Source organism: Streptomyces sp. NPDC052109 (genome assembly GCF_040680195.1).
In the GTDB taxonomy this organism is placed as follows: Bacteria; Actinomycetota; Actinomycetes; order Streptomycetales; family Streptomycetaceae; genus Streptomyces.
The window spans coordinates 279,539-335,348 of sequence record NZ_JBFAWF010000006.1 but is presented as its reverse complement, the minus strand read 5'-3'; the positions used below and the strand labels follow the sequence as shown (position 1 = coordinate 335,348).

Sequence of the window (55,810 nt, the reverse complement as noted above, 5' to 3'; positions counted from 1 at the left end):
ACGATCGCGACGGCACCGGAACCGCTCGGGGTCTCGGTCCAGTTCGGGGTGCCGGTGGCGGCGTCCAGGCTGACCGCCGTCGGCGCGGGGTCGGTGGCCTCCGTGGGCAGGCCCCTCCCGTGGTGCGTGCCGCCGTACTCGAAGAACAGGTGCCCGGCGCCGTCCGTGGTGATGCTGGAGAAGACCAGGCTCTTCCCCTCCGTGCCCTTCGGCTGGTACGTCCAACGCTTTTTGCCCTGCGCGGTGTACGCGGTCAGGCTGCTGCCCGGGACGACGATCTCGGAGCCGCCGTGGCCGTCGCCCACGACCGTGAGCGAGGCGACGAAGCCGCCGGTGTGCACGTTCGCGCGTGCCTCACCGCTGTGCGTGTCCAGAACGGCGAAGCCGTGGTCGGTCGCGGCCACCACGGAACCGCCGGCCGAGTCCTTGCCGGGGTTCGGCAGGAGACGCAGGGCGTGTACCGAGCTGTCGACGGTGGCCCGCCACAGGACGGTCGGCGCCGCCTTCTTCAGGGTCCTGCCGTCGAGGGCGAAGACCCCGCGGCTCTGGCCGGCGACGAGCAGATCCTTGGTTCCGTCCCGGTTCACGTCCGTGGCGACGGCCGCGTAGGGGTCGCCGGCCAGGGGCATGGCGTGCAACGTACCGCTGCGGGGGTTGACCGTGTAGGCGGTGTCGTCATAGCCGACGGTGAGGAGTCCGCCCTGGTATTGGGTGAGGGTGTCGCCGGAGACGGCGCCGTCCTGCCGCCAGTCCAAGTGGCCGGTGATGGCGTTCAGTCCGATGAGCTGGGTGTGGTCGGGACCCGCCGGGGTGGCGGCGGTGGCGGTCGTCGGGTCGGAGAGCGAGGCGAAGACCTCGCCGCCCTTGGCGGCGGAGGACAGCTCCATGGTCGGGGCGTTGGGTCCGCCGATCGTGGAGGCCGTGGTGTAGGACCAGAGGGTGTGGCCGTGGGCGTCCCAGCCGGAGATGGTGCTCTGACCGTCCGACATGTCGGCGTCGATGCCGAGCTCCGCGACCGCGAACCGGGGCTGACCGCCGTGCGCGTCCGGGAGGACCTCGAACGCCTCCGGCACAGTGCCCTCACGTGATGCGAGCACCGCTCGGTCGCCGCTGTGCGCGTCGATCGCGGTCAGGTCCCAGCGCACCTTGTCGAAGGGGTCGTTCTGTTCGACCACCAGGACGCGGTCCGCGCCCGGGTCCTTGACCAGCATGCGCGGGTAGCCGGGGGTCTTGGTGTGCGCCGCGACGCGGCCGTCGGAGGTGTCGAGCACCAGCACGTTGCCGTCGGACGGGCGCGGGCTTCCCAGGTCCATGGGGGTGTCGGACCAGGACGCGGCGATCCGGCCGGTGCCCATCGACGTCAGACCGCCCCAGTAGGCCCAGGGCGCGTGCGTCGAGTAGGTCCAGGCGGCGGTGCCGGTGAGCTTGCCGTCACGAGCGCGGCCGAAGGTGTAGGCGGTCAGATTGCTGCGGCTGTCGCCCTGCTCGGCCACCGGATCGCCGGACCAGTCCGGGCCGACCGCGTTGGCGACGATCAGCTTGCCGTCCTGGACCAGCATGGTGCCGACGTAGCCGGGGATCAGCTTGCTCCAGGCCGTGTTCCCGGTACGGCCGTCCAGGACGGTGACGAAGGTGCCGTAGTCCACCTTCGAACCGGGCGAGGAGAACGGCCGGAACGGCCAGTCGCCCACCGCGTAGGCGACGGCGACGTCCTGGACACCGTCGCCGTTGAAGTCGCCCGTCACATACGGTTGCTTACCGGTGGCCGACATCTGGTACGGGTTGTAGCCGGCATAGAGGTTCGGCAGATAGGGGTAGGGCTGGAACCAGTTGTCGGGCGTCACCCGCCAGTCCTTGTACAAGGAGGTGGCTCCGCGGTTCCACACCTGCTTGCCCTGGGCGTCGTACCGGGCGACGGTGCCGCCGCTGAAGACTCCCACCCAGTCCTTGGTACCGCCGAGCGCCAGGCCCTCGGCGAAGCCGCGCGCGGTCTCCCATCCACCGGTCCGCTTGAAGCCGGGGGCGGTGGACGAAGTGTCGGTACGCGTGCCCGCCGTCACGGTGGGCTTGGTGCCCGGCAGCGCCGGAGCGGCAGCGGCGGGGCCCTCCTGGGCGGCGACCTGACCGGGCGTGCCGTCGATCCGGGGTTCGTACCTCTTACTGAGCTTCTCGATCGCGGCGGCGGTCAGCCGGATGCCCTTGGCGCCCTGCGGTGGGGTTGCCTGGGCCGGTGGTGTGACCAGCAGGCCGGCGGCCAGCGCCAGCACGGTGGCGACCATGCCGGAGCGTATGCCGTTTCCACGGATTCTCAATGGACCACGCGCCTCTCGGGTGGGGAACGGGGCGGCCGACTCACAAAGAGCACTGGTGAACCGCCCTTCAGGGGATGCCGGTACTGTTCCAGCGCACCCGCCTCAGTGGGTGAGGATCGGCTGGCCGGTACCGGTCAGCCGCCGGTTGCGGCCAAGCACCGCTTGGCCGGGAAACGCAGGAGGGAGAGAGCCTGTGCTGGAACCCCTGGGTCTCGACGATCCGACGGAGCGCACCTACCGCCACCTACTGGCCTCGCCGCCAGTCACCGCCACCGAACTGGCCAGGCATCAGTCCTGCAGCACGGCACAGGCCCGCCGCATGCTGGAGGAACTCGTCGCCGCGGGCCTCGCCGTCCCCTCGGCGGCACGGCCCACCCGCTACGCCCCGCTGGATCCGCGCATCGGCCTGGCCGCCCTGATCCGCGCGCGCCGTCTGGAGTTGGAGCGCGCGGAGGCGGCTCTGGACGCCTACGGCGCCGAGTTCAACGAGCGCAAGCTGAGCTCCGATCCGAGCCGGCTGGTCGAGATCATCGAGGGGCCGACCGCGATGACCGACTGGCTGACCGAGCTCATGGCAGGCGCCGAGCAGGAGGTCCTGTGCTTCGACACCCCGCCGTATCTCACGGCTGACGCGAGTGCGTTGCGGGCCGAGGAGGACCTGCTGGCCCGCGGAGTGCGGGCACGGGCGATCTACTCGAGCGAGGTGCTGGCGATCCCCGAGCGCGCGGAACTGCTCCAGCACCTGGTGCTCCTCGGGGAGCAGGCCCGGGTGCTGCCCCATGTGCCGCTGAAGCTGCTGGTGTTCGACCGCCGCGACGCCATCGTCCCGCTCACCGCAGGCGCCGACGGCCTGCGCAGTACGGCGGCGCTCGTCCACCAGTCACCGCTGTGCGACGCCCTCGTCGACCTCTTCGAGGTGAGCTGGCAGCAGGCCACCCCCGTCTTCGGCAGCGAGGCCCGGCCGGCGGACGACCACCCCGACCTCGGCGAGGACGACCGCGCTCTGCTCCACCTGCTCCATGCCGGGCTGAAGGACGAGACCGTGGCGCGCCAACTCGGCCTGAGCGAACGCACCCTGCGCCGCCGGATAGCCGGCCTGACCACCCGCCTCGGGGCGACGAGCCGGTTCCAGGCGGGCGCGCAGGCGGTTCGCCGTGGGTGGATATGAATGCCGCAGCGCGCTCCAGGCGCTCGGGGGCGACGGGCCGTGGGCGCCGGTGCACCCTCGAGCACCGGCGCCCATTCACCCCTGCCCGGAGGTGGCCTGATGAACTCGTGTCGAGGTGTCGGGGGACAAGGATGAGACGGATCGGGTCACCGGCCTTGCTCTCGACACGGTTGACCGCCACCTACGTGGACGGGCCCTCAGAAAGGTGGCAGGCCCAGCTCCCGAAGCCGGGGGTGCCGCCGTACCTCGCACGGCACGTCGCCGCCATGGCCCGGCTACACGGGGACGACCGTTACGACCGCACGGCCGACGGCTCGAGCGTGTACCGGCGCGCGATGATGCTGCTGGCTTCGGCGGGCGGCAACCGGGTGCCCGTGATCGCGAAGCTGGTGCAGGCAGACGAGGACACCGTCCGTGACGTGATCCATCGGTTCGACGAGATCGGCCTGGCCTGCCTGGCCCCCCGATGGGCGGGACTCCGTCCCCGCCTGCTCAGCCCTGACGACGAGGGCTTCGCCGTGCAGACGGCCACCACTCGCCCGACCAAGCTCGGTCAGCCCTTCACCCGCCGGTCCATCCGGAAACTCGCCGCCTACCTGCGGAAAGTACACGGCCGCGTCATCCGGATCGGCCGCGAGGCGTTACGGTGCCTGCTCGCCCGCCGCGGCGTCACCTTCCGACGAACCAAGACGTGGAAGGAATCGCCCGACCCCGAGCGCGACGCCGAGTCGGACCGCATCGAGGAGGTTCTGGAGCGTTTCCCGGACCGTGTCCGATCGGCGACGACACCCTCTGGGGCGTCAACCGCCGCAAGAAGGGCGCCGCGAACACGCCGGCCGCGCTGGAGTCGATCCGGACCGGCCGCCCGGACGGCGCCCCGAACCACGTCATCCTGGACGACCTGTCCGCCCACAAAGGCGCCGACATCCGTTGCCGGGCAAAGAGGAACAAGGTCAAGCTGTGCTTCACCCGACCCACGCGCCCTGGGCCAACCCGATCGAAGCCCACTTCGGACCCCTGCGGCAGTTCACCGTCGCCAACTCCAACCACCGCAACCACACCACGCCGACGCGTGCCCTGCGCGGCCACCTGCGCCGGCGCAACGCCAACGCCCGCCATCCCGAGCCCTCGCCGCCCAGCGCCGCGAACGCGCCCGCATCCGCGGCGAGAAAGGCATCCACTGGGGCGGGTGCCCCTCGCCACCGCGGCCTGAAGAACCGGCGAACCCAATCCGGTCACAGAACTAGCCGGCGTAGGGGTTGCCACCGAGCCAGGTGGTGCCGTCGATCAGTTCACGGACCGCGTCCAAGTGACCGCTGTGGCAGGCGACTTCAGTGAGCACGTGGATCAGGATGTGCCGCACGTCAGGCAGCCGCCAGGTCGGCCAGATCTCCACCGGCCACGCGGCGGGCTCCTGTTCGGGCGCGGCGGCGGCGAGCACGGCATCCGCGCGCGATGGCCGCCCGGTAGTCGGCGAAGACCTCCTCGGCGCTCATCCCCTCGGGTACATACCAGTGCGCCTCCGCGCCCGCAGTGAGCCGGACGGCCACATCCGGCTCGCCCGCGATCACCCCGGGGAACCGGAAGCGTTCGACATCCAGGGTGAGGTGGCGCAGCAATGCCAGGCAGCTCCAGCCGCTGGTCAGCACCGGCCGCCGCAGATCCTCCTCCCTTAGCCCTTCGAGGATCCCGACGACGTGCTCGCGCTGGCGGTCCAGGGCGCACTTGAGGGGGCCGAGTTCGGCGTTCACCGGGCGGCGCATAGTTCGGCGAGGCGTTCCAGGGTGCTCGCCATCTGCGTCTGCCACCAGGCGCGCCCGCTGTCCACCTCCGCGCGTTTGTCCTCCGGCATGCGCGAACCGTCGAAGATCTCGGTCACCACCGTCGCCCCGGCCCCGTCCGGGAGCAGGTCGAAGATCCACCTGTGGCCCCACGCGGCCCCGGGCGCGGTGGCGTCCGGGTGCCCGCGACCGGGCCTCGGTTCCCAGCCGATGCGGCGGCCCGGCTCGTACTCGACGACGTGGTTGTTCATCTCGTAATCGCCGTAGCGCTCGTAGTGCATCCGCATCACGAAGACGTCCCCGACGCCCGAAACCACGGCGCCGGAGACACCACCGCGCAGCATCCCCGAGCCGTCGAGGTCCGGGTGCCGTCCGGGATCGGCCAGGATCCGGAAGATGTCCCCCGCCGGGGCGCCGATGTGCCGGGACACCGCCACCACGGCCTCGCCCGTCGTACTCGTCATCCGCGCGCCTCCGTCAACCGCAGAGCATGAGCCTGACTCCGGCCTGGACGCTACACCGGGGGTACGACAACGCCTGGCCGAGCACGCAGCAGTACTCGCGCCGGCGTGCGGCCCCTCTCCGCCGGCGGCTGCCGCACGCTGGTCAGCGACCGGTTGGTGTGCCGCGCGATCGGCGAGTCCTCGAAGCCGATCAGCACCACGTCGTCCGGCACCCGCCGAGCCGCGAACCCTCCCGGTCAAAGCACTGGCTCGACCCGCCTCGCCCACTGGGACTGCGCCGACCTCGCTCGGATTCACTGTGCCAGTGGCGCCGGACAGCACCGGGCGTTGGCGGCCTTGCCCCGCCGCAGCCGCGCCGCTGCCGGCGCCGGCGGGGCGGCTTCCTAGCTGTCTTCTTTGTCCCGGCTGTCCTCGAAGACAAAGAGGGGCTTGGCGTCACGTGCGGGTGTTTCGGCGAGCGCGATGGCCTCTTTGAAGCGGTCGAGCGGGAACGGCCGGCCCTGGGGGATGCTGAGCACTTCGTCAGCGACGAGACTGCGGACCTGGGACAGCGCGCTCAGCGCATCCTCAGGTGAGGCGGTGCCGAACCAGCGGTTCAGCCAGAAGCCACGGACCACTTTGGTCTCGTAGATGACCGAGCGTGCCTGCAGCGGGATTGTCAGCGCTGCCGGGTCGGTCTGCCGATGGGTGGAGAGCGCGCCGTAGACCACGACCTCTCCTCCCGGAGCCAACGCCTGGGACACCTGGGCACCCACGTCGCCCGCGACGCAGTCGGTGGCCTTGCGCACGCCCGCGGGTCCCGCAATATCGGCCACACGCTGCAGCAGGTCCTCGTCCTCGGTGCAGATGACCTCGTCACCACCCAACGCTCTGATCTCCTCAACGGCACCACGTCGCCGCACGACATTGATCGTGCGGATACGCAGATGCCTGGCCAGCTGAACGACGAGCCGGCCGACGGTGGAGCCCGCGGCCGTCTGCAACAACCATTCACCCGGCTGTACGTCGAGTTCGCGCGTCACCAGGAGCAGTGCGGTCAACGGGTTGACGGCGAGTTGACAAGCGCTGGAGTCGCTCAGCTCGTCCGGGACCGGCAGGAGCCTTCGCGTGTCGGCAACAAGATATTCCTGCCAGGTCCCGGCCACATGAGGCCCGGGTACCGCTGGAACCGCAACGACCACGACACGCTCGCCGACCTTCAGTCCCTCGGTATCCGCGCCCAGGGCCTCGATGCGTCCCACGCATTCCATATGACCCCCGACAGCGGGAAACTCGAGGGAGAAACCGTAGCGGCCACGCAGCACGTGCAGATCGCTGGCGTGAATCGGAGTCGCCTTCACACGGATCAGCGCCTGACCGGCTCCCGGCGTGGGAACAGGCCGGGACTCCAGCCGCAGGACATCGGTGGGCTCGCCGACCTTTCCGGCTACGAGCGCGCGCATGGATCGAGGCATGATGGATCTTTCGTCTCTCAGCGCCCGACGAACTGGGCGGGGGTTCGGGCAACGACGATGCTGGTACCGGCATCCTCGTCGGCGTCCAGCCTCCGGACCCTGCCTTCTCAATGGAACCGGCCCATGTGCAAGTGTCATCGGCGTCGGACCCTCTGGGCCTTCACCGACACGCCCAGTGTGATCATGTAAGCGCCCCGGGTCCTGGCGGCCTGAGAGGTCATCCCATTTGGTGAGGCTGCGGTAGCAGATGAGGGTGCAGGCGATGCTGGTGAAGGCCAGGACATGCGCGGCTTCGCGTTCATAGCGGCGATGCAGGCGGCGGCATCCGGCGAGCCAGGCCATGGTGCGTTCGATGGTCCCAACGATGTCGTCCCAGCCGCTTGGAAGACTCGATGCCCTTGCGGGCGATGCGGTGCCGGATGCCGCGCCGGCGTAACCATCGGCGCAGGCGGTCGTAGTCATAGCCCTTGTCGCCGTGGAGCCTGGCGGACCGTCGCCTACGAGGACCACGGCGAGAGCGGATGGGCGGGATGCCGCGTACGAGCGGTTCGAGGGCCTGGCTGTCGTGCAGGTTCTTGCCCCGGTCCACGGGATTCGGACCCGTCAGCTCCCCCTTTTCAAAGTTCGCATGTTCACCGAGTCGATCGCACAGCGGGACCAGTCCAGTTCACCGCGGAAGCCGAGTTCGTCGAGGTCCAGTCGATGGAACTTCGCCCATACCCGGGCCTTCGACCACCCGGCGAAGCGCCGGTGGGCTGTCGCTCCCGACGACCCGAACGGTGCGGACGGCAGCTGCTGCCACGTGCAGCCCGACGTCGCCACGAACCCTCCGGCACCCCTCTCTGGGGCAGGGCACGCCTCCGGTGACCTGGCCCCGCCCGACCCGGCCCGCACCCAGCCCACCGGGTTCTCGCCGTCGTAAGGCGCCACGGGGACGCCGGTGCGGTGGTCCTTGCCCTTTCGGCGACCGTGAACGCGTGGACGGTGCGTGTGCCCATCGCCGGGCACACGCCCGCGGTGCCCGGTGGGGCGTCGGTGAGGCGGCTTCCCAGGTACGACAGCAAGGCGACGCAGAGCATGCCGGTGCCGTCCCCGATCAGCGGCCTGTTCGGAAGTGGCGGGGAGGCTGCGGTCATGAGCTGCCGGCAGCGGCGGTCAGGAGGCGGGCTGTCATGTCGACGTCTGCCGGTGTGGTCCAGCGGCCCAGGGAGAGGCGCAAGGCCGACAGCGCCCGGTCGACGTCCAGCCCCATGGCCCGCAGCACGGGCGAGGGTGTGTGGTGGCCACTGTGACAGGCCGAACCGGTGGAGGAGGCCACCTCGGGCACGGCGGCCAGGAGTTCGTGGCCACGCGTGCCGTCGATGCTGATGTTGAGGGTGTTGGGCAAGCGGGCTTCGGCGGGTCCGTTGAGGTGGACCCGGCCCGGCAACGCCTGGGTCAGCTGCGCATGGAGGCGATCGCGCAGGTGCCGGATGCGGTCGTGGCCGCCGGTGGCCAGCTCCTCGGCGGCGAGTTCCGCGGCCGTACCCAGGGCGACGGCGAGGGCGACGTTCTCGGTGCCGGCGCGCAGCCCGCGTTCCTGCCCTCCGCCGTAGACCAGGGGTTCGAGGGCGACTCCTTCGCGTACGTACAGAGCGGCGATGCCCTTTGGCCCGTACATCTTGTGCCCGACGACCGTCAGCAGGTCCACGCCCGACTCGTCCACGTCCAGCGGGACTTTGCCGACGGCCTGCGCGGCGTCGCAATGGAACAGCGCCCCATGCGCACGGGCGGTTCGTGCGAGGTCGGCGATCGGCTGCAGGGCGCCGGTCTCGTTGTTGGCGGCCATGACCGAGACCAGGACCGTGCGTTCGGTGAGCGCGGCGGCCAGGACCGCGATGTCGACAAGGCCGTCCCCGTCGACCGGCAAGTACGTCACCTCCACGCCGTGCAGCCGCTCCAGCGACCGGCAGGTCTCCAGCACCGCCGGGTGCTCGGTGATCTGCGTGATCACGTGCGGGCGGTCGGTCCCGGCGGCCAGGACGGCACCGCGCAGAGCGAGGTTGTCGGCTTCCGAGCCGGAGCCGGTGAACACGATCTCCCCGGCCCGCGCGCCGATGAGTTCCGCCACCTGACGGCGGGCGCGAGCCAGGGCGGCCCTGGGCTCGGTGCCGTAAGCGTGGGCGCTGGAAGGGTTTCCGAACTGGTCCGCCAGATACGCGCGCATCGCTTCCACCGCCCGTGGGTCGACGGGGGTGGTGGCGTTGTGGTCGAGATAGACCGGTCCGGCGTCGAGGCCGGGATGTGCGTGGCTCACGCGGCGTTCTCCGTGTCCACCGGCAGTTCGGCCGGCCGCCACTCCAGCATTCCCTCCACCAGCCGGACGGCCCCGCGGCCGCGCGTGTGCAGCAGGCGTACGGCGTCGTGGGCGAGCAGGCAGTAGGCCACCACCTCTGCCTCTTCCGGCAGCTCGGCGATGCGGCCGGCCAGTTCGTCGACCGGGATGGAGATCGCGCCGGGGATGTGTCCGGCCGTGTACTCCTCCGCAGGCCCGGCGGCAGAGCCGAGATAGGCGGTCCGGGCGGGCTCGACCGCATGCGGGTGGACCTGGGTGAGCTGGCGCAGCAGTGCGTACAGGGCGGCGAGGTCGTCCCCTGCGAGCCGGTAGTGGATGCGCACTCCCTCCCCGCGGGTGGCGACCAGCCCGGCCTGCTTGAGGGTCTGCAGATGAGCTGAGGTGGTGGTCAGGTTCAGTCCTGCGGCCTTGGCCAGGGCGTCGACGGTCCGCTCGCCCTGGGCCGGCAGGTCGAGCAGTTCCAGGCGTTTTCCGCTGCTCAGTGCCTTGCCGGTGCGGGCGAAGGCGTCGTAGAGCGCGGCCTTGCGCGCAGCATCCTCCATGGATCCATGGAATAGCACATAAGCGGCTGGGCGCCGGAGCGACCGGTCCCTGCTGATCCACCCGCGATGGCGATCGGCCGGACAGGCTCTACAGTGATTGACCCGACCGGCCGTCAGTTCTTCTTCAGCTCCTCGGCGAGCATCACAATGATGCCGCTGGGACCGCGGACGTACGTGAGCTTGTAGACGTCCTCATAGGTCGCCACACCGCGAAGCGGACGGCATCCGTGCTTTGCGGCTGCCTCAAGGGCTTTATCGATGTCGTCGACCGAGAAGGCGACGCGATGCATGCCGATCTCGTTGGGACGAGTGGGCTTCGACTCGATCGCTTCGGGGTGGATGTACTCGAAGAGCTCAAGGCGACCGTGGCCGTCTGGTGTCTGGAGCATCGCAATGTTCGCGTGATTGCCATCAAGGCCGACGGCGGTGTCGGTCCACTCACCACTGACCGTGTCACGGCCGACGACCGTGAGGCCGAGGTCGGTGAAAAAGGAGATCGTCGCTTCGAGGTCGCGAACGGCGATGCCGACGTTCTCAAGTTTGATGGCCATGCGTTGGATGCTACCGAGCGGGGCCGATCAGGTACTGCCGGCAACAACGCAGCCGTGTACCAGGACACTGTCGAGGTCGACCCTGACCTGTCCACCGGCGTCCGGAGCGTGTTTGCCCGGCGGCAAGGACGTCGGTCGGGCGGGAGACCGTCGGGGTCGGAGGCGCCCGGGCCGAATGCGGCCGGCTCGCACCGCAGCATCGCGACATCCGCGAGGCAGTCACCGCCGAGCGCGACCGCCAGGGCGACGCCCAGGAGGACCGTGTCTTGCGGACCGCCTGGACCCCTGAACCGCCCTTCCGCGAGTCGGCATGGTGGCCGCACGCATACCCGCCCACCGAACTATGTTGCCCCGCCACATGTGCCCCTGACCTGCCCCTTCCTACCGTGTGCCGACACGTACCCGTCCCCACCGCACACGAGGAAGTGGCGCACATGGCCTCCGAAGCAGCATCCGCTCCCCCAACCCACTCCAGCCTGCCCCGCATCGTCGCCGCAAGCCTCATCGGCACCACCATCGAGTGGTACGACTTCTTCCTCTACGGCTCGGCCGCCGCGCTGGTGTTCAACAAGTTGTTCTTTCCGGACTCCGACCCGCTGGTCGGGACGCTGCTGTCGTTCCTGACATATGCGGTCGGGTTCGCGGCCCGCCCGCTGGGAGCGCTCGTGTTCGGGCACTACGGCGACCGGCTGGGGCGGAAGAAGCTGCTCGTGCTGAGCCTCGTGATGATGGGCGGGGCGACGTTCGCCATCGGGTTGTTGCCGACACACGCCACGGTCGGCGCCTTCGCGCCCGTGCTGCTCACCCTCCTGCGGCTCATCCAGGGGTTCGCGCTCGGTGGTGAGTGGGGCGGTGCCGTCCTTCTGGTCTCGGAGCACGGGGACGCCCGGCGGCGCGGCTTCTGGGCCTCGTGGCCGCAGACCGGCGCGCCGGCCGGGCAGTTGCTCGCGACCGGTGTGCTCTCGCTGCTGACCGCCGTGCTCTCCGACGACGCCTTCGGCACATGGGGCTGGCGGATTCCGTTCCTGCTCTCCGGGCTGCTCGTGCTCATCGGTCTGTGGATGCGGCTGTCCGTCGACGAATCGCCCGTGTTCAAGGAGGCGTTGGCGCGGGCCGAGTCCCGCCGGGCAGAGGAGACGGAGAAGCTGCCGCTCGTCTCCGTGCTGCGGCACCACTGGCGGGACGTACTGGTGGCCATGGGCGCCCGCATGGCGGAGAACATCAGCTACTACGTGATCACCGCCTTCATCCTCGTCTACGCCACCACGTCGGCCGGTGTCTCCAAGCAGACCGCGCTCAACGCCGTACTCGTCGGCTCCGCCGTGCACTTCGCCGTCATCCCGGCCTGGGGCGCGCTGTCCGACCGGGTCGGGCGGCGGCCGGTGTACCTGCTCGGCGCGGCCGGTGTCGGACTGTGGATGTTCCCCTTCTTCTCGCTCGTGGACACCGGGTCGTTCGGCTACCTGGTGCTCGCCGTGACCGTCGGGCTCGTGCTGCACGGTGCGATGTACGCGCCCCAGGCCGCCTTCTTCGCCGAGATGTTCGCCACCCGGATGCGGTACTCGGGCGCCTCCATCGGCGCCCAGTTCGCCTCCGTGGCGGCCGGTGCGCCGGCCCCCCTCATCGCCACCGCGCTGCTCGACGACTACGGCAGCTCCACCCCGATCGCCCTGTACGTGATCGCCGCCGCGGTGCTGACCCTGATCGCCGTGGGCGTGGCACGGGAGACGCGGCACCGGGATCTCGCCCGCGTCGAGGCCGAGGGCGGGGAGCCTGCCGGGGCGAGCACGGCCGCCGAGGCGCGGACGGTCTGACGGGCGCCGGGCCCCCAGCGCACCCGCTGCCCGACCCCCGTACGGCACGTCCGTACGGGGGTCAGCGTCTGTCCGGAGCCGCCAACCGGTGCAATCGCAGGGCGAGTTGGACCTCCAGGGCGCGGCCCGGGGACTGCCAGTCCTCGCCCAGCAGGCGACCCACCCGTTCCAGCCGTTGGGCGACCGTGTTCACATGGACATGCAGGTCGTCCTTGGTACGGGCCGGGCTCATCCCGCAGGCGAAGTACGCGTCCAGGGTGCGCAGCAGTTCCGTGCCGCGCCGCTCGTCGTACGACACGACCGGGCCGATCGTGCGCTCGACGAAGCCGGCGATGTCCCGTTCGCCCGCGAGGAGCAGACCGAGGAAGCCGAAGTCCTCGGCGGCCGCTCCGTCCCCGCCCCTGCCCAGCAGGTGCAACGCGTCCAGGCAACGGCGGCCCTCGGCGTAGGCGGCGGCGACTGTCTCGGGATGCGTGGTCAAGCCGGTGACCGGCGCCGAGGCGCCGACCGTGACCGGCTGGTGCACGGCCGTGCCGAGCTCGCGGGCGGTGCGACGGGCCAGCTCCGTGGTGGTGTCGCCGGGGGCGAGCGGCAGCAGCAGGACGGTGCCGCCGTCGCGTGCCGCGGCCAGGCCGTGCCGGGTGGCGGCGAGATGCGAGGCGGCCGACCACAGGCGACGGCGCGCCGCGGCCTCCTCGTCCGCGTCGGCCGCCGGCCCCTCGATGCGTGCGGCGAGGACGACCTGGGTGGCGTCCAGGTCGGCGCGCAGCCGCACGGCGCGTTCACGCAGCAGGCGTGGGTCCCGGTCGCGCGCGTCCAGCAGATCGTCCAGCAGCTCGCCCCGCACGCGCTGTTCGGCCTCCGCCGCCGAACGTCGGGCGAGCAGGAGCAGCGAGGTGACCATCGCCGCGCGCTCCAGGGTGCGCTGGTCGACGGGGTCGAGGCCGGGGTGGCCGCGCAGGACGAGTGCGCCGAGGAGTTCACCGCCGGCGGCGACCGCGGCGATCCAGTCGCTCTCGTGCCGTACGGCGTGTCCCTCGGCGCGCGACGCCTCCAGCGGCTCGGCCGGTGCCGCGTCCGCCTCGGTGAACTCGACGGTGCCGTCGAGGACTTCGGAGACGGCGGCGGCCACGTCGTGCACCCCGCCGCCCCGCAGGACGAGTTCGGCGAGCCGGTCGTGCACGTCGGAGGCGCGCTCGATGACGGCGCTGCGGTCCCGGATGATCCCGTTGGCCCGCTCCAGTCCGGCCAGCGCCGCGCGGGTCTCGGTGAGCAGGTTGGCGGTGTCGATCGCGGCCGCGGCGAGGGCGGCGAAGGAGCCGAGCAGGGCGATCTGCGCGCGTTCGAAGACGCGTGCCCTGCGGTCGGCGGCGAAGAGGACGCCGATGACGTGCGGACCGAGCATGAGGGGCACCCCGAGGATGGCGACCAGGCCCTCGTCACATACGCCGGCGTCGATGGTGCGGGTGTGCTGGAAGCGGGCGTCCTTGAGGTAGTCGTCCGTGACGTACGGCCGGGTCGTCTGGGCGACCAGTCCACCGAGCCCCTCGCCCATGCCGAGGCGCAGTTGCTGGAAACGGGCGGACACGGAACCCTCCGTGACCCGCATGTAGGTGTCGCCGCGCGCCGGGTCGTTCATGGTGAGGTAGGCGACGTCCGTGCCGAGCAGGGAGCGGGCGCGCTGCACGATGGCCTGCAGGACGGCGCCCAGGTCGCGCAGGCCGGCCAGATCGTGGGCGGTCTCGAAGAGCGCGGACAGCTCCGCCTCGCGTCGCCGCCGTCCCTCCAGCTCGGCGCGGACGCGCAGCGCGAGCAGCTTGGCCCGCTCCAGCGCGGCGATCCGGTCGGCCGGTCTGCCCTCGGCGCGGGCGAGCAGCACCGGCTGCTCGTACGCCTCCGTGGAGGCGTCGCGGGCCAGCAGCTCGAGGTACGGGGCCTCGATGCTGCCGCTGGAGGCCGACTGAACGTGATCGCGAGACATGTTCACAGGATTCCGCATCGTCCGCCCGGCCGGTCAGGCCTGTGGAAAACTCCCGGGCCGGGCGCCGCCGGTGGTGTCAGTGGGCCGTCCGTCAGTGGGCGGTCCACCCGCCGTCGAGCACCAGTGAGGTGCCGGTGACGAAGGACGCCTGGGGACTGCACAGGTAGACGACGGCCTCGGCGACCTCCTCCGGTTCGATGAGCCGCTGGACCGCGCTGTCCTTCAGCAGGACCTCCGACAGCACGCGTTCCTCGGGGATGCCGTGCGCCTGCGCCTGATCGGCGATCTGCTTCTCCACCAGGGGTGTGCGCACATAGGCCGGGTTCACACAGTTCGAGGTCACACCGTGGGCGGCGCCTTCCAGAGCGGCCGTCTTCGACAGGCCCTCCAGTCCGTGTTTGGCGGCCACATAAGCGGACTTGAAGGCAGAGGCGCGCAGACCATGGACGGAGGACACATTGACGATCCGGCCCCAGCCCTGTGCGTACATGTGCGGGAGAGTCCCGCGTATGAGGCGGAACGGCGCCTCCAGCATCACGGTCAGCACGGTGTGGAAGACCTCGGGCGGGAATTCCTCGATGGGGCGCACCAACTGCAGGCCCGCGTTGTTGACCAGCACATCGGTGCCCGCGGCGGCGTCTTCGGCGGCGTCGAGGTCGGTGAGGTCCAGAACGTGCGGTACGACGCTCCCGGTGAGGTCAGCGGTCCGTTCCGCCTGACGGGCCAGCTCGGCCAGGCCGGCCGCGTCCCGGTCGACGGCCCTAACCCGCGCTCCGGCGGCGGCCAGCCGCAGCGCACAGGCCCGGCCGATGCCGCTCGCGGCACCGGTGACGAGGGCGGTGCGGCCGCCGAGGTCGAGGTCGAGGGGCTGTGGGCGAGGGCCGGGCGGGAGGCTGGACGCGGTCATGTACCGACCCTAAGAGGAACGCACCCGTCACCACATGTGGTGGCCGCCCATACTTCAGCCGACAGCCGTAGGGTCAAACCATGTGGGTGCCTCGGACATGGCCTGCTTGATCCGAAGCCGGCCGAATTCGTTGAGGTCGGGCAGCGCGTCCACGGCGAACCAGCCCACTTCCAGGGACTCGTCGTCGTTGACCCGGGCCTCGCCGCCGACCGCGCGGCAGCGAAGGGTGATGTCCATGTACTGGCACTGGTCACTGTTGGGGTAGGTGACCGGCTCCAGCGCCTGGACGAGCACCACCCGCTCGGGTACGCAGTGGACGGCCGTCTCCTCGAAGACCTCCCGCACGGCACAGGCCGCGGGCTGCTCGCCGGGCTCCGGGATGCCCCCGATCACCGACCATTTGCGGGTGTCGGTCCGCCGGCCCAGGAGCACTCTGCCCTCGTCGTCGAAGACGATCGCGGTGATCCCGGGGAGCCAGAGCAGCTGGTGTCCCGCGGAGGCCCTGAGCGTGCGGATGAAGTCAGGCGTCGTCATGGGCCCGACCCTAACCCGACGGGCCTGCCGTCTCCGGGCGGTTCAAGGGCCCTACGCGCCGGTTCGGAGGGCGTGTGCCGGTCGTACGGCTACGCACCACCGGCGCGCCGACGGCGCACTCCGGACCCGATCGCCCAGCCGACACCGCCCGCGGCGACCAGCACCAGAGCGATCTCCGGGAGGATGCCCAGCTCGGTCGCGGGCGTCTTGGAGGTGCGCAGCGGCACCTTCTGGACGAGGTAGGCGGGCACGAACATGCCGGTCTTCTTGGTGATCTTCCCGTCCGGCATGATGATCGCACTGACGCCGCTGGTCACGGGCACGGTAACGGTGCGGCTGTGCTCGACGGCACGGATCCGGGACATGGCGAGCTGCTGGTACGTCATCTCGCTGCGGTCGAAGGTCGCGTTGTTGCTGGGCACGGAGATCATCTCCGCGCCGTGGGTGACCGTGTCCCGTACGTCCCAGTCGAAGGCGGCCTCGTAGCAGGTGGCGAGGCCCACCTTGGCGCCGTCGATGTCGAACACGCCCGGCTCGCTGCCGCGGCTGAAGTCCTGCCGGACCATCCCGGTCCAGTTCTTGTTGATCGCGCCGACCAGACCGCGCAGCGGGAGGTACTCACCGAACGGCTGGATCTGCCGCTTGTCGTAGGTCTGTGTGGCGCCCTTGACCGGGTCCCACAGGATCTGCTCGTTGAGCAGCTTGCCGTCCCTCTCCACGACCGCGCCGACCGAGATGGGCACACCGACGGCCTGCGCGGCCTCGTTGATCACGGCGGCCGCGTCCGGGTTACTGAAGGGGTCGACGTCGGAGGAGTTCTCCGGCCACAGCACGTAGTCGGGCTTCGGCGTCCTGCCCGCCTTGATGTCGGCGGCGAGCTTGAGCGTCTCGCGCACGTGGTAGTCGAGCACAGCCCGCCGCTGGGCGCTGAACTCCAATCCGGAGCGGGGCACGTTGCCCTGGATGACCGCGACCGTCCTGGTGCCGTCCTCGGGCTTGTCGCTCACCAGCGAGCGGGCGGCGACCGCGCCCACGACGGGGACGGCCACGCTCATGAGCGCGGCGAGGGCCGCCCCGCGGCGCACGGCCCGCGTCCGGCGCCGTTCGGCGATCAGCCGTCCGGCCTCGTACAGACCGAATCCGCACAGCGCGACCGCGAACCCGAGTACGGGTGTGCCGCCCACCGCGGCGAGCGGCAGGAAGACGCCGTCCGCCTGCCCGAAGGCGATCTTGCCCCACGGGAATCCCCGGAAGGGCACGCGCGCGCGTACCGCCTCGCCGGCGATCCAGACGGCGGCCGCCCACAGCGGCCAGGCGGGCAGCCTGGACACGGCCGCGATGCCGACGCCGACCAGGGCGATGAAGATCGCCTCGATGGCGACGAGGGCCAGCCAGGGACCGGGACCGACCTCCACACCGGTCCACACCAGCAACGGCAGCAGGAAGCCGAGTCCGAAGAGGTAGCCGAGGCCGAGCGCCGACTTCCAGCCACGGCCGCGCAGCACCCAGCCGAAACCGGCGAAGGCGGGCAGCGCCAGCCACCACAGGGTGCGCGGCGGAAAGCTGATGTAGAGCAGCACCCCGCAGAGCGCGGAGGCGGCGGCCGGGATCAGGCGGAGCAGGCGGCCGCGGAACGCGCTGGGCGCTGCAGACGGCTGGACCCGGTCCGGCTGGTCCACGGAAGTTGCGGTGACGGTCACCCGGGTGAGTGTACGGCGGCTTCCTCGGCCGCCGACAGCGCGGTACGCGGGCCGGACCCGGCGCGAGCGACCACGGCCGTGCCCGCTCGGCGTCCTGTCCGGCCCGCCTCCCGCCGCTCCGCGCCCCCACGCCCGCGACGGCCCCGTACCGGCGGCGTTCCGCGGCCCCACCGCGACTTTCCGTCGCATCTCGTACCCAAACCGGTCATCAGCCGCTACGGTGTGGCCAGCCTCGGCAGTGCGGCCGAATCCGGCGCCGTACCCGGCCGTGGCCTGGGGCAGGGGACGGGGACGAGGGGCAGTGGTGGGGTCGACGAGGACGAGGTACGCGGCCGGCTCGGACGGGGGCGTGGCCGGCGTGGACGGGGACGCGGCCGGCGTCGGACGAAACGTTTCTGACGGTGCGGGCATGATGCTGCTGGGCGCCTGCGCCGGCTGGTCCCTGATCACCGCGGCGGCACACGACGGACGCCCCGAGGGGATGCTGCTCGCCGTGCTCGCCGTGACCGCCGGTCATGCCGTCGGCCGGGTCTCCGGGGCACTTCTGCCGGTGGCCGCGCCGTGCGCCGGCGCGGTCACCGGACTCGCGCTGGCCGTGGTCCTGCCCGGCCTCTCCGCCGGTGCCCGGTACGCCGGTCCGCTCGGCCACGCCGGTGCCACGGCCGCCCTGCTGGCCCTGGCCACCGGAGCGGCGTGCTGTGCCGCCTGGGCGGCGCCGGTGCCGGAGCTGCGGCTGGTGCTGCGGCTGCTGGCCGCCGGGATCGTGCCGACCGGGGCCGTACTGGGCTCGGTGGCCGGCTGTGCGGCGAGCGCGGCCGTGCTGCTCTGTTCGCTCGCCGCGGGCTCGATGTCCCGCCGGGGCGTGAGCCTGCTCTTTCTGGCCGTGGCGGCGGGCCTGGTGGCCGGGACGACCTGGGCGCTCGCGGCGGACGTGCTGCCGAGCGACCTCGCCCGGATGTTCGGAGGCCGGCCCACGGGGCACCGGGTGGCGCTGTGGCAGGACGCCCTGCGGCTGGCGGGACGGAACAGGGGACTCGGGGTCGGTCCGGGACGCTTCGGCGAGCTGGGGGCCCCGGCGCCGCAGACTGCCGACGGCAGGCCGCACTCGGCCCTGCTCCAGCTGGCGGCGGAACAGGGCCTGGTCGGGGTGCTCCTGATCGTCGCCACCTTCTGCTGGGTGCTGCACGCGCTCTGGCGCTCTCCCCGCTCCACCCCGGTCGCCCTGACCGCGGGCGCCGCCCTGACGGCAGTGGCCGTGTTCGCCACCGTGAGCAACGCGCTCAGCTTCACCACGGTGACCGTGGGAGCGGGGCTGCTGGCCGGGTGGGCGACGGCGAGGCCGTGGGCGCGCGCAGGCGCCGACCCCCGGCTCTGAGCGTCGTCATGTCACGTGGCGGAGCATCTCACTGGGCCGAACCCGGGGTGATCGTCCGCAGCCGTGCCCTGATGACCCGCACCGCCGACTCCGCGTTGTCCACGGTGATGGTGAAGGTGTGGCCGTCCCACAGGCGCAGCACGATGCCCTCACCTCGGCGCACGACGACGGCGGTGCCCTTCTCGGGACGCCAGCGGTAGCCCCAGCCACCCCATTGCCGGGGTGTGACGAGGGCGGTGAAGTCGGCACCCGCCACATGGGAGAGCGGGATGCGGCGGCGCGGCAGCCCTATGTGGCCGCACCGCACCTCGAGGGACTCCCTGTCGAGCCGCAGATCGACGTGCACGAAGGCGAGCGTGCCGAACAGGACCAGCAGGCCGGCGGCGATGCAGCCCACGACGGACATCACCAGCGGGGCGATGCCCGAGGTCCATGCCGAGTCCACGGCCAGCTCGATGCCGAGCGCCATGCAGGCCGCGCCGACCAGCGCCAGCAGCCACTGGATCCGGTTCGTGGCGCGCCCGGTCCACACGTCGGGGTGGGGACTGTCGGACTGGGGGTGGTCCCTCATGTTTATGAGGTTACTCAGGTTTCGCTGCGCGGGTAGGGCGTAGCGGAGGGTGACTGAGCCGGGTGGGCCACGCCTGGCACACACGTGGTCCGCGGGCGCCCCCGCTCAGCGGACGGGGCTGACCGCCTGCAGGAAACGGCCTTCCGCGTAGGACAGTGCCGTGTCCGGGAGCGTGGCCTCGCGTCCGCTGAGCAGCACCGTGAGCGTGGTGTCGGCGACGGCTGCCGGTGCGGGCTCCGCTCCGATCCTGCGCAGGGCCTGAGCGGCCACCGCACCCGCGGAGCCGTGCAGCGCGAGCGGCGGACGGCCGGGCCGCTGGACCGCTGCCCGAATGCGCTCGCCGACCAGCTCGTAGTTGGTGCAGCCGAGGACGACGGTGGTCACGTCCTCGGGGGTGCGGGCGGCGGCCGAGGCGATCGCGGCGTCGATCGCGCTCTCGTCCGCGTGGTGCACCGCGTCCGCGAGGCCCGGGCAGGGCACCTCGGTGACGGCCACTCCGGCGGCGAACTGCTCGATGAGATTGCGCTGGTAGGCGCTTCCGGTGGTGGCGGGGGTCGCCCAGATCGCGACATGGCCGCCGCCCGCCGCGGCCGGCTTGATCGCCGGGACGGTACCGATGATCGGCAGGTCCGGTTCGAACCGGGCCCGCAGGTCCGGCAGGGAGTGCACGGAGGCGGTGTTGCAGGCGACGATCAGGACGTCGGGCTCATGGGCGGCGGCGGCCTCGGCGACGGCGAGGGCCCGCTGGGTGATGTCCTGTGGAGTGCGTGGGCCCCAGGGCATCCCGTCCGGGTCCCACGAGAGCACGAGATCCGCGTCGGGCCGCAGCCGCCGTACCGCGGCGGCTGCGGGGAGGAGGCCGATTCCGGAGTCCATGAGCGCGATCTTCACCCGGCCACGATAGACGATGCGGCCTTGCGGGCCGGCCCCGTGGGGCAGACTGCGGACGTGAGCGCCCTGATGTGGATCACCGTCGTGTCGCTGGCCGCCTGGTCCTGGCTGCTGCTGTGCCAGGGCTTCTTCTGGCGCACGGACGTCCGGCTGCCGCCTCGCCGGGAACCGGACGCATGGCCGTCCGTCTGCGTGGTGGTCCCGGCCCGTGACGAGGCCGCCGTGCTGCCGGCGAGCCTGCCGTCGTTGCTGGCGCAGGACTATCCGGGACGGGCCGAGGTCTTCCTGGTGGACGACGGGAGCACCGACGGCACCGGGGAACTGGCCCACGAGCTGTCCCGGCGGCACGGCGGACTGCCGCTGACCGTGGGCTCGCCGGGCGAGCCGCCGGCGGGCTGGACGGGAAAGCTGTGGGCGGTCCGGCACGGTATCGGCCTGGCACGCGCGCGTGACCCGGAGTATCTGCTGCTGACGGACGCGGACATCGCACACGCCCCGGACAGCCTGCGCACGCTGGTGGCGGCGGCCCGGGCCGGAGGATTCGACGTCGTGTCGCAGATGGCGCGGCTGCGGGTGGAGAGCGTGTGGGAGCGGCTGGTGGTCCCGGCGTTCGTGTACTTCTTCGCGCAGCTGTATCCCTTCCGCCGGGTCGGTCGCAGGGAATCGCGCACGGCCGCGGCGGCGGGCGGCTGTGTCCTGCTGCGCGCCGGGATGGCGGAGAAGGCGCGTCTCCCGGACGCCATCCGGCACGCCGTCATCGACGACGTGGCGCTCGCGCGCGCGGTGAAGGGCGCCGGAGGGCATGTCTGGCTGGGCCTGGCCGACCGGGTGGACAGCGTGCGGCCGTACCCGCGCCTGCACGACCTGTGGCGGATGGTGTCGCGCAGTGCTTACGCCCAGCTGCGGCACAACCCGCTGCTGCTCCTCGGTACGGTCGCCGGGCTCGCGCTGGTGTACCTGGTGCCGCCCGCCGCGGTGGTCGTGGGAGCGGCGGCCGGGGATACGGCGACCCTGCTCGCCGGAGCCGCGGCATGGACGGTGATGACGGGGACGTACGTGCCGATGCTGCGCTACTACCGGCAGCCGCTGTGGCTCGCGCCGCTGCTGCCGTTCACCGCGCTGCTGTACCTGCTGATGACGGTCGACTCGGCCGTGCAGCACTACCGCGGGCGCGGCGCGGCCTGGAAGGGTCGTACGTACGCGCGTCCCGACGCCGTGCCCGACGAGGGCTGATCCCGGTCACTTGCGGCCGGGCGACCAGTTCATGCCCCATCCGTAGGCGCGGTCTATGGTCCGCTGCGGGCTCACTCCCCGCTCCGGGACCAGATAGCGCGCCTCGCGCTGAACGAGGAGGTCGCCGCCCGTGTTGGTGATCAGGGCGAGCGCGCACACGGTGGAGGGGACGGTGCACTCGTCGAGCGAGAAGTCGATCGGGGCGCCGTGCTGCGGCTGGAGGGTGACGGTGGCGTGCAGGTCGGCGAAGGAGCTGGCGCCCTCGTAGATGGTCACGAAGACGAGGATGCGCCGGAAGTCCCGCGTGTGATCGAGGTTGACGGTGAGGTTCTCACCGCTCGCCACGGCACCGGTGCGATCGTCGCCGTCGAGGTGGATGTACGGCGGCCGGTGCAGCGATCCAAAGGCGTTGCCGAGGGCCTGGACGACCCCCTTGCGGCCGTCGGCGAGTTCGTACAGGGCGCACAGGTCGAGGTCGAGGTCCCCCTGTCCCCGTCCCCAGCGGCCGCCCGGGCCGGACAGCGTCTTGCGCATCTGCCAGTTGAGGTTCACCCGCATCGCGCCGGAGGTGCCGCCCTGCTTGGCGAGCGAGACCGAAGGCGCCGCCTTCGTGAGGGTGACCTTGGACAGGCGGACGGGCTGGGGTGCCGGAGGGGCCGGGGGCGCAGGCGGTGTGGTCACCGGCGGCGGTGCGGGGGCCGCGGCGGGCGGTGGGGGCAGCGGCACCGGGGCCGTGCCGGGCGGCGGAGGCGGCGGGGGCGGGAGGACCGGGGGCGCCGCGGCAGGCGGGGGCGGCGTCGTCCGGGCCGGCCCGGCGGGCGGTGCGGCGTGCTGGGGCTCGTCCACGGTGATGCCGAAGTCCGTTGCGAGGCCTTCGAGTCCGCTGCCGTAGCCCTGGCCGACCGCGCGGAACTTCCAGCCGCCCTGACGCCGGTAGAACTCGCCGAGCACGAAGGCGGTCTCCACGGTCGCGCCGGGGCTGTCGAAGCGGGCGACCGGCCGGCCGCTCGCGGCGTCCGTCACCTCGATGTACAGGCCGGGGACCTGCCCGAAGGTCCCGCCGTCGGCCGAGGCGGCCAGCACGATCCGCTCGATCGCGCCCTCCACGCGCGCGAGGTCGACGAAAAGCGTGTCGGTGACCCCCGCGGCGGCCGTGCGCTTGCCCTCGTGCCGGACCGCGCCGGAGGGATGGGCGGGCTGGTTGTAGAAGACGAAGTCGGCGTCGGAGCGGACTCTTCCGGTGGCGAGCAGGAGCGCGGAGGCGTCCGCGTCGGGCACGCCGGGTCCGGAACGCCAGCCCAGCTCGACACGCAGGGCCGCGGTCGGCACCGGCGTGTTCGATCCTTTCTGCATGGACATGTCCGCCCCCATCCGTCTCGGCTTCCGGGCACCCCCGGTCGTCCAGGTCATCCCTATCCGCACAACCTATTCGCGGGCACGGCGAACTCCCATGACCGGCACAGGAACATCGCCGGTCAACTGCCGGTAACCCCGCAGGAACTCGGCTTTTACACGATGCGAACGCCGGCCGGCGTCCCATTTTCCCAAGTTCGCTCGGATTGGGGATCCCCAGTCACTGCCGACACGGAAAACAACCCTCTTATCGGTCTCCCCAACGAGCACATCGTGGGCTTAACTTATGTGCCATGACCTCCCCCCGCTCCACTTATGGTGGCGGCTACTACTCCGCCTCCTTCCCGGACACCCCGATCTACGACTCGCTCGTGGCCGAGCGTGGCACCCCGCAGATCGCCCCGATCCGGGTCCCCGCCGCCTACGACACGGGCAGCAGCCTTCCCGCCCTGCCGTCGGCACTGCCCGCCCTCCCGGCGGCCCCCTCCCCGCAGGCCCCCGCCTACGGCTACCCGCAGATGCCCCAGCCCGCGCCGCTGCAGCAGGCGCCCACGGCGTACATCCCGCAGCAGGCGAGCGCCCCAAGGGGTTACCCCGGACCGCAGGCCCCGCAGCAGCAGCGCCCGATGGGGATGGGCACCGGCTACGAGGCCATGCGCCCGGCCGCGCCGCGGCCCGCGCCGGCTCCCTACCAGGACCCGTACAACAACCAGCAGTACCGCGGCTACTGACCGGCGCCCCGCCGCTGTCGGTGCCTCCTGGCACGATGGCGGCATGGAAAACGCCGAAGTGCAGTCGATCCACGTCCATCCGGTCAAGGCGTTCCAGGGTTTCTCGCCCCGGGAGGCTGCGGTGGAACCCTGGGGCCTGGCCGGAGACCGGCGCTGGACACTGATCGACGACGGGGGAAAGGTCGTCACACAGCGCGAACAGCCACGCCTCGCGCTGGCCGCCGCCGAGCTGCTGGCCGGCGGCGGCGTTCGTCTGTCCGCACCGGGCCAGGCACCGCTGACGGTGTCGGTGCCCGAGGCGGCGACGACGGTGCCGGTGAACGTCTTCGGCACGAAGGTCGAGGCGGTCCCGGCGGCTGAGGCCGCGCATGCCTGGTGCACCGCCTTTCTGCGGGCGGACGTGCGCCTGGTCCATATGGACGATCCGGCCACCCGCCGCCCGGTCGACCCCGAGTACGCCCTGCCCGGCGAGACGGTCAGCTTCGCCGACGGCTATCCCCTGCTGGTCGCCACGACGGCCTCCCTCGACGCCCTCAACTCGCTGATCGCCGAGGGCCGCCACGCCCACGAGGGCCCGCTGCCGATGAACCGCTTCCGGCCCAACGTCGTCGTCACCGGCACCGATCCCTGGGCCGAGGACCACTGGTCGCGGATATCCGTCGGCGAGGTGGTCTTCCGCGTCGCGAAGGCCAGCGGACGCTGCGTCGTCACCACCGTCGACCAGGACACGGCCGTACGCGGCCGGGAGCCCCTGCGCACCCTGGCGCGCCATCGCAGGGCCGGCTCGAGACTGATCTTCGGCCAGAACCTGGTGCCCCTCGCACCCGGCACGATCAGGGTCGGAGACCCGGTCCGGCTGCTGGATCAGCACCGGACGACGGCCCGGCGAGGGGGGAACCAAGGCCGGGGCCCGGTCGTTGGGAGAGCATGAGAGATTCATGAGACGCCGTGTGCCTGGCCGTTCGCGGTTGACGTGATGTCGCTCTCTCTCGCCCCGGACCGCGGATGCGCGTCCGTGGCGGGGGTTATCACGGAGCGGAAGGGGGTGGGGACATGCGGGCTCTCAGTGGCTTGTGGCGCTGGCGGCGCAATCCGCTGCGCCGCACGACCGACCTGGCCGAGGCATGGGTGGCCCTCGTGGCGCTGGTGCTGATCGCCGCCGCCGCGCCCGTCGCCGGCTGCCTGGCCGGCGCCGCCGCCCAGGACTCGCTGCAGCGGGCCGTGCGCGAGCAGCAGCACACACGCCACCTCGTGACGGCCACGGTGGTCCGTGACCTGGGCGAGGCCCCGCTGGAGACCGACCCCGACACCACCACGGCGCGCGAGACCCGCAGCCGGGTCCTCGCGGAGTGGACCGCCCCGGACGGCACCCAGCGGCACGGCCCGGCCCTGGCGGAGCTCAAGTCCCCACACCCGGGCGACCGCTTCAGGCTCTGGACGGACCCCCAGGGCCGAATAACGACCCGTCCGCTGGACTCCCCCACCGCCACGACACACGCGGTGCTCGCCGGGATCGGCGCGGCCCTGCTGACCGTGGGCCTGGTCGAAGGCGCCCGGCGGCTGACGGTGTGGCGCATGGTCCAGGGGCGGTACGCACGCTGGGACCAGGCCTGGGACCGGGCGGGTCCGGACTGGGGCAAGGCGGGCACGGGCAGCTGACCGCCTTCCCGCTCTGGTCAACCGACCGTGCACGCACGCGCTACGGTGGACCGGCCGAAGCGCTTTCGGCGACAACCCGCGGGTGAGTGAACCGCAGGGGCGCGCGCAGGTTTTCGGGAGCGCGAACGCGCACCAGCCCCCAAGGCTGAAGCACGGTCGCGGTCCCGGCACCGGTGGCACGGCCCGTGCGACAGCGAGCCATCAGTACGACGAGGTGGGGGCACGGCAACGCCATGGCACAGGGCACGGTCCAGGTGACGCACACCGGTACGTCGCGGTGGCGGCGCCGCACGGGCGAGTACGCGTCGCTCGCCGCCGCCCTGGAGGCCGCCACCGACGGCGACGTCCTCACCATCGCCCCGGGCACCTACCGGGAAAACCTCGTCGTCCAGCGGTCGGTGACGCTCCGTGGTCCCGAGGGCTCCCCCGGCTCGGTGCGGATCGCACCCGTCGACGGCGTGCCGCTCACCGTGCGCGCCTCGGCCGTCGTGCAGGACCTGCACGTGGAGGGACAGGACGCGGCGTCGCCCGCGCTGCTGGTGGAGGAGGGCACGCCGGAACTGCTGGACGTGCGGATCGTCACCCGGTCCGCCGCCGGCATCGAGGTGCGCGGCGGTGCCCGCCCGACCGTGCGCCGCTGCACCGTCGACAACCCGGCCGGCATCGGCATCGCCGTACTCGACGGCGGGGGCGGGGTGTTCGAGGAGTGCGAGGTCGTCGCGGCCGGACAGGCGGGCGTGACCGTCCGCGGCGGCGCCCATCCCCGCCTGGAGCGCTGCCGGGTGCACCACGCCTCCGGCACCGGAGTGGCCGTGACGGGCGAGAACTCCGCGCTGGAGGCGGTGGGTTGTGAGATCTACGAGGTCCGCGGCTCCGGTGTGCAGGTGACCCAGCGGGCGACGGCGCACCTGACCGACTGCGATGTGCACCGCACCACGGCCGACGGCGTCACCCTGGACACGGACGCGGTCCTCACGCTGGCCGACTGCCGCCTCCACGACATCCCCGAGAACGCGGTCGACCTGCGCTCCCGCTCCGTGCTCACCCTGACCCGGACGACGGTGCGTCAGTTCGGCCGCAACGGCCTGTCGGTGTGGGATCCGGGGACGCGGGTGGACGCCAACCAGTGCGAGATCTTCGACAGCACGGGCGACTATCCGGCGGTGTGGGTCAGCGACGGTGCCACCGCCGTGCTCGACTCCTGCCGGGTGCACGACGTGCCGGACGCCCTGTTCGTGCTGGACCGCGGTTCACGCGCGGACGTCGTGGACAGCGACCTGTCGCAGGTGCGCAACACGGCGGTGTCGGTGAGCGACGGGGCGACCGCCCAGCTCGACGACTGCCGGATCCGCGAGGCGGCGACGGGAGCGTGGTTCCGCGACCACGGCAGCGGCGGCACGCTCAACAACTGCACCCTGGACGGCACCCAGACCGGCGTCATCGTCACCAAGGGTGCCGATCCGACCATCGAGCGCTGCACGGTCGACTCCCCCGCAGAGGCGGGTTTCTACGTCTCCGCGGGCGGCCGCGGCAGCTTCCTGAACTGCCGGGTGAGCGGCAGCGGCGGCTATGGCTTCCATGTGATCGACGGCTGCCGTGCGACGCTGCGCAAGTGCCGCACGGAGCGCTGTACGCGCGGCGGTTACGAGTTCGCCGAGGCGGGCCCGGACGCCGGGTCCGGGACGGGCCCCGTCGTGGAGGACTGCACCAGCGACGAGAGCGGTGGCCTGCGGCCGCCCGCGGTCCGGGAGCCCGCCGTACAGACCGTGGCCCACTCCCCCGGACTGCTCGGCTCGATCCCCGGGCAGCGCAGCACGGAGCAGGAGCCGCTGATCGCCGCCGCCGAGCCCGAGAAGACGGCGGTGCGCACGTCGAAGGACGTGCTCGGGGAACTGGACGCGCTGGTGGGCCTGGAGAGCGTCAAGCGGGAGGTGCGGGCGCTGACCGACATGATCGAGGTGGGCCGGCGCCGGCAGCAGGCGGGTCTCAAGGCGGCCTCGGTCAAGCGGCACCTGGTCTTCACCGGCTCTCCCGGCACGGGCAAGACCACGGTCGCGCGGCTCTACGGCGAGATCCTCGCCTCGCTGGGCGTGCTGGAGAAGGGGCACCTGGTGGAGGTGTCCCGGGTCGACCTGGTCGGGGAGCACATCGGTTCCACGGCGATCCGCACCCAGGAGGCGTTCGAGAAGGCGCGTGGCGGTGTGCTGTTCATCGACGAGGCGTACGCGCTCTCGCCCGAGGACGCCGGGCGCGACTTCGGCAAGGAGGCCATCGACACCCTGGTGAAGCTGATGGAGGACCACCGGGACGCGGTGGTCGTGATCGTGGCCGGCTACACGGAGGAGATGGAGCGCTTCCTCTCCGTGAACCCCGGTGTCGCCTCCCGCTTCTCCCGGACCATCACCTTCGGCGACTACGGCCCCGAAGAGCTGCTGCGGATCGTGGAGCAGCAGGCCGACGAGCACGAGTACCGGCTGACACCGGGTGCGTCCGAGGCGCTGCTGAAGTACTTCAGGGTGTTCCCCAAGGGCCCGGCGTTCGGTAACGGCCGCACCGCCCGGCAGACGTTCGAGGCCATGGTGGAACGGCACGCGGGCCGTGTCGCACAGCTGCAGGACCCGAGCACCGACGATCTGACCCTGCTGTTCGCGGAGGACCTGCCGGACCTGCCCTGAGCGCCCGCGGCGCAGGTTGCCCGCAGGGTTCTGCCGCGGGCCCGGGCTCCGTTGCGAACGTCGCGGGCGCCTGAACCTGACCTGCCGGGCAAGGCCCTCCGGGAGAAGCCGACGGCCGGGCTCAGCCCTCACCCGCCCGGTCCGGTGTCGGGCGTGGCCCCGGCAGGGCCGGGGACAGGCGGTTCAGCAGACGGGCTCGTTCCCGAGTGAAGGCCGGGTCCGCCTGGTAGTCGGAGTGGCCGAGGATCGGTGCCGGGAGCGGGTGCGCGAGCGTGCGGCCGTAGGCGAGGGGGTCCTGCAGGGGTGCATGGTCGACCTCGGAGACGGTGTCGTCGAGGATCCGGACGGGGCCGCCGATGGGGTCGGTGCGGCGGTAGAGGTTGCGCCAGCAGGCGACGTCGCGGTGCAGGGCGGCCAGTGCGGGCGGTCCGAAGTGGGCCGGGAACCAGCGGCCGTACAGGCGCTCAAGCGGGGAGCCGTAGGTCAGCAGCGCGATCCGGCCGCGGAGCGACGGGGGCAGCTGCCAGGCGGCGGCCGCGGCGAGCACGCTGCCCTGGGAGTGGCCGGAGAGGACCAGGCGGCCCCTGGTGCGGTGGGTCCAGGTGGCCATGCGCCAGGTCAGGTCCGGCACCGCGCGTTCGGCGTAGCACGGCGGAGCGAAGGGGTGCGCGGCGCGCGGCCAGAAGGTGCCGACGTCCCAGAGGATACCGATCGTGCGCCGCGCCGAGGCGTCCTTGTAGGCGCGCCTCCCCCACGTCACGAAGAGCACGAAGCCGAGGCCGACCAGCCAGGACCCCAGCGCCTGCGAGGTCTCGGCGACGGCCTGCAAGGCGTCGTAGGCGGAGCGGGCGGCTCCGTCGGGCGTCTTCCCGGTGGCCAGCGCACCGGCCAGGGCCACACCGCCGAGCACCAGGGTGGTGGCGGCGAGCACGGCGACCACGAGGGGCGCCCGGTCGGTGAGGGTGGCCATGGCACGGACATGGGCGATGGTGCGGGTACGGCCCGGGTCCTCGGGTTCGCCGGGGTGCTCGTGCCGGACCCGGTCGCGTTCTGCGCGGGCCAGCCGGGCGGTGCCGAACCCGAGCCGGACGGCGAGGAGCAGCAGGACCGCGAGGACCGGCGGGATCGTCGATGCCTGCCAGGTCAGCAGGACCGGCGGCCCGGGGAGCAGGGCGCGGGTGCCGTCCAGCCAGTCGGCGACGCGCTGCGCGACCCCGCCGGACATCACGCCGCCCAGCGCGCAGGCGAGCAGCGCGACGGCCGGTCCGCACAGGCCCCGCATCCCGGTGCGCGGATCGGAGCTGCGGCGGTACAGGTGCCGGGCCACCACGGCGAGCGCGACGACCAGCAGTCCCTGGGCCAGCATGAGGGCGCCGAAGGCCGGGTCGCCCGGCAGCCGCCCGGTGGACCGCCAGCCGGGGCGGGCCCAGCCGGCGTAGAGCAGCGTGAGCAGCAGGAGGGCGAGCGCGGCGAGCGGCAGGAGTCGTACCACGTGCCGGTCGAGCCGCTGGTCGAGGCGGTTCTCGCTGCGGCCGCGGCGGCAGACGACGCCGACCGCCACCGCCGCGCAGGCCGGCAGGGCCACGGTGAGCAGCCGGCTCAGGACGTCCAGCGCGGCGGGGCCGCCGGGCCGGTGGTCGAAGCGGGCCGCGGGGACCGCGACGGCAGCGGCGACGGTCAGCAGGGCCACGGCGGTGTGCGCGGCGCGCAGGCGGGCCACGAGGCGGCGCCCGTACCAGAAACCGGGCAGGGCCAGTGCGCTGCCATCGGTGTCCGGCTCGGGGTCATGGGACATCGGCCGGTGGGATTCGTACGCGCTCCAGGTGCGGCGTGAGAGGTACCAGAGCAGGATCGTCAGCGCGGTGGGCACCAGCGCGGCGAGGGCGAGCCGGCGGCCCGGCAGGCTCCACCACGTGTCCGGTGCCGACGGCCGGGGCGCGAGGAAGGTCAGCCAGGAGTGGCGGTGGGCGCAGCTGTGGACCCCGGCGCACTGCCAGGCCACCAGGTCCAGGGCCACCTCGCAGGCGGCGGCCACCAGCAGCACCGTCAGCGTGAGGGCGGCCAGCCGCACGAGGAGGCCGTACAGGCGGACGGCGCGGGGCCGGCCGGCCGCCGCGGGACGCATCCAGTGGGCGAGGTTGACGACCATGAACGGCAGCAGCAACAGCCACAGGGCGCGGCTGCTGTCCCCGGAGGTGAGGTTGCACCAGACGTACGCCTCCCGGACCGGCTCGTCCCCGGGGGTTTCCCGGGCTCCGGCGTCCTGGGCACGCCGGAAGACGGCCGCCGTGTCGTCGCCGGTGACCCGCACGGTACGAGGGTCGCCGAGCATCTTCTCCGGAGTGGTCCCGCCCACCCCGTGCACGAGCAGTTCCAGCTCCGGCTCGGCGGACCGGCCCGTCCGTCCGGACTCCGGCGCGGGAACCCGTGCGTCCCGGGCGGTGACGCGCCCGGCCGGCCCTTCCGGGCGCTCGTTCTCCGGCGCGGCGCCGCCGTCCGTGTGCTGTGCGCGGTCCACTGTTCTCGCACCCCCGTGACGCACCCGCAGGCATGTGTCAGGATCTCCGCTCCCGTGCCGGCGTACACCCGTCGTCACCGAATCTCCCCGTTCCGTGTGACGGCGGCCGGGAGAGCCGGGGCGTAGGTGGCATGCACGCGTCGTGACAGGTGGTGGCGCAACCAGTACCGACCCGTGAAAAGATGGGACGCCCGCGCACCTCCAGCCGGATGGAAGCTCCTGGTCGGAGAGGGTGCACCGGGCGCGTGGGACCCGTGGCGGCGAAAGGACCGGAGCGTACGTGAGTGAGAATCAGAACCTCCTCGCGGAGCAGCGTCGCGCCCTGATCCTGGACGAGGTACGGCGCCGGGGCGGCGTGCGGGTGAACGAACTGACCCGCAAGCTCGGCGTGTCGGACATGACCGTGCGCCGTGACCTGGACGCCCTCGCCCGTCAGGGCGTGCTGGAGAAGGTGCACGGCGGCGCGGTGCCCGTGGTCGAGGCGAGCACCCACGAGCCCGGCTTCGAGGCCAAGTCGGGTCTGGAACTGACTGCCAAGGAGGACATCGCGCGGGCCGCCGCCAAGCTGGTCACCCCGGGCACGGCGATCGCCCTGTCCGGCGGTACGACGACGTACGCGCTCGCGCAGCACCTGCTGGAGGTGCCCGACCTGACCGTCGTGACGAACTCGGTGCGGGTCGCGGACGTCTTCCACGCGGCCCAGCGCACCTCGGGGCAGCGGCAGGGGGCGGCCACGGTGGTGCTGACCGGCGGAGTGCGCACCCCCTCGGACTCGCTGGTGGGCCCGGTGGCCGACCAGGCGATCGCCGCCCTCCACTTCGACCTGCTGTTCCTCGGTGTGCACGGCATATCGGTCGAGGCCGGCCTGTCCACGCCGAACCTCGCGGAGGCGGAGACGAACCGGCGGCTGGTGCACTCCGCACGCCAGGTCGTGGTGGTCGCCGACCACACCAAGTGGGGCACGGTGGGCCTGAGTTCCTTCGCCGCGCTGGAACAGGTGGACACGCTCGTCACCGACGCGGGGCTGCCGGCCGAGGCGCGCGCGGAGATCTCGGAGCATCTGCCGCGACTGCTCGTGGCGGGCGAGCCGGACGAGGACGACGGCGGGGACATCTGACGGCACGTCAACTACCCTGACGGCCAACTCCCGCTTCCGCACGGGACTTCACGAGGGATTCGTCGCCATGGCTCAGCGTCTGCGTCCGGTCGGGCCGGAGTTCGTCGAGACCGCCCCCGTACGGCTCGTGTTCACCCGGGACATGGCCGCCACCCCGGAGACGGTCTTCCGGGCCCTCGCCGAGGACCTGGAAGGCTGGCCGGAGTGGTTCTCGGCGGTGGCCTCGGTCCGGCCGACGCGGGGCGGACGCCAGGTGCGGCTGCGGGGCGGCATCCGCTTCGAGGAGACGGTGCTGGCGGCCAAGGCTCCGGCGCTGTACGCCTACCGGGTCGACGTGACGAACACGCCGGGTGCCCGTGCCTGGGTCGAGGAGTGGCGGCTGGCTCCGGCCGGCACGGGGACCCGGGTGCGGATGACCTTCGCTCTCGACGGCACGGCCGCCTTCCGCCAGGTGTGCCGGCTCATCCGCCCGGGCGTCGGCCAGGCCTTCCGGAACGCGGTCGCGGCGCTGGACCGGCGGGTGGCCTGACCACCCCCGGAGTCAGTCCGGCCACACTCCGGTCGCCAGCAGGGTCTCGATCGCCGCCGCGTACGGAGCGATGTCCAGGCCCTGCTCCGCGAGCCAGGCGTCGGAGTAGTACTTGTCGAGGTAGCGGTCGCCCGGGTCGCACAACAGGGTGACGACGCTGCCCTGGCGCCCCTCGGCCACCATCTCGGAGACGATCTTCAGCGCGCTCCACAGGCCGGTGCCCGTGGATCCGCCCGCCTTGCGGCCGATGGCCCGCTCCAGGGCCCGTACGGCGGCGACGCTGGCCGCGTCCGGCACCTTCATCATCCGGTCGATCGCGCCGGGCACGAAGCTCGGCTCCATGCGCGGCCGGCCGATGCCTTCGATCCGGGAGCCGCAGTCGCAGGAGACGTCCGGATCTGCGGTGGTCCAGCCCTCGAAGAAGCAGGAGTTGTCCGGGTCGGCGACGCAGACGCGGGTGTCGTACTGCATGTAGTGCACATAGCGTGCGAGGGTCGCGGAGGTGCCGCCGGTGCCCGCCGTCGCGACGATCCACGCCGGCTCCGGGAATCGCTCCAACTCCAGCTGGCGGAAGATGGATTCGGCGATGTTGTTGTTGCCCCGCCAGTCGGTGGCCCGCTCGGCGTAGGTGAACTGGTCCATGTAGTGGCCGCCGGTCTCCACCGCGAGGCGGGCGGACTCCTCGTACATCTTCCGGGGATCGTCCACGAAGTGACACCGGCCGCCGTGGAACTCGATGAGCCGGCACTTCTCGGCGCTGGTCGTGCGCGGCATGACCGCGATGAAGGGGACGCCGATCAGCTTGGCGAAGTAGGCCTCGGAGACGGCGGTCGAGCCGCTGGAGGCCTCGATGACCGGGCGGCCGGGTCGGATCCAGCCATTGCAGAGGCCGTAGAGGAACAGAGAGCGGGCGAGGCGGTGCTTGAGACTGCCGGTGGGATGCGTCGACTCGTCCTTCAGGTACAGGTCGATGCCCCACTGCTCGGGCAGGGGGAAGCGGAGCAGGTGTGTGTCCGCCGACCGGTTGGCGTCGGCCTGGACCTTGCGGACGGCCTCTTTCAGCCAGTCGCGGTAGGCGGCGTCGCTGCGGTCGACGTCGAGGGTGGCGCCTGTCCGGGTCGGGTGGGTGGTGCTCACGGCGGTGCTCCTTACGCTGGGCGCCGACGGCGCCTCACGCGGTCGACACTTCGAGCATAGGCATCTTTCACACCGCTTCCCACCTGCATAAACGCATCTTTCAGCCACCCAAAGCCGTCCTGGGGCACAGGCGTGCGAGAGGGCCGGGGGCGCATTGGCGGGAGTGCTCCGGGCGGCTGCCGCACGCGCCCGCGCGTACTGGTGCTCCCGGCCGCATCGGGGCAGACTGCACGCGACGGGACGATCAGGGGCGCACACTGGACCGCGGAAGCACAGGCGCAAGGGGGCGGCGAAGGATGGCGGAGCCAGAGTTCACGGCCAAAGGCGTGCGGATCGGCAAGCGGCTGCGTTCGCTCACCCGGGCCGGGCAGGTCCGGATCAACGACGGCAGGCTGGAGTTGCTCAACAGCTACGGCAGCGAGATCGACAGCGCTCCGGTGCAGGCAGTGCGGGCGTCCAGGCCGTGGTTCGGGCCGGACGGCAAGGCGCTGGCCGACCTCAACGGCACGCGGTACCAGTTGACGATGGGCGAGCACGAGTCCCCTCCGGGCGAGCCGGGCCCGCCCACGGCACGGCGGTTCATCGAGGCGGTGCGCCGGGCCGCCGGCCGCGGCGGCTGAGAGCCGGCACGGTCACCCGCGGAGGAGCGGGCCGGTCGCATTACTCCGGACAGCGGTCCGTCGCGGCGAGTTGCGGGAGCGCATCCGCTGCGTCACGCTTGTCTCACGTCACTCTGGGTTTACCGGCGATAACGCTGCGAACCAGCCCGCCGGCCATGACAGCAGGCGGCCGTTTGGACGCAAGCACCCTGCTGGATCCGTTGTTCTCCGTGTTCTTCCGGTCCCTTCGGACCTCTACATCGGGGAGTCGCAGCCGTGATCAGTCACCCAAGCAGGCACTGCACGGTGGAGCTCCAAGCCCTGCCGTCGCGGATCGGCCAGGTCCGCAGAATCGTATCTGCGCAGTTGCGCTACTGGCACATGGACGCCTTGATAGACCGGGCCGCGCTCGGTGTGACCGAGCTGCTGAGCAACGTCCACCGGCACGCCAGGCCCGACAAGTCGTGCACGGTCGAGCTGGAGCTCGCGCCGGACCGGCTCACGGTCTCGGTTCGGGACAACGATCCGCGCCTTCCGGTGCCGGCCGACGTCGCGGACATGCCGGACGGCGGTCCGCTGGCCACCTGCGGGCGTGGGCTGGCGATGGTGGCGGCCGTGAGCGAGAGCTGGGGGGCCCGGCCGGACGGCGAGAACGGCAAGGTCGTCTGGTTCACGCTGACCGCACCGGCGGTGGTACGGCCCCATCCGGCCCACGCGCCGCGCCGTACGGCGCAGGCACGGCCGGCGGCCCAGCCCGCCCCTGTGCGGTCGACGGTGCCCGTGGCCGCCACGGCACCCATGCCCACGGGAACTCCCGTGGGTGCCGGGGCTCCCGTGGGTGCCGGGGCTCCCGTGGGTGCCGCCGCGCCCGTCGCGAGCGCGGCGCCGGCACCCGCCGTGAGTCCGGTTCCGGCCGTGGCACGCGCCTCGGCCGGCCCCGGGGCACAGGCTCCCGCCCGGTCGGCCGTTTCCGGCTGACCGGGCGGTGACCTCCCCGTTACGACGGGTGCGAAACTCGCTCCTCACTCCGTGGCGATGGCCCCCAGCACGTCCAGCCGGGCCGCCCGCCGGGCCGGGCGCAGTCCCGCGAGGGCTCCGGCGGTGAGTCCCACGAGGGCCACCACCGCGAGCCGCGCGGGCGGCAGGGCGAAGGCGAACGCCGTGTCGCTCGCGCCGTCCGAGGCCTTCACCAGAACCCACCCGAGGAAGCCGCCGAGTCCGAGGCCGCCGACCGTGCCGAACGCGGCGACCAGGACCGACTCCCAGCGGACCATCGCCCGCAGCTGCGCGCGGGTCTGGCCGACGGCCCGCAGCAGGCCCAGTTCCCGGGTGCGTTCGTGCAGCGCGAGGGTCAGCGTGTTCGCGATGCCGAGCAGGGCGATGAGCACCGCGAGGGCGAGCAGCGCGTAGACGAGGGTGAGCATCATGTCGATGCCGCCCGCCGAGGACTGCGCGTAATCGTCGCGGGTCTGCACGGACGGGTTGCCGTACTGTGCGGCGATCTTCCCCACCGCCGCCTTGCCCGCGTCGGCGCTCACCCCGGGCTTGAAGGTGACGGCGATCAGGCTGTCCGCGTCCTGGGTGCGGTGCGGGGCCCAGGCCGCGCGGGTGATGACGTAGTCGCCGGCGAGTTCGGACTGGCCGTACACGGCCCGGACGGTGAAGTTCTCGCTCTTGCCGTCGCTGAAGGTCAGGCGGGCGGTGTCGCCGGTGCGCAGATGCTGTCGGCCGGCCTCCTTCCGGGTGATGGCGATGCCGTCGGCGCCGAGGTCGCGCAGTGAGCCGGCGACCGTGCCGAGGTCGAAGGTGCGGGCGAGCGCGGCCGGATCGGTGACGGTCAACGCCCGGCCCTCGCCGTCGACTTCGGCGACCCCGCGGCCGAGTCCCACGGCGGTGTCCACCTGGGGCAGCCGCTGGAGCGCGGGGGCGAGCCGGGGGCTGAGTCCGCTGCCGCCCGCGCCGAAGGACGGGCTGCTGACGGCGACATCGCCGGCGAAGGACCGGGACACCGTCTGGTCCATGGTGGCCTTCAGCGAGGCACCGAAGACGGTGAAGAGTGACACGACGGCCACACCGATCATCAGCGCGCTCGCGGTGGCGGCCGTCCGCTTGGGGCTGCGCAGAGCGTTGCGCCGGGCGAGGGACCCGGTCACCCCGCGGAGCCGGTCCAGGGGGCCGCCCAGCAGGCGTACGGCCGTGGTGGCGGCGACCGGGCCGAGGACGACGAAGGCCGCCAGGGCGAGCAGCGCGCCGAGTCCCGCCAGCCATACGGAGGGTGTCACGAGAACACCGGCGAGGGTCGCGGCGAGCGCGAGCGCGCCGAGGCCGGCTCCGGCGGCCGCGCGCGGCCGGGAGGCACCGGAGGTGTCGACGGCCGTCTCGCGCAGGGCGGCGAGCGGCGCGGTCCGTCCGGCGCGCCGGGCCGGCAGGAGCGCGGAACCCAGACAGACCACGACCCCCACCGCGAGCGGCAGCACCATCGACAGGGACTTGATCACCAAATCGCCTTCGGGGAACGGGAATCCGATCGCCGGGAACAGCGCCTGGAGGCCGGCGGCGATGCCGATGCCGCCCGCGAGTCCGGTCAGGGACGCGGTGAGCGCGACGAGGCAGGCCTCGGCGAGTGCGGCGGCGGTCACCTGGCGGCGGGCCGCGCCGAGCGCACGCAACAGGGCGTTCTCGCGGGTTCGCTGGGCGACCACGATGGCGAAGGTGTTGTGGATGGAGAAGGTGGCGACAACAAGGGCGACACCGGAGAAGACGAGCAGAAGGGTGGTGAAGACGGTGAGGAACTGGCTGGAGATCATGTCGGTGTTCTCCTGGGCCGCCTGCTGACCGGTGATGGCCTCGACTCCCTCGGGCAGTACGGAAGACAGCCGCCGCACCAGGTCCTGCTGGCTCACTCCGGGTCCGGCCCGCACCTCGATGGACGCCGCCTGACCGGGCCGCGCGTCGAGGTACCTCTCGGCGTCCGCCCGGGTCATGCCGGTGAACGTCACCTGGGCCATGCCGTCCTGTCCGCCGAAGGTGGCGAGGCCGACGATGGTGACCTGCACCGGGTCCGGGGTGCGCAGGGTGGTGGTGTCACCGATCTCGAGGCCGCCCTTCTTCGCGGCGCCCCGGTTCACCACGACCTCGCCGGACCTGGCGGGAGCGCGTCCCTCCGCGAGCCGGTACGGGTTGAGGCGCGGGTCGGTGATCCAGTTGCCGGCGAGGGTGGGCGGTCCCTGACCGCCGACGGGTTTGCCGTCGGCGCCCACGAGCTGGCCTGCGCCCTGGATGTTCGGGGCGGCGGCCGCCACGCCGGGGACCCGCTCGACGGTCCGCACCAACGAGGTGTCCACCGGCCGCCGCACGCCCTGGGCCTCGCCGGGGATGGTGATGGCGTCGGCGCCGCGTACGACGGCGTCCGTGCCGCTGGTGGCCTCGCCGAACATGCTGCCGAAGCTCGCGCGGAGCGTGTCGCCCATGACGAGGGTGCCGGTGAGGAAGGCGACGCCGAGGAACACGGCGAAGAAGGTGCCCGCGAAACGGCGCCGGTGCGCACGCAGCGAGGTGAGGCTGAGCCGGAGCGACGCGTTCATGCCCGCACCTCGAAGGCCTTCATGCGGTCCAGCACCCTCTCGGGCGTGGGCGACTCCATGCGGTCGACCAGACGTCCGTCGGCGAGGAAGAGCACCTCGTCGGCGTGCGCGGCGGCCACCGGGTCGTGGGTGACCATGACGGCCGTACGGTCCATCTCCCGCACGGCCGAGCCGAGGAGCCCGAGGACCTCCGCGCCGGAGCGGGAGTCGAGGTTGCCGGTCGGCTCGTCGGCGAAGACCACGTCGGGACGCCCGGCGAACGCCCGCGCCACGGCGACGCGTTGCTGCTGGCCGCCGGAGAGTTCCGAGGGCCGGTGGTGCAGCCGGTCGCCGAGCCCGACGACGTCGACGAGCGCGTCGATCCACTCCCGGTCGCCGCGCCGCCCCGCCAGGTCCAGGGGCAGGGTGATGTTCTCGGCGACGGTCAGTGTCGGCACCAGATTGAACGCCTGGAAGACGAAGCCGACCCGGTCTCGGCGCAGCAGGGTCAGACGCCGGTCGTCCAGCGCGCCGAGTTCGGTGGCCCCGATGTACGCGGCACCGGAGGTGAGCGTGTCGAGGCCGGCCGCGCAGTGCATGAGGGTGGACTTGCCGGAGCCCGAGGGGCCCATGATCGCCGTGAAGCGTCCGGCGGGAAAGGAGACGTCGACGCCGTCCAGGGCGCGTACGGCGGTGTCGCCACCGCCGTACACCTTGACCGCGTCCGCCACACGGGCCGCGGCCCGTACTGCGGTCGTCGTGGTCATGCCGCGCCTCCCTTGCCGGCACTGCCGAACTGCTCCTCCAGGACTGACAGGCGGCGCCAGTACTCGTCCTCGTCGATCTCACCGGAGGCGAAGCGGCGGCCCAGGACCGCGAGCGGGGAGTCACCCGCGGGGAGTCCGCCCCTCATGGGACGCCAGGGGCCGCCGCGGCCGCGCCCGGCGGTGCGGCGCAGGACGGTGACGGCGCCGATCACGACGGCCGCCCAGATCAGCGGGAAGAAGAGGATCCACGGGCCGGGACCGCCGTTCCAGTCGGCCAGGGTCTGCATCTCGGGTCACTCCCTTGTCGGTTGCTCTGTTCGGGATGCCACGAGACTCCCCCGCGCAGGGGGTCCCGGTCGTCGTGCGGCCGGCGGCAGTGCGGCTACCTCACGGGGAGTACGGGGGGACCGGCGTACTACTTCCCTCCGGGCCGGTGTTTTTGTAACGACTAGTATGTACAATGGGGGGCGTGAGTACCTCGGAACGACTGATCGAGTCCACCCGTGAGCTGCTGTGGGAGCGCGGATACGTGGGCACGAGCCCGAAGGCGATCTTGGAGCGCGCCGGTGCCGGCCAGGGCAGCATGTACCACCACTTCAAGGGCAAGCCGGACCTCGCCCTGGCGGCGATCCGGCGGAGCGCCGAGGAGCTGCGCGCCACCGCCGAGCGGGTCCTGGGGGGCCCGGGCACGCCGTACGAGCGCATCGAGGCGTATCTGCTGCGCGAGCGTGACGTGTTGCGCGGCTGCCCGATCGGCCGGCTGACCATGGACCCCGACGTGATCGCCAGCGACGAGCTGCGCGCGCCGGTGGACGAGACGATCGCCTGGATCCGGGAGCGGATCGCCGACATCGTCGAAGAGGGCAAGCGGCAGGGGCAGTTCGCGCCCTCGCTGGACGGAGCGGAGATCGGCGCGGCCGTCCTCGCGACCGTGCAGGGCGGCTATGTCCTCGCCCGCGCCTCCGCCTCCCCCGCCGCCTTCGACGCCGGCGTCCGCGGGCTGCTGTCCCTGCTCGCGCCCCGAACCCCCGGAGCGGAGAACTGAGTCAGGTGCACATCACCGGACGGCGTCCCGGCACCCGGCAGGGGTGGGCGGAGAAGTTCACCGGCACGGTCCGGCTGGACGAGATGGCCGCGCCCGCCGCTCCGTCCCGGCTGCGCGTGTTCAACGCCCACTTCGCCCCGGGCGCCCGCACTGCCTGGCACCGCCACCCACGCGAACAGGTGCCGCACGTCCTGGAGGGCGAAGGCCTGGTACGGCGCGAGGGCGGTGAGGTGGAGGCGGTCCACGCGGGCGACACGGTGCGGATCGAGCGGACGAACGGCACCGGCACGGTGCCGCGTCCCGCAGCTTCATGACCCACCTCGCGGTCACAAGGGCCGCCGAGGACGGCACGACGGCCGAACGGCACGCACACGTGACGACCGCCCCGCCTGAGCCCCGAGAAGGGAAGCCCGACATGCACGCCATGCAGTACGAGTTCACCCTGCCCGCCGACTACGACATGGGCGTCATCCGCTCGCGCGTCGCTCGTGTCGGGCATCTGCTGGACGACTGGGACGGCCTCGGTATCAAGACGTACGTGCTGCGCGAGCGCGGGGTCCAGGGGTCGCCGGTGAACCAGTACGGCCCCTTCTACCTCTGGAACACCGTGGAGGGCATGAACAGCTTCCTGTGGGGAGGAGCCTTCCAGGGGCCCGTCGACGACTTCGGGCGGCCGGCGATCCGGCAGTGGACGGGCCTGGCTTTCGAGGAGGGCGCCGAGACCGTGTCGGCGCCCGCATGCGCCGTGCGACGGCGCCAACCGGTGCCGGAAGGGGTGGAGTTGGCCGCGTTCATGGCGGACGCGGCGGCCGAGACCGCACGGCTGGCGGCTCAGGACGGTGCGGTGCTCGCCGCGGCGGCCGTGGACACGCGCGCGTGGGAACTGGTGCACTTCTCGCTCTGGGAGCACGACACGCCCAAGGCCGACGGGGACCTCTTCCAGGTGCTGCACCTGTCCGCGCCCGGCCGGGACCGGCTTCCGCGCGGGCGCCAGTGGTGAGCCGCGTCCGCACGGTCCTCGGCGACGTCCGGCCCGAGGAACTGGGCGTGTGCGACGCCCACGACCATCTCTTCCTGCGCGGCCCGCAGTTGCCCGGCCAGGAGCTGGACGACCTGTCGGCCGCGCGGGGCCGAGCCGACCGCATTCCGGACGGCGGGCGGAGCGGCCGTCGTGCAGTGGACGCCGTACGGCATGGGACGGCGGGCGGGGGACCTGCCGGGGCTGTCCCGGGCCACCGGGGTGCGGCTGGTCTGCGCCACCGGGTTGCACCAGGCCACGCACTACGACCCGGAGTCGCTCGTCTCGCTGCGCGGTCGGCCGGCCGGGCTCTTCGTGTCCGAGCTGACCGACGGCATCGGTACGACCGGGGTGCGGGCCGGCTTCATCAAGGTGGCGGGCGGTTTCCACGCGCTCGGCCCGCACGCCCGCTGGACCATGGCGGCGGCCGAGGCGCACCACGCCACGGGTGCGTCCATCGCCGTCCACCTGGAGCAGGGCACCGCCGCACTGGACGTACTCGACCTGCTGTGCGGCGAGTTGGGCGTGCCGGGTGAGCGGGTGATCCTGGGTCATCTGAACCGCTTCCCCGACCCGGTGGTGCAGCGGCAGGCCGCGGCGTCGGGCTGCCGGCCGGCCTTCGACGGTCCCTCCCGCGCCCATCACGCCACCGACTGGCGGATGCCGGAGGCGGTACGAGCCCTGGCGGACGCCGGCTTCGGCGACCGGCTGCTGCTCGGCGGCGACACGGTGGTCGCAGGGGCCCGCTCGGTCGACGGCGGGCCCGGGATGCCGTACCTGCTGCGGCGTGTACGGTCGCGGCTGGTGGAGGCGCTCGGCGCGGAGCTGGTGGACCGCGCACTCACGGAGCATCCGGGACGGGCGCTCGCCGTCGACTGGACCTGACCGGCGGGCGTGGCCCGATCGTTCGGATCTCTGACCCGCCGGTCGGTTACGGCTCCGTCCGCCGTCCGGAGAATGAGGAGCAGACCACAGGATCCGGCCCGAGGAGGCGACACGACCATGCCCTTGGAGATGCGCGAACGCTGCGAGCGCTGTACGACCGCCATCACGCCCGCGGACGGCCCGGCCCGCATCTGCTCCTACGAGTGCACGTTCTGCGAGGCGTGCGGCGAGACCCTGCGACAGATCTGCCCCAACTGCGGCGGCGAACTGGTCGCGAGGCCACGCCGACGGACCGCTGCCGCCTGACCGAGGGTACCGGGCCCGGGGAGATCCGGCTGTTGTGCCGAGCTCAGTCGGCGTGGGCCGGCTGCTCGATCCGGTCGTGCAGGTGCCGGACATGGTGTTCGGCCTCCGGCTTCATCAGGACGCTGCGGAGGATCCGGGCACCGTCGGCGTCCGCGGTGATCCTGGGGTGGCGGGCGGTGAACGCTTCGCGGTCGGCTTTGAGGGTGCCGAGGAAGACGGGTTCGGGGCTGGTCATGCCGTGGGCGAGGACACGGGCGGATGCCGCGTCCATGCCGGTGAGGGTCGCGGGGTCGACGGTGGGGAAGTAGCTGAACGGCTCGTCCAGAAGCAGCAGCGCCGGGCCGGCCATCAGCGCCCTGGCGATCAGGATGCGAGCCCGTTGTCCGCCCGAGCACTCCCCGTACGGCCGGTCGGTCAGCTCCTCGACGCCCAGCTCGAGCAGGCGCCCGTGTGCCCGCTCCCGGACCTCGCTGTCGTACATCCGCAGGTCATCGCAGTGCCCCGAGCGGGTCGTCCAGCACCGGCTGCCAGGCCAGTTCGGCCGCCCCGACGAGGCTGTTGTGGTCGAGTGTGCAGGGCAGAATCGGTACGCCGCCGCTCTGGCCCCACAGGCTGCGGTCGGCGACGACCGCGCGCAGTCGGTCGGGGTCCGCGTCCAGGAGGGTGCGGTGCAGGCCGCCGAGGATGATGCGGTCGGGGTTGAGGATGTTGACCAGGCCGGCCAGACCCAGGCCCAGGCGGTCGATCAGGGCCTCGGCGGCCCTGCGGACGGCCGGATCGTCGTACTGGGTGCGCAGCAGGTCGTTTGCCTGCTGGAGCAGTGACACCTCGGGGCCCGGCTCGCGGCCGGCCTCGATCAGCAGGGCCAGCGGATCGGCTTCGACGTCCAGGCAGCCGCGGCTGCCGCAGTAGCAGGGCCGGCCCTCCGGGTTGACCGTGAGGTGTCCCACCTCCAGGGCGAGGCCCGAACTGCCCGTGTGCAGACGGCCGTCCAGTACCAGCGCGCCGCCGACGCCCCGGTGTCCGGTGGCCACGCACAGCAGGTCCCGGGCGCCCCGGCCGGCGCCGTGCCGGTGTTCGGCGAGCGCGGCCAGGTTGACGTCGTTGCCCGCGAACGCCGGGCCGGTGATACCGGCCTCGCGCACGCATTCCGCGAAGATCCGGCGGACCGGTGCGCCGACGGGCCAGGCCAGGTGCAGGGGGTTGAGGGCGAGGCCGTCGGGCTCGGCGACGGCGGACGGCACGGCCAGCCCGGCGCCCACGCACCGGCGGCCGGTCGTGCGCAGCAGTTCGGCGCCCGCTTCCACCACCGAGCCGAGCACCTTCGCCGGGTCCGCGTCGACGGTCTCGCAGCCGGGCGCGGTCGCCACGATCCGCCCGCCGAGGCCGACCAGCGCCGCCCGGAAGCCGTCGGCGTGAACCTGCGCGGCGAGCGCCACGGGGCCGTCCTCGGCGACCTCCAACCGGTGCGAGGGGCGGCCCTGGGAGCCGGCCGCTGCGCCCGGCCGGGCGTCCACCCGGATCAGCCCGAGCGCCTCCAGCTCGGCGGCCACCGCCCCGGCCGTCGCCCGGGTGACCCCGAGTTCCGCGGTCAGCACGGCGCGGGTCGGCGCCCGCCCGGTGTGCACCAGCGCCAGCGCGGGTCCGAGCGCGCCCCGCCCCCGGTCCAGCCGCGCTCTCGAGGTGGTCCTCTCCCCCGCCGTACGGGGATCCGCCTTGCCGCTCATGAGGGCGAGTCTCCCATGATCCGCACTCCTGGTTGCCTGTGCCGTCGGCTACCGGCCGCTCACCCGCAGGGTGATGTTCAGCCGCCCGGCGAGCCCGAGCCCGGGCGGGGCCGTGCCCGGCTGCACGCGCGGCACGCCGTGGTACGCGAGGCGGGAGGGCCCGCCGAAGACGAACAGGTCACCGCTGCGCAGCTCCACGTCGGTGTACGGCCTCGCGCGCGTCTCGGTGTTGCCGAAGCGGAAGACGCAACGGTCGCCGAGGCTGAGGGAGACCACCGGCGCGTCCGCCTCCTCGTCGCTGTCGCGGTGCATGCCCATGCGGGCGTCGCCGTCGTAGAAGTTGATCAGCGCGATGTCGTACGTGTGCGGCTCCTGCGGGCCCAGCGCGGCGACGGCGGCGCGTCGACCCAGTTCGCCGAGCCAGGCCGGGAACGGCTTCACGGGTGTGCCGTCGCCGTCGACGGCGGTGCGGGCGTAGCCGTACGGGTACCAGTGCCAGCCCAGGCAGACCTGGCGGGCGGTCATCGTGCCGCCGCCCGGTGTGCGGACCGTGCGCAGCCCGGCCGGCGGCCGCGCCCACTGGCGGCAGGCGGCGAGGAGGTCGCGCTGTCCGTCGGCGTCCAGCCAGTCCGGGACGTGCACGGCGCCCGGTGCGACCTCCGCGCGCTCCCGGGGAAACAGTTCCGCGTCCACACGCTCCATCTTGTCGCAGGCCCACCCCACCGTCCCTGAGCTGCGGCTCCGCTAGCCTGGGAGACACGATGAGCGACCGTATGACGACACCGTGGGGCGAGGTCGAGCTGTCCCGCTTCCCCGAGGATCCGCGCGACCGGCTGCGTGCCTGGGACGCCTCCGACGCGTATCTGCTGCGGCACCTGGCCGAGGAGGAGGTGCCGCTCGCGGGCTCGGTCGTGGTGGTCGGGGACCGCTGGGGGGCGCTGGTCACGGCGCTCGCGGAGCACCGGCCGACGCAGATCACCGACTCCTTCCTGAGCCAGGAGGCGACCCGGGCGAATCTGGCGCGGGCCGGTGTCGAGCCCGGTGCCGTCCAGCTGCTGACCACCCAGGATCCGCCGCCGGAGCGCGTGGACGTGCTCCTGGTGCGCGTGCCGAAGAGCCTGGCGCTGCTGGAGGACCAGTTGCTGCGGCTGGCGCCCGCCGTGCACGCGGACACGGTGGTCGTCGCAACCGGGATGGTGAAGGAGATCCACACCTCCACGCTGCAGCTGTTCGAACGGGTCCTCGGCCCGACCCGGACCTCGCTGGCGCGGCAGAAGGCCCGGCTGATCTTCTGCACCCCCGACCCTGCGCTGGAGCGGCCGGTGAACCCGTGGCCGTACGGCTACGCGCTCCCGGACGGCGTCGGCGCGGTCTCGGGGCGCACGGTCGTCAACCACGCGGGCGTCTTCTGCGCCGACCGACTCGACATCGGCACCCGCTTCTTCCTCCAGCACCTGCCCGCCCCGGGCGCGAGCCGCGTGGTGGACCTCGGATGCGGCAACGGCGTCGTCGGGACGGCGGTGGCGCTGGCGGATCCGTCGGCCGAAGTGCTGTTCGTGGACGAGTCCTTCCAGGCGGTGGCGTCGGCGGAGGCGACGTACAAGGCCAACGGGGTACCGGGGCACGCCGAGTTCCGGGTCGGCGACGGACTGGCCGGGGTGGCGCCGGGCAGTGTGGACCTGGTCCTGAACAACCCGCCGTTCCACTCCCACCAGGCCACGACGGACGCGACGGCGTGGCGGATGTTCAGGGGGGCGCTGCGCGCGCTGCGGCCGGGGGGTGAGCTGTGGGTGATCGGGAACCGGCACCTGGGGTATCACGTGACGCTCAGGCGGCTGTTCGGGAACAGCGAACTGGTCGCCTCCGACCCGAAGTTCGTGGTGCTGAGGGCCGTCAGGAGGAGCTAGGCCGTCCCGGCGAGGACACCGATGATCCGGCGCACCTCCTGGGCCATCGCCTCCCGGCCCACGCTCAAGTAGGTGCGGGAGTCGACCGCGTCGGGACGGGCCGCGAGGAAGGCGCGAATCGCTGCGGTCATGGCCACATTGAGCGCCGTGCCGACGTTGACCTTGGCGATGCCGCCCGCGACCGCCGCGACCAGGCCGCCGTCCGGCACGCCGGAGGAGCCGTGCAGGACGAGGGGGACGGCCAGCGCGGCGGAGAGCCGTTTGAGCAGGCCGTGGTCGAGGGTGGCGGTGCGGGTGGTCATGGCGTGCACGCTGCCGATCGCGACGGCGAGCGCGTCGATGCCGGTGCCGGCCACGAAGTCGCGGGCCTGGTCGGGGTCGGTGCGCGCGCCGGGCGCGTGGGCGTCCAGCGGGCGTCTGCCGTCCTTGCCGCCGATCTGCCCCAGCTCCGCCTCGATCCAGAGTCCCTGGGCGTGCGCCCAGTCGGCGGCGGCGCGGGTGGCCGAGACGTTGTCGGCGTAGGGCAGGCGGGCCGCGTCGTACATCACCGAGCTGAATCCGGCGCCGGGCGCCTGGCGCAGCAGGTCGTCGCTCTGCACATGATCCAGGTGCAACGCTACGGGTACGGCGGCCCGTTCGGCGGCGGCCACGGCCGCGCGGGCCAGCGGCAGCAGCCGCCCGTAGCGGAACTTGACGGCGTTCTCGCTGACCTGGAGGACGACGGGCGCACCGGCCGACTCGGCACCGGCGATGACGGCCTCGACGTGTTCCAGGGTGATGATGTTGAACGCGGCGACGGCGGAGCGGGTTTCGGCGGCTGCGGTGACCAGCTCGCCGGTGGACGCGAGGGGCACGGGAGGTGTCCTTCCGGGCGCGGGTCGGGGGCTCAGGGGGCGAGGATCACCGAGCGGGTCAGGTGGCGCGGCTGGTCGGGGTCGAGCCCACGCACGGCGGCGACGGCGACCGCGAGCCGCTGGACACGGACGAGTTCGGCGAGCGGGTCGAGGTCGCCCGCGATCCACGACCCGCCGGTGGCCCGGACCTGTTCGGCGAGCCCGTCCGGTGCCTCACCGAACATCCAGGTGGCCGTGCCCTCGGTGGTGATGCTGATCGGGCCGTGGCGGTACTCCATCGCCGGGTAGGCCTCGGTCCAGGACAGCGAGGCCTCACGCATCTTCAGCCCGGCCTCACTCGCCAGCCCGACCGTCCAGCCGCGCCCGAGGAAGGTGAACTGGGTGCAGCCGACCAGTCCTTCGGGAAGAGGAGTGGAGAGGGCCGTGCGCGCGTCGGCGACGACGGAGTCGGTGTGCAGGCCGAGGTGGGCGCGCAGGAGGGTGACGGCGGTGGTGGCGAACCGGGTCTGGACGACGGAGCGTTCGTCGGCGAAGTCCAGCACGACGAGGTCGTCGGCGGCCGACGCGACCGGGGTGTCCGGATCGCCGGTGACGGCCGAGGTCCGCGTCCTGCCCCGCAGCGCGCCCAGCAGTTCCAGCACTTCGGTGGTGGTGCCGGAGCGGGTGAGGGCCACGACCCGGTCGTACGACCGCCCGTGCGGGAACTCGGAGGCCGCGAAAGCGTCGGTCTCGCCCAGGCCGGCGCCCTCCCGCAGCGCGGCCACCGCCTGCGCCATGAAGTACGAGGTCCCGCACCCGACGACCGCGACCCGCTCCCCCGGCCCCGGCAGCGCGTCCCGGTACCGCCCCGCCTCCGCGGCCGCCCGTATCCAGCACTCCGGCTGGCTGTTCAGCTCGTCCTCGACATGGGTCATGCCCACACCCTCCCCTAGCTGATTGTTCCTGCAAGATATAGCGAGCTTTCGAGCACAATCAAGCATTCGTGCGCAGAGTGGGGTGCGCTAGGGTCACCGGGAACGCTTCGGAAGGAGGCTGCGGATGTCCCGGGACGCCCGCTGGAAGGCGCTGCTGGAACTGCTCGTCGAACGCGGCCGGCTGGAGGTCGAGGAGGTGGCGGCCGAGCTGGAGGTGTCGGCGGCCACGATCCGCCGGGACTTCGACCAGCTCGCCGAGCAGCAGATGCTGGTGCGCACCCGGGGCGGCGCGGTGGTGCACGGAGTGTCGTACGAACTCCCACTGCGCTACAAGACGGCCCGCCGCGCCTCGGAGAAGCAGCGCATCGCCAAGGCCGTGGCAGAACTGGTCGCACCGGGCGAGGCGGTGGGGCTGACCGGCGGTACGACCACCACGGAGGTGGCCCGCGCCCTGGCCGTACGCGGCGACCTGTCCACCGGCTCGCCCGCGCTGACCATCGTCACCAACGCGCTCAACATCGCCAACGAGCTTGCCGTACGGCCGCAGTTCAAGATCGTGGTGACGGGCGGGGTGGCGCGTCCGCAGTCCTATGAGCTCATCGGCCCGCTCGCGGACGGGGTGCTCGGCCAGATCACGCTCGATGTCGCGGTGCTCGGTGTCGTCGCCTTCGACGTCACGCACGGCGCGGCGGCGCACGACGAGGCCGAGGCCGCGATCAACCGGCTGCTGTGCGAGCGCGCCGAGCGGGTGGTGGTGGCCGCGGACTCCAGCAAGCTGGGCCGGCGGGCGTTCGCCAGGATCTGCGGGGCGGAACTGGTGGACACGCTCGTGACGGACACGGCCGTGCCGCAGGAGACGGTACGCCGCCTGGAGGAGGCGGGCATCCGCGTCGTCACGGCGTGACGGCGGGCCGGGCTCCGGCGGCCCGAATGCGCGCTCCGGCTCAGATTCGGCTGAGGTCGGCCTTCACAAAACCGGCGCCACGTTGGTCGTTGCAGCCCGTCGGCGGCCGTTCGAGCGGGTCCGGCCAGGTCTGCTGGGCCTGGAGCGCCACGCTCACCAGGGTCAGCAGCAGGTCGACGTCGCTCGCCGCGTCGAGGCGCAGGGTCACCCACTGCGAGCCGGGCACGATCCTGATCGCACCCGAGTCCCGGAGGTCCTTGGCGAACCGCCGGATCGCCCGGTCGGTCATCCGCAGATCGACATCGCGGTCCGAGTGGAAGTGGGCGATCTCGCCCCGTTCCGAACTCACCGCCTGTCCCAGGCCGCAGGTCGGGACCGTCTGGCTCAGGTCGGGCCAGTTCGCCAGTTGCGCGAGAGCACGCGAGGCCAACGTCATGGGCCCATCATGGCCCGCTCACCCCGCGGCAACCAGCTCGTGAACAAGCATTAACCGACCCGTATCCCGAAGCGGGGCCCGGAGTTGACGCCCTCACAGCACACGAACGGGGCATGCGGCCCATCGCGTTGACGCCCGCCCCGTCCCGGGGTGTCACAAGTCGGCGCAGGTCAGGGCCGCATCGACCCTCGCCGGGGAGCGGGGCTGTGACCACGCGGTGTCCGTGCCGGCACCAATCGTGACAGGAGGCCGTTGTCACCGAAGCGGGTGATGAGGCCGATTCGGTTGTCTCGCACACGGAGAGCGGCCAGTCGTAGGCGCGTGCGAGCGGGTCACCGGGTTCCCGCGGAGAGCTGCCGAACGCCGGCCGGCCGTTTCGGGCGCGTGGGCGCTTCCCGGCGCCACTGGGCCCGGCCGGTGCCGCGAAGGCCGCGGTCGCCGTCGCCTCCGGCGAGGAGTATGCCGACAGACGGCGTCAACCGTGACGGACAAGGGAGTTGAGCCTGCCCGCGGCAGACGAGGGCGCTCCGACACGGCGGCGGGCCGACCGAGCCGGCGGGACTGGCGGGACGGGCACAGCCGACTGAGCCGACGGGGCCGGCTGAGCCGGCGAAACCGGCGAGGCCGGCGCGAGGGCAGGCATGTGATGCGGGCGCGCGACGGCGGGCAGGGCACCGGACCGCCGCCGCGTCCCGTTCGTCGAGCCCGGGGCCGGCGGGCGCCCCGCGGCACGACCCTCACCGCTTCCCTCCCCCGCGCTCCCCCTTGCCCCGCCCCGCAAGCACACCTAGCCTGACTTTGTGCCGCTAATAAACAAAACCCGATCGCACAGCGCCGTGCCGGGTGACAGCCTCGACCTCACCCGGCTCCGCATCGCTCTGACCGCCTTCTTCGCCCTCGACGGCTTCGTCTTCGCGGGCTGGGTCGTCCGTATCCCCGCGATCAAGCAGCAGACCGACGCCTCCACCAGCGCTCTGGGCATGGCCCTCCTCGGCGTTTCCGCCGGCGCCGTGGTCACCATGACTCTCACCGGCCGGCTCTGCCGCCGCTACGGCAGCCATCCGGTCACCGTCGTCTGCGCCGTGCTGCTCTCCCTCAGCGTCAGCCTGCCCCCGCTCACCCATTCGGCTCCCGCCCTCGGTGCCGTGCTCCTCCTGTTCGGCGCCGCGTACGGCGGCATCAACGTCGCCTTCAACAGCGCCGCCGTCGACCTGGTGGCCGCGTTGCGGCGGCCGATCATGCCCACGTTCCATGCCGCGTTCAGCCTCGGCGGCATGATCGGCGCGGGTCTCGGCGGACTGGTCGCCGGTGCGCTCTCCCCCACGCGGCATCTGCTCGGCCTCACGTTGATCGGGCTGCTCGTCACCGCCGTCGCCGGTCGCACCCTGCTGCGGCAGGAGCCGCCCGCACCGGCCTACCGGATCTCGTCCGCCCACACGGAGCCGGACCGGGCCGCACCGCGCCGGAGGGGCGGTCGCGGGCTGGTCTTCGTCTTCGGGCTGGTCGCGCTGTGCACCGCGTACGGCGAGGGCGCCATGGCCGACTGGGGTGCGCTCCACCTTCAGCAGGACCTGGCCGCGTCCTCCGGCGTGGCGGCGGCCGGGTACTCGTGTTTCGCGCTGGCCATGACGGTGGGCCGGGCCACCGGCACGAAGCTCCTCGAGCGACTCGGCCGCGCCCGCACGGTGATCGCCGGCGGCACCGTCGCGGCGGCAGGGATGCTACTCGGCTCGCTCGCGCCCTCCGTGTGGGCCGCCCTGACCGGCTTCGCCGTCACCGGTCTGGGCCTCGCCAACCTCTTCCCCGTCGCCGTGGAGCGGGCAGGCGCGCTCACCGGTCCGTCCGGCGTGGCCGTCGCCTCGACACTGGGCTACGGCGGCATGCTCCTGGGGCCGCCCGCGATCGGCTTCATGGCCGACTGGTTCTCCCTGCCGACCGCGCTCACCAGCGTGGCCGCACTGGCCGCCGTCGCCGCGGCCATCGGGGTGTCCACGCGCCGGACCATGGGCACGACGGGCACCTGAGGCGGCGGCCGCACGGTGGCGCGCCCCGACCGCGCCGAGAAGCCGGGGCGTGCCCGGCGCCACACCCGGCTTGCGGGCCACCCCGACTCGTCGCCCCGTACGTCGAACCACCCCACCGACCTCGCCGAACTCCCCCAGTCATCCGCCCCACCCCAACCCCGGCGACGCCCCTCGCCACGGCCGGCCCCTCCCGCGCCGAAATGCCGGTCCGCCGAGGGACCTCCATCCGGCACACTCACACCCATGGACACTGCCGACTACCTTCAGACCCTGGACCGGGAGGGCCGGTTGCTCGCCGCGGCGGCCGCCGTGGCGGGGACCGATGCCAAGGTGCCGACCTGCCCGGAGTGGCAGGTGCGCGACCTGCTGCGGCACACCGGAGCGGTGCACCGGTGGGCCGCGGACCTCGTCGCCGACGCCTGCGCCGAGCCCCGCCCCCTCGGCGACCCGCCGGACCTGGACGGCGCCGAGCTGGTGGACTGGTACCGGGACAGTCACCGCCTGCTGGTCGACACCCTGGCCGCCGCGCCCGCCGGCCTGGAGTGCTGGACCTTCCATCCGGCACCCAACCCCTCAGCGCTGACGTTCTGGACGCGCCGGCAGGCGCACGAGACGACCGTCCACCGGTACGACGCCGAGGCCGCCCGCGGTGGCACGGCGTCCCCCATCGCGCCGGAGTTCGCGGTGGACGGCATCGACGAGTTGCTGCGCGGTTTCCACGCCCGGCCCAGGAGCCGGGTGCGCACACCGGAGCCGCGCGTGCTGAGGGTGCGCGCGGTGGACGCGGACGCGGTGTGGACCGTACGGCTCACGGCCGGGCCGCCGGCGGCCGTACCGCACTCGGCCGAGGAGGCCGAGGCAGAACTGGCCGGTCCCGCCGACGAGTTGTATCTGGCGCTGTGGAACCGAAGGGCCGTGCCGAGCGTGTCCGGTGACCCCTCGCTCGCCGCGCTGTGGCGGGAGAAGAGCGGGATCTGACAGCGGGTCAGTCGGACTCGGCCAGCATCCGGGTCAGCACCGCGCGCTGCACCGGCCGTACCTCGCCGTGCAGTGCGCGCCCCTTCGCGGTGAGCGCCACGCGCACCCCGCGCCGGTCCTCGGCACACATCGCGCGCTCGACCAGGCCGTCCTTCTCGAGGCGGCCGATCAGCCGGGACAGCGCGCTCTGGCTGAGATGGACGCGCTCGGAGATCTCCTGCACGCGGTAGGTGCAGCCGCCGTCCGCCGCCGCCCCCTCGGCCAGCAGGTCGAGGACCTCGAAGTCGCTGGCGCACAGGCCGTGTCCGTGCAGCGCCCGGTCCAGCTCGCACTGGGTGCGGGCATGCAGCGCGAGGATGTCCCGCCACTGCTCCACGAGCGCCTGCTCGGCCCTGTTCGACGCCATGAGCGCACCGTAGCAGAGGAACAAGATTATTGCATCGGAATTAAATGCGCTTGCATCACATGCATGTGCATGTAGTCTCGTCGGCATGACCTCTCCGCTCACCACCTCCACGCCCGCGTCCTCGGCGGTGCGCTGGACTCCCCGGCTGTGGGGCACCCTGCTGGTGCTCTGCGCGGCGATGTTCCTGGACGCGCTGGACGTGTCGATGGTCGGCGTCGCGCTGCCGTCCATCGGCTCCGACCTCCACCTGTCCACGTCGACGCTGCAATGGATCGTCAGCGGCTACATCCTGGGCTACGGCGGCCTGCTCCTCCTCGGCGGCCGCACCGCCGACCTGCTCGGCCGGCGTCAGGTGTTCCTCGTCGCCCTCGGCGTCTTCGCGCTCGCCTCCCTGCTCGGCGGGCTCGTGGACTCGGGACCGCTGCTGATCGCCAGCCGCTTCATCAAGGGCCTGAGCGCGGCGTTCACGGCACCGGCCGGCCTGTCGATCATCACCACGACGTTCCCCGAGGGCCCGCTGCGCAATCGCGCCCTGTCCATCTACACCACCTGCGCCGCCACCGGCTTCTCCATGGGGCTGGTGCTCTCCGGCCTGCTCACCGAGGCCAGCTGGCGCTTCACCATGCTGCTGCCCGCACCGATCGCCCTGATCGCCCTCCTCGCCGGTCTGCGGCTGCTGCCGCGCAGCGCCCGCGAGGAGAACCACGACGGCTACGACATCCCCGGCGCCGTCCTCGGCACCGCATCGATGCTGCTGCTGGTCTTCAGCGTCGTCCAGGCACCCGAGGCCGGCTGGGCCTCGGCCCGCACCCTGCTGTCCTTCCTCGCCGTCGCCGTGCTGCTGACCGCGTTCGTCCTGGTCGAGCGGCGCTCGCCGAGCCCGCTGATCCGGCTCGGCGTACTGCGCGCGGGCAGCCAGGTGCGCGCACAGCTCGGCGCGATCGCCTTCTTCGGCTCGTATGTCGGGTTCCAGTTCCTGACGACGCTCTATATGCAGTCGCTGCTCGGCTGGTCCGCCCTGCACACGGCGCTCGCGTTCCTGCCGGCGGGCGCCCTGGTGGCGGTGTCCTCCACCAAGGTCGGCGCGATCGTCGACCGGTTCGGTACGCCACGGCTGATCGCGACCGGCTTCGCCTTCATGGTCCTCGGCTACGCGCTGTTCCTTCGCGTCGACCTCGACCCGGTGTACGCGGCCGTCGTCCTGCCGTCCATGCTGCTGATCGGCGCCGCCTGCGCGCTGGTCTTCCCGTCGCTCAACATCCAGGCCACCAACGGGGTCGAGGACCACGAGCAGGGCATGGTCTCCGGGCTGCTCAACACCTCGGTGCAGGTGGGCGGTGCGATCTTCCTGGCGGTGGTCACGGCCGTGGTGACCGCGGGTGCCCCGGCCCACGCCACCCCGCAGGCCGTCCTCGACAGCTACCGGCCCGGCTTCATGGTGGTCACGGGCATCGCCGCGGCCGGCCTGCTGATCACGCTCACCGGGCTGCGCAGCCGCCGTAGCGGGCCGTCGCTCCTGGTCGCCAGGTCCACCGTGGAGGAGGCGGAAGCGGAACGCGTGGCGGTCCGCGACTAGGGGGAAGCCTCCAACAGCGCGCCCGGCGGGGCCGATTGCTCCGCCGGGCGCGCGTCTGTGAAACTGGGGGAATGTACGCATACGGGGGACGCCGCAGCAAAGCCCAGCAGGACGCGGCGACGGTCGAGATCGGCTATGCGCTGGTGAGTGCCGCCTTCGCGGCGGCGCTGGTGTTCGGTGCCGTGGCCGGACCCGCGCTGCTCTTCGACCTGCCGCGTCTGCCGTCCAGGGCACTGCTGTGGCTCGGTACGGCGGTCGCGCCGGTCGTGTTCATGGTCCGGGTGGTGAGCGTGCTGGTGCGCTTCCAGCGGGCGGTTCAGCCGAGCCAGCCCGGCCGTACCAGCCCGGACTCGTAAGCCAGCACGACGAGTTGCGCACGATCTCGCGCGCCCAGCTTCACCATCGTGCGGCTCACATGGGTCTTGGCGGTGAGCGGGCTGACCACCAGCCGGCGGGCGATCTCCTCGTTGGACAGGCCGATGCCGACCAGCGCCATCACCTCCCGTTCCCGCTCGGTGAGCCCCGCCAGGGCGTCCACCGCCGCAGGTTCCTTGGAGCGGGCCGCGAACTCGGCGATGAGGCGTCGGGTGACGCCCGGCGACAGCAGCGCGTCACCCCGGACCACCGCCCGTACGGCACGCAGGAGTTCTTCGGGGTCGGTGTCCTTCACCAGGAAGCCCGAGGCACCCGAGCGGATCGCCTCGAAGACGTACTCGTCCAGCTCGAAGGTGGTGAGCATGACCACCTTGACGTCCTTCAGCTCCGCGTCCTCGGTGAGGTGCCGGGTCGCGGCGAGGCCGTCCAGCAGGGGCATGCGGATGTCCATCAGCACGACGTCCGGGCGCAGTTGGCGCACCAGCCGCAGCGCCTCCTCGCCGTCGGCCGCCTCCCCGGCCACCTCGATGTCCGGCTGCGCGTCGAGCAACGCCCTGAAACCGGCCCGCACCAGCGACTGGTCGTCGGCGAGCAGTACCCGGATCACTCATCCTCCCTGATGTGCGACGGCAGTACGGCGACCACCCGGAAGCCGCCGTCGGCGCGCGGGCCCGCCTCGATGGTGCCACCGAGCGCGGCGGCCCGCTCCCGCATCCCGGCCAGCCCGTTCCCACTGCCCCCGGCGTCGGCGCCGGTGGCCGGGCCGTCGTCATCGATGCGCAGCCGCAGCGCGGCGCCGTCGTGGGCGAGCAGCACGCGCGCGTGCCGCGAGCCGGAGTGCCGTACGACGTTGGTCAGGGCCTCCTGCACGATACGGAAGGCGGCGAGGTCGGCGCCGGGCGGCAGCTGGGGCGGCTCGCCCTCGATCTCCACGGTCAGCCCGGCCGCGGCCGCCTGGTCCACCAGCTCCGGCAGCCGGTCCAGGCCGGGGGCGGGAGCGCGCGGCGCGGCGCCGGGCGCGCGCAGGGTGTCGAGGACCTGGCGAACCTCGCCGAGCGCCTCCTTGCTGGCGGCCTTGATGGTGGTCAGCGCGGCGCGCGCCTGCTCGGGGTCGCTGTCCAGCAGCGCGAGGCCCATGCCGGCCTGGACGTTGATGACGGAGATGCTGTGCGCGAGGACGTCGTGCAACTCCCGGGCGATCCGCAGCCGTTCCTCGTCCGCGCGGCGCCGCGCCGCCTGGGCTCGGTCGGCGCGCTCCCGCGCCCACTGTTCGCGCCGCACCCGGGCCAGTTCGGACAGGGCGACGATGGCCAGCACCCAGGTGGCGATGACGATCTGCTGGGTGAGGCCCGCGCTTCTGTCCCCCGGGGGCGGGAGCCAGCGGTAGAGCCACAGGGCGACCAGGGCGTGGGCCGCCCACAGCACGCCGACCGAGGCCCAGGCGGCCCGCCGGTGCCCGGCGACGACCGCGCTGAAACAGCCGACGGCGACAGTCAGGAACACCGGCCCGTACGGGAACCCCGCGGCCAGATAGACGAGGGTCGCCGTCGCGGTGCCGAACGCCACGGCGACCGGGTACCGGTGCCGCCACAGCAGCAGGACCGAGGCGACGAGCAGCAATACGCGCGCGTAGCCGTTGAGGGGCACGCGGTGGGGCTGGCTGTGCTCGGCGAAGTTGGTGCCGATCAGCACGAACGCGGTGAGCAGCACGGTGGAGCGCCAGGGCCACCTGCGGCCGCGCTGCGGCTGCGCATCGTCTCCCTCCGGTGCGCTGCGCCACGGAGGCCCGTACCGCCACGAGCGCGCGGGCGCGTGCTGCTCTTCCATGCCCGCCACGCTAGACGCCGCCGGCCCGGGAGGGCGTCAGCCGGGCGAGGTGATCACTCGTACTCCCAGGGAAGTACGGGGCCGGCAAGGGTGACACGCCGCCCGGCGACGCGGCGGTCCGACCGCCGACGGTGATGCGACACCCGGCGACACGGCGGTCCGACCGCCGGCGGTGATGCGACACCCGGCGACACGGCGGTCCGACCGCCGGCGGTGATGCGACGCCCGGCGCGCAGACGTTCGGCACGCGAGGTGCGACCCCGGACGTGGTGCGACACCCGGCACGGAGGCGACACGACGCCGGGGAAGGCCCGACACCCCGCACCCGGAGGCGACACCACCCACCACCGGGCCGAGCGACGCCCAG

Annotated in this window: 46 protein-coding genes and 9 pseudogenes (1 of these 55 only partly in view); 24 read left to right on the top strand and 31 right to left on the bottom strand. The window is 72.6% G+C overall.

Annotated features, from left to right (window positions below; all coding sequences use genetic code 11):
* On the bottom strand, positions 1-2,279 hold the 5' portion of the coding sequence (locus tag AB0L59_RS16290; RefSeq protein ID WP_365583453.1) for a hypothetical protein. It extends 1,855 nt beyond the left edge of the window; the window shows 2,279 of its 4,134 coding nt (coding positions 1-2,279); the start codon lies at positions 2,277-2,279; the stop codon falls past the left edge of the window.
* 226 nt (positions 2,280-2,505) lie between these two features.
* On the opposite strand from AB0L59_RS16290, the gene AB0L59_RS16285 reads away from it, so the two are divergent.
* Complete coding sequence (locus tag AB0L59_RS16285) at positions 2,506-3,480, top strand: helix-turn-helix domain-containing protein (RefSeq protein WP_365583450.1); 975 nt, start codon at positions 2,506-2,508, stop codon at positions 3,478-3,480.
* 323 nt (positions 3,481-3,803) lie between these two features.
* Positions 3,804-4,727 (top strand): annotated as a pseudogene (locus AB0L59_RS16280) (helix-turn-helix domain-containing protein); the annotation flags it as partial.
* On the opposite strand, the pseudogene AB0L59_RS16275 reads toward AB0L59_RS16280, so the two are convergent.
* From AB0L59_RS16275 to AB0L59_RS16235, 9 genes and pseudogenes are all read right to left on the bottom strand, one after another.
* Positions 4,724-5,231 (bottom strand): annotated as a pseudogene (locus AB0L59_RS16275) (DinB family protein). The pseudogenes AB0L59_RS16280 and AB0L59_RS16275 overlap by 4 nt on opposite strands.
* Positions 5,228-5,725: an SRPBCC family protein gene (locus tag AB0L59_RS16270; protein WP_365583447.1), complete on the bottom strand. Its 498-nt coding sequence runs from the start codon at positions 5,723-5,725 to the stop codon at positions 5,228-5,230. Before AB0L59_RS16270 ends, AB0L59_RS16275 begins: the two are co-directional and overlap by 4 nt.
* 83 nt (positions 5,726-5,808) lie before the next feature.
* A pseudogene (locus AB0L59_RS16265) lies at positions 5,809-5,949 on the bottom strand (substrate-binding domain-containing protein); the annotation flags it as partial.
* A gap of 159 nt (positions 5,950-6,108) precedes the next feature.
* Entirely contained in the window at positions 6,109-7,167 is a 1,059-nt protein-coding gene (locus AB0L59_RS16260) for a zinc-dependent alcohol dehydrogenase family protein (protein ID WP_365583597.1), read from the bottom strand.
* A gap of 240 nt (positions 7,168-7,407) precedes the next feature.
* Positions 7,408-8,004: pseudogene (locus AB0L59_RS16255) on the bottom strand (transposase); the annotation flags it as partial.
* Positions 8,005-8,311: 307 nt separating this feature from the next.
* Positions 8,312-9,475, bottom strand: a complete 1,164-nt coding sequence (locus AB0L59_RS16250; RefSeq protein ID WP_365583445.1) for a cysteine desulfurase family protein — start codon at positions 9,473-9,475, stop codon at positions 8,312-8,314.
* Complete coding sequence (locus AB0L59_RS16245; protein ID WP_365583443.1) at positions 9,472-10,056, bottom strand: metalloregulator ArsR/SmtB family transcription factor; 585 nt, start codon at positions 10,054-10,056, stop codon at positions 9,472-9,474. The genes AB0L59_RS16250 and AB0L59_RS16245 overlap by 4 nt, the downstream gene beginning before the upstream one ends.
* Positions 10,057-10,169: 113 nt before the next feature.
* Positions 10,170-10,607 (bottom strand): VOC family protein, encoded by a 438-nt coding sequence (locus AB0L59_RS16240; RefSeq protein WP_365583440.1) that lies wholly within the window; start codon positions 10,605-10,607, stop codon positions 10,170-10,172.
* Positions 10,608-10,664: 57 nt separating this feature from the next.
* Positions 10,665-10,867: pseudogene (locus AB0L59_RS16235) on the bottom strand (IS1380 family transposase); the annotation flags it as partial.
* Positions 10,868-11,041: 174 nt separating this feature from the next.
* Here AB0L59_RS16235 and AB0L59_RS16230 point away from each other — a divergent pair.
* Positions 11,042-12,421 carry an MFS transporter gene (locus AB0L59_RS16230; RefSeq protein WP_365583437.1) on the top strand — a complete coding sequence of 460 codons (1,380 nt, stop codon included), beginning with the start codon at positions 11,042-11,044 and terminating at the stop codon, positions 12,419-12,421.
* A gap of 61 nt (positions 12,422-12,482) precedes the next feature.
* On the opposite strand, the gene AB0L59_RS16225 is transcribed toward AB0L59_RS16230, so the two are convergent.
* The 4 genes from AB0L59_RS16225 to lnt all read right to left on the bottom strand — a co-directional run bounded on the left by AB0L59_RS16225 (position 12,483) and on the right by lnt (position 17,543).
* The gene (locus AB0L59_RS16225; protein ID WP_365583435.1) at positions 12,483-14,402 is read right to left on the bottom strand and encodes a GAF domain-containing protein; all 1,920 of its coding nucleotides are present in this window, start codon (positions 14,400-14,402) and stop codon (positions 12,483-12,485) included.
* Between the two features lie 91 nt (positions 14,403-14,493).
* Entirely contained in the window at positions 14,494-15,309 is an 816-nt protein-coding gene (locus AB0L59_RS16220) for a 3-hydroxybutyrate dehydrogenase (protein ID WP_365583432.1), read from the bottom strand.
* 54 nt (positions 15,310-15,363) lie between these two features.
* Positions 15,364-15,843, bottom strand: coding sequence for an NUDIX domain-containing protein (locus AB0L59_RS16215; RefSeq protein ID WP_365583430.1), 480 nt, complete (start codon positions 15,841-15,843; stop codon positions 15,364-15,366).
* Positions 15,844-15,932: 89 nt separating this feature from the next.
* Positions 15,933-17,543 (bottom strand): apolipoprotein N-acyltransferase, encoded by a 1,611-nt coding sequence (lnt, locus tag AB0L59_RS16210; RefSeq protein WP_365583427.1) that lies wholly within the window; start codon positions 17,541-17,543, stop codon positions 15,933-15,935.
* A gap of 409 nt (positions 17,544-17,952) precedes the next feature.
* Between lnt and AB0L59_RS16205 the strand changes: the two genes are divergently transcribed.
* Positions 17,953-18,918, top strand: coding sequence for an O-antigen ligase family protein (locus AB0L59_RS16205; RefSeq protein WP_365583424.1), 966 nt, complete (start codon positions 17,953-17,955; stop codon positions 18,916-18,918).
* A gap of 28 nt (positions 18,919-18,946) precedes the next feature.
* Here the strand turns inward: AB0L59_RS16205 and AB0L59_RS16200 are convergent, their stop codons facing one another.
* Positions 18,947-19,489 carry a hypothetical protein gene (locus tag AB0L59_RS16200; RefSeq protein WP_365583423.1) on the bottom strand — a complete coding sequence of 181 codons (543 nt, stop codon included), beginning with the start codon at positions 19,487-19,489 and terminating at the stop codon, positions 18,947-18,949.
* A 105-nt stretch (positions 19,490-19,594) separates the two neighbouring features.
* Positions 19,595-20,380 carry an aspartate/glutamate racemase family protein gene (locus AB0L59_RS16195; RefSeq protein WP_365583420.1) on the bottom strand — a complete coding sequence of 262 codons (786 nt, stop codon included), beginning with the start codon at positions 20,378-20,380 and terminating at the stop codon, positions 19,595-19,597.
* Positions 20,381-20,449: 69 nt separating this feature from the next.
* Between AB0L59_RS16195 and AB0L59_RS16190 the strand changes: the two genes are divergently transcribed.
* Positions 20,450-21,613, top strand: coding sequence for a glycosyltransferase (locus AB0L59_RS16190; RefSeq protein WP_365583594.1), 1,164 nt, complete (start codon positions 20,450-20,452; stop codon positions 21,611-21,613).
* Between the two features lie 6 nt (positions 21,614-21,619).
* Here AB0L59_RS16190 and AB0L59_RS16185 read toward each other — a convergent pair whose 3' ends face one another.
* Positions 21,620-22,966: a TerD family protein gene (locus AB0L59_RS16185; protein WP_365583592.1), complete on the bottom strand. Its 1,347-nt coding sequence runs from the start codon at positions 22,964-22,966 to the stop codon at positions 21,620-21,622.
* 293 nt (positions 22,967-23,259) lie between these two features.
* Here AB0L59_RS16185 and AB0L59_RS16180 point away from each other — a divergent pair, with 293 nt between their 5' ends.
* From AB0L59_RS16180 to AB0L59_RS16165, 4 genes are all read left to right on the top strand, one after another.
* Positions 23,260-23,697, top strand: coding sequence for a DUF6643 family protein (locus AB0L59_RS16180; protein ID WP_365583418.1), 438 nt, complete (start codon positions 23,260-23,262; stop codon positions 23,695-23,697).
* A gap of 43 nt (positions 23,698-23,740) precedes the next feature.
* A complete protein-coding gene (locus AB0L59_RS16175) occupies positions 23,741-24,628 on the top strand; it encodes an MOSC N-terminal beta barrel domain-containing protein (RefSeq protein ID WP_365583415.1) in 888 nt (295 codons plus the stop codon).
* Positions 24,629-24,750: 122 nt separating this feature from the next.
* Positions 24,751-25,356 carry a hypothetical protein gene (locus tag AB0L59_RS16170; protein WP_365583413.1) on the top strand — a complete coding sequence of 202 codons (606 nt, stop codon included), beginning with the start codon at positions 24,751-24,753 and terminating at the stop codon, positions 25,354-25,356.
* Positions 25,357-25,589: 233 nt separating this feature from the next.
* A complete protein-coding gene (locus tag AB0L59_RS16165) occupies positions 25,590-28,031 on the top strand; it encodes a right-handed parallel beta-helix repeat-containing protein (RefSeq protein WP_365583410.1) in 2,442 nt (813 codons plus the stop codon).
* 121 nt (positions 28,032-28,152) lie between these two features.
* Here AB0L59_RS16165 and AB0L59_RS16160 read toward each other — a convergent pair whose 3' ends face one another.
* A complete protein-coding gene (locus tag AB0L59_RS16160; RefSeq protein ID WP_365583591.1) occupies positions 28,153-30,363 on the bottom strand; it encodes a hypothetical protein in 2,211 nt (736 codons plus the stop codon).
* Positions 30,364-30,829: 466 nt separating this feature from the next.
* Here AB0L59_RS16160 and AB0L59_RS16155 point away from each other — a divergent pair, with 466 nt between their 5' ends.
* Both AB0L59_RS16155 and AB0L59_RS16150 read left to right on the top strand, forming a co-directional pair.
* Positions 30,830-31,666: a DeoR/GlpR family DNA-binding transcription regulator gene (locus tag AB0L59_RS16155; protein ID WP_365583407.1), complete on the top strand. Its 837-nt coding sequence runs from the start codon at positions 30,830-30,832 to the stop codon at positions 31,664-31,666.
* A gap of 67 nt (positions 31,667-31,733) precedes the next feature.
* Positions 31,734-32,195: an SRPBCC family protein gene (locus tag AB0L59_RS16150; protein WP_365583404.1), complete on the top strand. Its 462-nt coding sequence runs from the start codon at positions 31,734-31,736 to the stop codon at positions 32,193-32,195.
* Between the two features lie 12 nt (positions 32,196-32,207).
* Here AB0L59_RS16150 and AB0L59_RS16145 read toward each other — a convergent pair whose 3' ends face one another.
* Positions 32,208-33,332, bottom strand: a complete 1,125-nt coding sequence (locus AB0L59_RS16145; RefSeq protein ID WP_365583401.1) for a PLP-dependent cysteine synthase family protein — start codon at positions 33,330-33,332, stop codon at positions 32,208-32,210.
* Positions 33,333-33,628: 296 nt separating this feature from the next.
* Here AB0L59_RS16145 and AB0L59_RS16140 point away from each other — a divergent pair, with 296 nt between their 5' ends.
* Positions 33,629-33,952, top strand: coding sequence for a hypothetical protein (locus AB0L59_RS16140; protein WP_365583399.1), 324 nt, complete (start codon positions 33,629-33,631; stop codon positions 33,950-33,952).
* A 255-nt stretch (positions 33,953-34,207) separates the two neighbouring features.
* A pseudogene (locus AB0L59_RS16135) lies at positions 34,208-34,618 on the top strand (ATP-binding protein); the annotation flags it as partial.
* A 335-nt stretch (positions 34,619-34,953) separates the two neighbouring features.
* On the opposite strand, the gene AB0L59_RS16130 reads toward AB0L59_RS16135, so the two are convergent.
* Genes AB0L59_RS16130 through AB0L59_RS16120 form a run of 3 tightly spaced genes read right to left on the bottom strand, consistent with a single transcriptional unit; the run spans position 34,954 to position 38,548 of the window.
* Positions 34,954-37,515 carry an FtsX-like permease family protein gene (locus AB0L59_RS16130; RefSeq protein ID WP_365583396.1) on the bottom strand — a complete coding sequence of 854 codons (2,562 nt, stop codon included), beginning with the start codon at positions 37,513-37,515 and terminating at the stop codon, positions 34,954-34,956.
* Complete coding sequence (locus AB0L59_RS16125; protein WP_365583393.1) at positions 37,512-38,261, bottom strand: ABC transporter ATP-binding protein; 750 nt, start codon at positions 38,259-38,261, stop codon at positions 37,512-37,514. Before AB0L59_RS16125 ends, AB0L59_RS16130 begins: the two co-directional genes overlap by 4 nt.
* Positions 38,258-38,548 carry an SHOCT domain-containing protein gene (locus AB0L59_RS16120; protein ID WP_365583391.1) on the bottom strand — a complete coding sequence of 97 codons (291 nt, stop codon included), beginning with the start codon at positions 38,546-38,548 and terminating at the stop codon, positions 38,258-38,260. Before AB0L59_RS16120 ends, AB0L59_RS16125 begins: the two co-directional genes overlap by 4 nt.
* Positions 38,549-38,721: 173 nt before the next feature.
* Between AB0L59_RS16120 and AB0L59_RS16115 the strand changes: the two genes are divergently transcribed.
* From AB0L59_RS16115 to AB0L59_RS16095, 5 genes and pseudogenes are all read left to right on the top strand, one after another.
* Positions 38,722-39,306: a TetR/AcrR family transcriptional regulator gene (locus tag AB0L59_RS16115; protein WP_365583388.1), complete on the top strand. Its 585-nt coding sequence runs from the start codon at positions 38,722-38,724 to the stop codon at positions 39,304-39,306.
* A 5-nt stretch (positions 39,307-39,311) separates the two neighbouring features.
* Positions 39,312-39,682, top strand: a pseudogene (locus AB0L59_RS16110) (cupin domain-containing protein); the annotation flags it as partial.
* A gap of 39 nt (positions 39,683-39,721) precedes the next feature.
* Positions 39,722-40,306: a DUF4865 family protein gene (locus AB0L59_RS16105; RefSeq protein ID WP_365583588.1), complete on the top strand. Its 585-nt coding sequence runs from the start codon at positions 39,722-39,724 to the stop codon at positions 40,304-40,306.
* Positions 40,303-41,209: pseudogene (locus AB0L59_RS16100) on the top strand (phosphotriesterase). Before AB0L59_RS16105 ends, AB0L59_RS16100 begins: the two are co-directional and overlap by 4 nt.
* Positions 41,210-41,326: 117 nt before the next feature.
* Complete coding sequence (locus tag AB0L59_RS16095; RefSeq protein WP_365583385.1) at positions 41,327-41,515, top strand: DUF1272 domain-containing protein; 189 nt, start codon at positions 41,327-41,329, stop codon at positions 41,513-41,515.
* 307 nt (positions 41,516-41,822) lie between these two features.
* On the opposite strand, the pseudogene AB0L59_RS16090 reads toward AB0L59_RS16095, so the two are convergent.
* The 3 genes and pseudogenes from AB0L59_RS16090 to AB0L59_RS16080 all read right to left on the bottom strand — a co-directional run.
* Positions 41,823-41,999, bottom strand: a pseudogene (locus tag AB0L59_RS16090) (ATP-binding cassette domain-containing protein); the annotation flags it as partial.
* A gap of 4 nt (positions 42,000-42,003) precedes the next feature.
* The gene (locus AB0L59_RS16085; RefSeq protein ID WP_365583383.1) at positions 42,004-43,242 is read right to left on the bottom strand and encodes an ROK family protein; all 1,239 of its coding nucleotides are present in this window, start codon (positions 43,240-43,242) and stop codon (positions 42,004-42,006) included.
* Between the two features lie 48 nt (positions 43,243-43,290).
* A complete protein-coding gene (locus tag AB0L59_RS16080; RefSeq protein ID WP_365583382.1) occupies positions 43,291-43,935 on the bottom strand; it encodes an alpha-ketoglutarate-dependent dioxygenase AlkB in 645 nt (214 codons plus the stop codon).
* Between the two features lie 80 nt (positions 43,936-44,015).
* On the opposite strand from AB0L59_RS16080, the gene AB0L59_RS16075 reads away from it, so the two are divergent.
* Positions 44,016-45,149 carry a methyltransferase gene (locus AB0L59_RS16075; RefSeq protein WP_365583585.1) on the top strand — a complete coding sequence of 378 codons (1,134 nt, stop codon included), beginning with the start codon at positions 44,016-44,018 and terminating at the stop codon, positions 45,147-45,149.
* Here AB0L59_RS16075 and AB0L59_RS16070 read toward each other — a convergent pair.
* Both AB0L59_RS16070 and AB0L59_RS16065 read right to left on the bottom strand, forming a co-directional pair.
* On the bottom strand, positions 45,146-46,003 hold the full coding sequence (locus AB0L59_RS16070; RefSeq protein WP_365583379.1) for a class II fructose-bisphosphate aldolase: 858 nt from the start codon (positions 46,001-46,003) through the stop codon (positions 45,146-45,148). The two genes, AB0L59_RS16075 and AB0L59_RS16070, sit on opposite strands and share 4 nt — an antisense overlap.
* Before the next feature lie 32 nt (positions 46,004-46,035).
* Positions 46,036-46,917 (bottom strand): sugar isomerase, encoded by an 882-nt coding sequence (locus tag AB0L59_RS16065; RefSeq protein ID WP_365583376.1) that lies wholly within the window; start codon positions 46,915-46,917, stop codon positions 46,036-46,038.
* A gap of 124 nt (positions 46,918-47,041) precedes the next feature.
* On the opposite strand from AB0L59_RS16065, the gene AB0L59_RS16060 reads away from it, so the two are divergent.
* Positions 47,042-47,821, top strand: a complete 780-nt coding sequence (locus AB0L59_RS16060; protein WP_365583374.1) for a DeoR/GlpR family DNA-binding transcription regulator — start codon at positions 47,042-47,044, stop codon at positions 47,819-47,821.
* Positions 47,822-47,861: 40 nt separating this feature from the next.
* Here AB0L59_RS16060 and AB0L59_RS16055 read toward each other — a convergent pair whose 3' ends face one another.
* Complete coding sequence (locus tag AB0L59_RS16055; RefSeq protein ID WP_365583373.1) at positions 47,862-48,257, bottom strand: luciferase family protein; 396 nt, start codon at positions 48,255-48,257, stop codon at positions 47,862-47,864.
* An 836-nt stretch (positions 48,258-49,093) separates the two neighbouring features.
* Between AB0L59_RS16055 and AB0L59_RS16050 the strand changes: the two genes are divergently transcribed.
* A complete protein-coding gene (locus AB0L59_RS16050) occupies positions 49,094-50,281 on the top strand; it encodes an MFS transporter (RefSeq protein ID WP_365583370.1) in 1,188 nt (395 codons plus the stop codon).
* 243 nt (positions 50,282-50,524) lie between these two features.
* The gene (locus tag AB0L59_RS16045) at positions 50,525-51,259 is read left to right on the top strand and encodes a maleylpyruvate isomerase family mycothiol-dependent enzyme (protein WP_365583368.1); all 735 of its coding nucleotides are present in this window, start codon (positions 50,525-50,527) and stop codon (positions 51,257-51,259) included.
* 7 nt (positions 51,260-51,266) lie between these two features.
* On the opposite strand, the gene AB0L59_RS16040 is transcribed toward AB0L59_RS16045, so the two are convergent.
* Entirely contained in the window at positions 51,267-51,665 is a 399-nt protein-coding gene (locus AB0L59_RS16040) for a MarR family transcriptional regulator (RefSeq protein ID WP_365583365.1), read from the bottom strand.
* Between the two features lie 85 nt (positions 51,666-51,750).
* Between AB0L59_RS16040 and AB0L59_RS16035 the strand changes: the two genes are divergently transcribed.
* Together AB0L59_RS16035 and AB0L59_RS16030 are read left to right on the top strand one after the other, a co-directional pair.
* Positions 51,751-53,241, top strand: coding sequence for an MFS transporter (locus tag AB0L59_RS16035; RefSeq protein WP_365583363.1), 1,491 nt, complete (start codon positions 51,751-51,753; stop codon positions 53,239-53,241).
* A gap of 71 nt (positions 53,242-53,312) precedes the next feature.
* Positions 53,313-53,597 (top strand): DUF6332 family protein, encoded by a 285-nt coding sequence (locus AB0L59_RS16030; protein ID WP_365583360.1) that lies wholly within the window; start codon positions 53,313-53,315, stop codon positions 53,595-53,597.
* Here AB0L59_RS16030 and AB0L59_RS16025 read toward each other — a convergent pair.
* Together AB0L59_RS16025 and AB0L59_RS16020 are read right to left on the bottom strand one after the other, a co-directional pair.
* A complete protein-coding gene (locus AB0L59_RS16025; protein ID WP_365583358.1) occupies positions 53,558-54,223 on the bottom strand; it encodes a response regulator transcription factor in 666 nt (221 codons plus the stop codon). The genes AB0L59_RS16030 and AB0L59_RS16025 overlap by 40 nt on opposite strands.
* A complete protein-coding gene (locus AB0L59_RS16020) occupies positions 54,220-55,443 on the bottom strand; it encodes a sensor histidine kinase (RefSeq protein ID WP_365583357.1) in 1,224 nt (407 codons plus the stop codon). The genes AB0L59_RS16025 and AB0L59_RS16020 overlap by 4 nt, the downstream gene beginning before the upstream one ends.
* Positions 55,444-55,810: the final 367 nt, after the last annotated feature.

Excerpts from the sequence above, each read along its gene's own strand:
- AB0L59_RS16020 (WP_365583357.1), bottom strand. The coding sequence starts at position 55,443 with ATGGAAGAGCAGCACGCGCCCGCGCGCTCGTGGCGGTACGGGCCTCCG.
- AB0L59_RS16035 (WP_365583363.1), top strand. The coding sequence starts at position 51,751 with ATGACCTCTCCGCTCACCACCTCCACGCCCGCGTCCTCGGCGGTGCGC.
- AB0L59_RS16180 (WP_365583418.1), top strand. The coding sequence starts at position 23,260 with ATGACCTCCCCCCGCTCCACTTATGGTGGCGGCTACTACTCCGCCTCC.
- AB0L59_RS16245 (WP_365583443.1), bottom strand. The coding sequence starts at position 10,056 with ATGGAGGATGCTGCGCGCAAGGCCGCGCTCTACGACGCCTTCGCCCGC.
- AB0L59_RS16125 (WP_365583393.1), bottom strand. The coding sequence starts at position 38,261 with ATGACCACGACGACCGCAGTACGGGCCGCGGCCCGTGTGGCGGACGCG.
- AB0L59_RS16220 (WP_365583432.1), bottom strand. The coding sequence starts at position 15,309 with ATGACCGCGTCCAGCCTCCCGCCCGGCCCTCGCCCACAGCCCCTCGAC.
- AB0L59_RS16065 (WP_365583376.1), bottom strand. The coding sequence starts at position 46,917 with ATGACCCATGTCGAGGACGAGCTGAACAGCCAGCCGGAGTGCTGGATA.
- AB0L59_RS16160 (WP_365583591.1), bottom strand. The coding sequence starts at position 30,363 with ATGCTCGGCGACCCTCGTACCGTGCGGGTCACCGGCGACGACACGGCG.
- AB0L59_RS16190 (WP_365583594.1), top strand. The coding sequence starts at position 20,450 with ATGTGGATCACCGTCGTGTCGCTGGCCGCCTGGTCCTGGCTGCTGCTG.
- AB0L59_RS16055 (WP_365583373.1), bottom strand. The coding sequence starts at position 48,257 with ATGACGTTGGCCTCGCGTGCTCTCGCGCAACTGGCGAACTGGCCCGAC.
- AB0L59_RS16230 (WP_365583437.1), top strand. The coding sequence starts at position 11,042 with ATGGCCTCCGAAGCAGCATCCGCTCCCCCAACCCACTCCAGCCTGCCC.
- AB0L59_RS16115 (WP_365583388.1), top strand. The coding sequence starts at position 38,722 with ATGGGGGGCGTGAGTACCTCGGAACGACTGATCGAGTCCACCCGTGAG.
- AB0L59_RS16085 (WP_365583383.1), bottom strand. The coding sequence starts at position 43,242 with ATGAGCGGCAAGGCGGATCCCCGTACGGCGGGGGAGAGGACCACCTCG.
- AB0L59_RS16030 (WP_365583360.1), top strand. The coding sequence starts at position 53,313 with ATGTACGCATACGGGGGACGCCGCAGCAAAGCCCAGCAGGACGCGGCG.
- AB0L59_RS16120 (WP_365583391.1), bottom strand. The coding sequence starts at position 38,548 with ATGCAGACCCTGGCCGACTGGAACGGCGGTCCCGGCCCGTGGATCCTC.
- AB0L59_RS16095 (WP_365583385.1), top strand. The coding sequence starts at position 41,327 with ATGCCCTTGGAGATGCGCGAACGCTGCGAGCGCTGTACGACCGCCATC.
- AB0L59_RS16040 (WP_365583365.1), bottom strand. The coding sequence starts at position 51,665 with ATGGCGTCGAACAGGGCCGAGCAGGCGCTCGTGGAGCAGTGGCGGGAC.
- AB0L59_RS16045 (WP_365583368.1), top strand. The coding sequence starts at position 50,525 with ATGGACACTGCCGACTACCTTCAGACCCTGGACCGGGAGGGCCGGTTG.
- AB0L59_RS16175 (WP_365583415.1), top strand. The coding sequence starts at position 23,741 with ATGGAAAACGCCGAAGTGCAGTCGATCCACGTCCATCCGGTCAAGGCG.
- AB0L59_RS16185 (WP_365583592.1), bottom strand. The coding sequence starts at position 22,966 with ATGCAGAAAGGATCGAACACGCCGGTGCCGACCGCGGCCCTGCGTGTC.
- AB0L59_RS16170 (WP_365583413.1), top strand. The coding sequence starts at position 24,751 with ATGCGGGCTCTCAGTGGCTTGTGGCGCTGGCGGCGCAATCCGCTGCGC.
- AB0L59_RS16140 (WP_365583399.1), top strand. The coding sequence starts at position 33,629 with ATGGCGGAGCCAGAGTTCACGGCCAAAGGCGTGCGGATCGGCAAGCGG.
- AB0L59_RS16150 (WP_365583404.1), top strand. The coding sequence starts at position 31,734 with ATGGCTCAGCGTCTGCGTCCGGTCGGGCCGGAGTTCGTCGAGACCGCC.
- AB0L59_RS16225 (WP_365583435.1), bottom strand. The coding sequence starts at position 14,402 with ATGTCTCGCGATCACGTTCAGTCGGCCTCCAGCGGCAGCATCGAGGCC.
- AB0L59_RS16215 (WP_365583430.1), bottom strand. The coding sequence starts at position 15,843 with ATGACGACGCCTGACTTCATCCGCACGCTCAGGGCCTCCGCGGGACAC.
- AB0L59_RS16105 (WP_365583588.1), top strand. The coding sequence starts at position 39,722 with ATGCACGCCATGCAGTACGAGTTCACCCTGCCCGCCGACTACGACATG.
- AB0L59_RS16165 (WP_365583410.1), top strand. The coding sequence starts at position 25,590 with ATGGCACAGGGCACGGTCCAGGTGACGCACACCGGTACGTCGCGGTGG.
- AB0L59_RS16130 (WP_365583396.1), bottom strand. The coding sequence starts at position 37,515 with ATGAACGCGTCGCTCCGGCTCAGCCTCACCTCGCTGCGTGCGCACCGG.
- AB0L59_RS16270 (WP_365583447.1), bottom strand. The coding sequence starts at position 5,725 with ATGACGAGTACGACGGGCGAGGCCGTGGTGGCGGTGTCCCGGCACATC.
- AB0L59_RS16240 (WP_365583440.1), bottom strand. The coding sequence starts at position 10,607 with ATGGCCATCAAACTTGAGAACGTCGGCATCGCCGTTCGCGACCTCGAA.
- AB0L59_RS16075 (WP_365583585.1), top strand. The coding sequence starts at position 44,016 with ATGACGACACCGTGGGGCGAGGTCGAGCTGTCCCGCTTCCCCGAGGAT.
- AB0L59_RS16205 (WP_365583424.1), top strand. The coding sequence starts at position 17,953 with ATGATGCTGCTGGGCGCCTGCGCCGGCTGGTCCCTGATCACCGCGGCG.
- AB0L59_RS16200 (WP_365583423.1), bottom strand. The coding sequence starts at position 19,489 with ATGAGGGACCACCCCCAGTCCGACAGTCCCCACCCCGACGTGTGGACC.
- AB0L59_RS16260 (WP_365583597.1), bottom strand. The coding sequence starts at position 7,167 with ATGCGCGCGCTCGTAGCCGGAAAGGTCGGCGAGCCCACCGATGTCCTG.
- AB0L59_RS16060 (WP_365583374.1), top strand. The coding sequence starts at position 47,042 with ATGTCCCGGGACGCCCGCTGGAAGGCGCTGCTGGAACTGCTCGTCGAA.